Source organism: Streptomyces sp. NPDC046866, assembly GCF_040704625.1.
Classification (GTDB): Bacteria; Actinomycetota; Actinomycetes; order Streptomycetales; family Streptomycetaceae; genus Streptomyces.
This window is the reverse complement of sequence record NZ_JBEYXN010000013.1, coordinates 115,343-172,146: the sequence shown is the minus strand read 5'-3', so window position 1 is coordinate 172,146 and position 56,804 is coordinate 115,343. Positions and strand designations below refer to the sequence as shown.

52 protein-coding genes, 1 pseudogene and 1 riboswitch (2 of these 54 running past the window's edge) are annotated in these 56,804 nt (G+C 74.7%); of the genes and pseudogenes, 42 read left to right on the top strand and 11 right to left on the bottom strand.

Features of this window, described 5'->3' with window-relative positions; all coding sequences use genetic code 11:
• The 9 genes from AB0953_RS20560 to AB0953_RS20520 form a co-directional block, all read left to right on the top strand.
• Positions 1-279 carry the final stretch of a sugar ABC transporter substrate-binding protein gene (locus AB0953_RS20560; protein ID WP_366860934.1) on the top strand. The gene continues 711 nt to the left of window position 1, outside the view, so the window shows 279 of its 990 coding nt (coding positions 712-990); the start codon falls outside the window, past its left edge; its stop codon occupies positions 277-279.
• The gene (locus AB0953_RS20555; protein ID WP_366860933.1) at positions 276-1,340 is read left to right on the top strand and encodes an ABC transporter permease; all 1,065 of its coding nucleotides are present in this window, start codon (positions 276-278) and stop codon (positions 1,338-1,340) included. Before AB0953_RS20560 ends, AB0953_RS20555 begins: the two co-directional genes overlap by 4 nt.
• Positions 1,310-2,206, top strand: a complete 897-nt coding sequence (locus AB0953_RS20550; protein ID WP_366860932.1) for an ATP-binding cassette domain-containing protein — start codon at positions 1,310-1,312, stop codon at positions 2,204-2,206. Before AB0953_RS20555 ends, AB0953_RS20550 begins: the two co-directional genes overlap by 31 nt.
• Positions 2,203-3,432 carry an ROK family glucokinase gene (locus tag AB0953_RS20545; RefSeq protein WP_366860931.1) on the top strand — a complete coding sequence of 410 codons (1,230 nt, stop codon included), beginning with the start codon at positions 2,203-2,205 and terminating at the stop codon, positions 3,430-3,432. Before AB0953_RS20550 ends, AB0953_RS20545 begins: the two co-directional genes overlap by 4 nt.
• Positions 3,429-4,019, top strand: coding sequence for a hypothetical protein (locus tag AB0953_RS20540; RefSeq protein WP_366860930.1), 591 nt, complete (start codon positions 3,429-3,431; stop codon positions 4,017-4,019). Before AB0953_RS20545 ends, AB0953_RS20540 begins: the two co-directional genes overlap by 4 nt.
• 62 nt (positions 4,020-4,081) lie before the next feature.
• Complete coding sequence (locus AB0953_RS20535; RefSeq protein ID WP_366860929.1) at positions 4,082-4,714, top strand: MBL fold metallo-hydrolase; 633 nt, start codon at positions 4,082-4,084, stop codon at positions 4,712-4,714.
• Between the two features lie 39 nt (positions 4,715-4,753).
• A complete protein-coding gene (locus AB0953_RS20530) occupies positions 4,754-5,545 on the top strand; it encodes an exodeoxyribonuclease III (protein WP_366860928.1) in 792 nt (263 codons plus the stop codon).
• An 81-nt stretch (positions 5,546-5,626) separates the two neighbouring features.
• Complete coding sequence (locus AB0953_RS20525; RefSeq protein ID WP_366860927.1) at positions 5,627-6,097, top strand: DUF6278 family protein; 471 nt, start codon at positions 5,627-5,629, stop codon at positions 6,095-6,097.
• Positions 6,094-6,663, top strand: coding sequence for a histidine phosphatase family protein (locus tag AB0953_RS20520; RefSeq protein WP_366860926.1), 570 nt, complete (start codon positions 6,094-6,096; stop codon positions 6,661-6,663). Before AB0953_RS20525 ends, AB0953_RS20520 begins: the two co-directional genes overlap by 4 nt.
• Here AB0953_RS20520 and AB0953_RS20515 read toward each other — a convergent pair.
• A complete protein-coding gene (locus AB0953_RS20515) occupies positions 6,633-8,225 on the bottom strand; it encodes a CocE/NonD family hydrolase (protein WP_366860925.1) in 1,593 nt (530 codons plus the stop codon). The two genes, AB0953_RS20520 and AB0953_RS20515, sit on opposite strands and share 31 nt — an antisense overlap.
• A 150-nt stretch (positions 8,226-8,375) precedes the next feature.
• Positions 8,376-9,527 (bottom strand): Ig-like domain-containing protein, encoded by a 1,152-nt coding sequence (locus tag AB0953_RS20510; RefSeq protein WP_366860924.1) that lies wholly within the window; start codon positions 9,525-9,527, stop codon positions 8,376-8,378.
• A 358-nt stretch (positions 9,528-9,885) separates the two neighbouring features.
• Between AB0953_RS20510 and AB0953_RS20505 the strand changes: the two genes are divergently transcribed.
• The 6 genes from AB0953_RS20505 (at position 9,886) to AB0953_RS20480 (ending at position 16,911) form a co-directional block, all read left to right on the top strand.
• Entirely contained in the window at positions 9,886-10,995 is a 1,110-nt protein-coding gene (locus AB0953_RS20505; protein ID WP_366860958.1) for a peptidoglycan bridge formation glycyltransferase FemA/FemB family protein, read from the top strand.
• A 125-nt stretch (positions 10,996-11,120) separates the two neighbouring features.
• Entirely contained in the window at positions 11,121-12,728 is a 1,608-nt protein-coding gene (gene murJ, locus AB0953_RS20500; protein ID WP_366860923.1) for a murein biosynthesis integral membrane protein MurJ, read from the top strand.
• A gap of 38 nt (positions 12,729-12,766) precedes the next feature.
• Positions 12,767-13,450 (top strand): response regulator transcription factor, encoded by a 684-nt coding sequence (locus AB0953_RS20495; protein WP_366860922.1) that lies wholly within the window; start codon positions 12,767-12,769, stop codon positions 13,448-13,450.
• Between the two features lie 103 nt (positions 13,451-13,553).
• On the top strand, positions 13,554-14,996 hold the full coding sequence (locus tag AB0953_RS20490; RefSeq protein WP_366860921.1) for a HAMP domain-containing sensor histidine kinase: 1,443 nt from the start codon (positions 13,554-13,556) through the stop codon (positions 14,994-14,996).
• Positions 14,993-15,529, top strand: a complete 537-nt coding sequence (locus AB0953_RS20485; RefSeq protein ID WP_366860920.1) for a hypothetical protein — start codon at positions 14,993-14,995, stop codon at positions 15,527-15,529. The genes AB0953_RS20490 and AB0953_RS20485 overlap by 4 nt, the downstream gene beginning before the upstream one ends.
• A 95-nt stretch (positions 15,530-15,624) precedes the next feature.
• On the top strand, positions 15,625-16,911 hold the full coding sequence (locus tag AB0953_RS20480; protein ID WP_366860919.1) for a cytochrome P450: 1,287 nt from the start codon (positions 15,625-15,627) through the stop codon (positions 16,909-16,911).
• On the opposite strand, the gene AB0953_RS20475 is transcribed toward AB0953_RS20480, so the two are convergent.
• On the bottom strand, positions 16,871-17,596 hold the full coding sequence (locus AB0953_RS20475) for a hypothetical protein (RefSeq protein ID WP_366860918.1): 726 nt from the start codon (positions 17,594-17,596) through the stop codon (positions 16,871-16,873). The genes AB0953_RS20480 and AB0953_RS20475 overlap by 41 nt on opposite strands.
• A 124-nt stretch (positions 17,597-17,720) precedes the next feature.
• On the opposite strand from AB0953_RS20475, the gene ggt reads away from it, so the two are divergent.
• Positions 17,721-19,535, top strand: a complete 1,815-nt coding sequence (gene ggt, locus AB0953_RS20470) for a gamma-glutamyltransferase (RefSeq protein WP_366860917.1) — start codon at positions 17,721-17,723, stop codon at positions 19,533-19,535.
• Positions 19,536-19,648: 113 nt separating this feature from the next.
• Here the strand turns inward: ggt and map are convergent, their stop codons facing one another.
• Positions 19,649-20,416 (bottom strand): type I methionyl aminopeptidase, encoded by a 768-nt coding sequence (gene map, locus AB0953_RS20465; protein ID WP_366860916.1) that lies wholly within the window; start codon positions 20,414-20,416, stop codon positions 19,649-19,651.
• Positions 20,417-20,480: 64 nt separating this feature from the next.
• Here map and AB0953_RS20460 point away from each other — a divergent pair, with 64 nt between their 5' ends.
• From AB0953_RS20460 to AB0953_RS20400, 13 genes and pseudogenes are all read left to right on the top strand, one after another.
• The gene (locus tag AB0953_RS20460; protein ID WP_366860915.1) at positions 20,481-20,732 is read left to right on the top strand and encodes a helix-turn-helix transcriptional regulator; all 252 of its coding nucleotides are present in this window, start codon (positions 20,481-20,483) and stop codon (positions 20,730-20,732) included.
• A gap of 99 nt (positions 20,733-20,831) precedes the next feature.
• On the top strand, positions 20,832-21,035 hold the full coding sequence (locus AB0953_RS20455; RefSeq protein ID WP_366860914.1) for a hypothetical protein: 204 nt from the start codon (positions 20,832-20,834) through the stop codon (positions 21,033-21,035).
• Between the two features lie 9 nt (positions 21,036-21,044).
• Positions 21,045-21,425: a PPOX class F420-dependent oxidoreductase gene (locus tag AB0953_RS20450; protein ID WP_366860913.1), complete on the top strand. Its 381-nt coding sequence runs from the start codon at positions 21,045-21,047 to the stop codon at positions 21,423-21,425.
• 45 nt (positions 21,426-21,470) lie between these two features.
• Positions 21,471-23,339, top strand: a complete 1,869-nt coding sequence (locus tag AB0953_RS20445) for a hypothetical protein (protein ID WP_366860912.1) — start codon at positions 21,471-21,473, stop codon at positions 23,337-23,339.
• Between the two features lie 174 nt (positions 23,340-23,513).
• A complete protein-coding gene (locus AB0953_RS20440; RefSeq protein ID WP_366860911.1) occupies positions 23,514-24,356 on the top strand; it encodes a nitrilase-related carbon-nitrogen hydrolase in 843 nt (280 codons plus the stop codon).
• A gap of 38 nt (positions 24,357-24,394) precedes the next feature.
• Entirely contained in the window at positions 24,395-25,648 is a 1,254-nt protein-coding gene (locus AB0953_RS20435; protein ID WP_366860957.1) for an aspartate aminotransferase family protein, read from the top strand.
• Between the two features lie 16 nt (positions 25,649-25,664).
• Entirely contained in the window at positions 25,665-27,065 is a 1,401-nt protein-coding gene (hydA, locus tag AB0953_RS20430; protein WP_366860910.1) for a dihydropyrimidinase, read from the top strand.
• Positions 27,066-27,078: 13 nt separating this feature from the next.
• Complete coding sequence (locus AB0953_RS20425) at positions 27,079-28,095, top strand: TIGR03842 family LLM class F420-dependent oxidoreductase (protein ID WP_366860909.1); 1,017 nt, start codon at positions 27,079-27,081, stop codon at positions 28,093-28,095.
• Positions 28,096-28,184: 89 nt separating this feature from the next.
• A pseudogene (locus AB0953_RS20420) lies at positions 28,185-29,712 on the top strand (NCS1 family nucleobase:cation symporter-1).
• Between the two features lie 127 nt (positions 29,713-29,839).
• Positions 29,840-30,664 (top strand): inositol monophosphatase, encoded by an 825-nt coding sequence (locus tag AB0953_RS20415; RefSeq protein WP_366860908.1) that lies wholly within the window; start codon positions 29,840-29,842, stop codon positions 30,662-30,664.
• 76 nt (positions 30,665-30,740) lie between these two features.
• Positions 30,741-32,159 (top strand): NAD(P)/FAD-dependent oxidoreductase, encoded by a 1,419-nt coding sequence (locus tag AB0953_RS20410; RefSeq protein WP_366860907.1) that lies wholly within the window; start codon positions 30,741-30,743, stop codon positions 32,157-32,159.
• Entirely contained in the window at positions 32,160-32,675 is a 516-nt protein-coding gene (locus tag AB0953_RS20405; protein WP_366860906.1) for an O-acetyl-ADP-ribose deacetylase, read from the top strand.
• 332 nt (positions 32,676-33,007) lie between these two features.
• Positions 33,008-34,069, top strand: a complete 1,062-nt coding sequence (locus AB0953_RS20400; RefSeq protein WP_366860905.1) for an acyltransferase — start codon at positions 33,008-33,010, stop codon at positions 34,067-34,069.
• A 55-nt stretch (positions 34,070-34,124) separates the two neighbouring features.
• Here AB0953_RS20400 and AB0953_RS20395 read toward each other — a convergent pair whose 3' ends face one another.
• A complete protein-coding gene (locus AB0953_RS20395) occupies positions 34,125-35,156 on the bottom strand; it encodes a magnesium and cobalt transport protein CorA (RefSeq protein ID WP_366860904.1) in 1,032 nt (343 codons plus the stop codon).
• Positions 35,157-35,313: 157 nt separating this feature from the next.
• Positions 35,314-35,485: riboswitch (TPP riboswitch) on the bottom strand.
• A gap of 164 nt (positions 35,486-35,649) precedes the next feature.
• Between AB0953_RS20395 and AB0953_RS20390 the strand changes: the two genes are divergently transcribed.
• Positions 35,650-36,762: a molybdopterin-dependent oxidoreductase gene (locus AB0953_RS20390; RefSeq protein ID WP_366860903.1), complete on the top strand. Its 1,113-nt coding sequence runs from the start codon at positions 35,650-35,652 to the stop codon at positions 36,760-36,762.
• A 21-nt stretch (positions 36,763-36,783) separates the two neighbouring features.
• On the opposite strand, the gene AB0953_RS20385 is transcribed toward AB0953_RS20390, so the two are convergent.
• From AB0953_RS20385 to AB0953_RS20365, 5 genes are all read right to left on the bottom strand, one after another.
• The gene (locus tag AB0953_RS20385; protein ID WP_366860902.1) at positions 36,784-37,608 is read right to left on the bottom strand and encodes a class I SAM-dependent methyltransferase; all 825 of its coding nucleotides are present in this window, start codon (positions 37,606-37,608) and stop codon (positions 36,784-36,786) included.
• Between the two features lie 8 nt (positions 37,609-37,616).
• Positions 37,617-38,858 (bottom strand): aminotransferase class V-fold PLP-dependent enzyme, encoded by a 1,242-nt coding sequence (locus AB0953_RS20380; protein ID WP_366860901.1) that lies wholly within the window; start codon positions 38,856-38,858, stop codon positions 37,617-37,619.
• 1 nt (position 38,859) lies between these two features.
• Positions 38,860-40,179, bottom strand: a complete 1,320-nt coding sequence (locus AB0953_RS20375; protein ID WP_366860900.1) for a pyridoxal-phosphate dependent enzyme — start codon at positions 40,177-40,179, stop codon at positions 38,860-38,862.
• Between the two features lie 3 nt (positions 40,180-40,182).
• Entirely contained in the window at positions 40,183-41,673 is a 1,491-nt protein-coding gene (locus AB0953_RS20370) for a Y4yA family PLP-dependent enzyme (RefSeq protein WP_366860899.1), read from the bottom strand.
• Between the two features lie 183 nt (positions 41,674-41,856).
• Positions 41,857-42,444: a GNAT family N-acetyltransferase gene (locus AB0953_RS20365; protein ID WP_366860898.1), complete on the bottom strand. Its 588-nt coding sequence runs from the start codon at positions 42,442-42,444 to the stop codon at positions 41,857-41,859.
• A gap of 314 nt (positions 42,445-42,758) precedes the next feature.
• On the opposite strand from AB0953_RS20365, the gene recQ reads away from it, so the two are divergent.
• The gene (gene recQ, locus AB0953_RS20360; protein WP_366860897.1) at positions 42,759-44,708 is read left to right on the top strand and encodes a DNA helicase RecQ; all 1,950 of its coding nucleotides are present in this window, start codon (positions 42,759-42,761) and stop codon (positions 44,706-44,708) included.
• 63 nt (positions 44,709-44,771) lie between these two features.
• Here the strand turns inward: recQ and AB0953_RS20355 are convergent, their stop codons facing one another.
• Positions 44,772-45,677 carry a hypothetical protein gene (locus AB0953_RS20355; protein WP_366860896.1) on the bottom strand — a complete coding sequence of 302 codons (906 nt, stop codon included), beginning with the start codon at positions 45,675-45,677 and terminating at the stop codon, positions 44,772-44,774.
• A 147-nt stretch (positions 45,678-45,824) separates the two neighbouring features.
• Between AB0953_RS20355 and AB0953_RS20350 the strand changes: the two genes are divergently transcribed.
• The 11 genes in view from AB0953_RS20350 to AB0953_RS20300 are tightly spaced (at most 45 nt apart) and all read left to right on the top strand, a layout consistent with a single transcriptional unit that may run on beyond the window.
• Entirely contained in the window at positions 45,825-46,418 is a 594-nt protein-coding gene (locus AB0953_RS20350) for a DUF4255 domain-containing protein (protein ID WP_366860895.1), read from the top strand.
• The gene (locus AB0953_RS20345; protein ID WP_366860894.1) at positions 46,415-47,248 is read left to right on the top strand and encodes a hypothetical protein; all 834 of its coding nucleotides are present in this window, start codon (positions 46,415-46,417) and stop codon (positions 47,246-47,248) included. Before AB0953_RS20350 ends, AB0953_RS20345 begins: the two co-directional genes overlap by 4 nt.
• A 34-nt stretch (positions 47,249-47,282) precedes the next feature.
• Complete coding sequence (locus tag AB0953_RS20340) at positions 47,283-49,157, top strand: phage tail sheath subtilisin-like domain-containing protein (RefSeq protein ID WP_366860893.1); 1,875 nt, start codon at positions 47,283-47,285, stop codon at positions 49,155-49,157.
• 28 nt (positions 49,158-49,185) lie between these two features.
• On the top strand, positions 49,186-49,641 hold the full coding sequence (locus tag AB0953_RS20335; RefSeq protein ID WP_366860892.1) for a phage tail protein: 456 nt from the start codon (positions 49,186-49,188) through the stop codon (positions 49,639-49,641).
• Complete coding sequence (locus AB0953_RS20330) at positions 49,638-51,737, top strand: phage tail sheath subtilisin-like domain-containing protein (RefSeq protein ID WP_366860891.1); 2,100 nt, start codon at positions 49,638-49,640, stop codon at positions 51,735-51,737. The genes AB0953_RS20335 and AB0953_RS20330 overlap by 4 nt, the downstream gene beginning before the upstream one ends.
• A gap of 6 nt (positions 51,738-51,743) precedes the next feature.
• Positions 51,744-52,343 carry a phage tail protein gene (locus AB0953_RS20325; protein ID WP_366860890.1) on the top strand — a complete coding sequence of 200 codons (600 nt, stop codon included), beginning with the start codon at positions 51,744-51,746 and terminating at the stop codon, positions 52,341-52,343.
• Positions 52,340-53,770, top strand: coding sequence for a hypothetical protein (locus AB0953_RS20320; RefSeq protein ID WP_366860889.1), 1,431 nt, complete (start codon positions 52,340-52,342; stop codon positions 53,768-53,770). Before AB0953_RS20325 ends, AB0953_RS20320 begins: the two co-directional genes overlap by 4 nt.
• A gap of 45 nt (positions 53,771-53,815) precedes the next feature.
• A complete protein-coding gene (locus AB0953_RS20315) occupies positions 53,816-54,004 on the top strand; it encodes a hypothetical protein (protein ID WP_366860888.1) in 189 nt (62 codons plus the stop codon).
• Positions 53,997-55,091 carry a contractile injection system protein, VgrG/Pvc8 family gene (locus AB0953_RS20310; RefSeq protein ID WP_366860887.1) on the top strand — a complete coding sequence of 365 codons (1,095 nt, stop codon included), beginning with the start codon at positions 53,997-53,999 and terminating at the stop codon, positions 55,089-55,091. The genes AB0953_RS20315 and AB0953_RS20310 overlap by 8 nt, the downstream gene beginning before the upstream one ends.
• The gene (locus AB0953_RS20305) at positions 55,091-55,756 is read left to right on the top strand and encodes a phage baseplate assembly protein V (RefSeq protein WP_366860886.1); all 666 of its coding nucleotides are present in this window, start codon (positions 55,091-55,093) and stop codon (positions 55,754-55,756) included. The genes AB0953_RS20310 and AB0953_RS20305 overlap by 1 nt, the downstream gene beginning before the upstream one ends.
• Positions 55,753-56,804: the 5' portion of a hypothetical protein gene (locus tag AB0953_RS20300; RefSeq protein ID WP_366860885.1), read on the top strand. The gene runs 556 nt beyond the window's last position; 1,052 of the gene's 1,608 nt are visible here — the first part of the coding sequence; the start codon lies at positions 55,753-55,755; its stop codon lies beyond the right edge, outside the window. Before AB0953_RS20305 ends, AB0953_RS20300 begins: the two co-directional genes overlap by 4 nt.

The following is a 56,804-nucleotide window of genomic DNA, read 5'->3' as shown; positions in this document are numbered from 1 at the left end:
ACCGCGATCAAAGCGAAGGAGGCCGCCGGCAGCAAGGCCGAGGTCGACACCTTCGACCTCAACGAGTCCGTCGCCCGCGACCTGAAGTCCGGCGGCATCGGCTTCGCCGTGGACCAGCAGCCCTACCTCCAGGGGTACGAGGCCATCGACCTGCTGTGGCTGTACCGCTACAACGCGGACGTGCTCGGCGGCGGCCGCCCTGTGCTCACCGGCCCGCAGATCGTCACCGCCGACCAGGCCGCCAAGCTGGAGGACTACATCAAGCGGGGCACCCGATGAGCGCCCTGGCCCCCGCCCCGGCGCCGCCCCCGGCCTCCGCGGGCTCCGCCGACGAGCGCCTCGCGCCCGTCTCCCTGCTGCGCCGCCTGCTCGGCCGCCCCGAGCTCGGCGCGGTCGTCGGCGCCGGCGCCGTCTTCGTCTTCTTCTGCTTCGCCGCCGACAGCTTCCTCAAGGCCTCCAGCCTGAGCACGGTGCTGTACTCGGCCTCCACCATCGGGATCATGGCGGTCCCGGTGGCCCTGCTGATGATCGGCGGGGAGTTCGACCTCTCCGCCGGCGTCATGGTGACCAGCTCGGCGCTGATCAGCTCGATGTTCAGCTACCAGATGACCGCCAACGTCTGGGTCGGCGTCCTCGTGTCGCTGCTGGTCACCCTGGCCATCGGGTTCTTCAACGGATTCATGCTGATCCGCACCAGGCTGCCCAGCTTCATCATCACGCTCGGCACCTTCCTGATGCTGACCGGGCTCAACCTCGGCTTCACCAAGCTCATCACCGGCACCGTCTCCACCAAGACCATCGCCGACATGGAGGGCTTCCCCTCCGCCCGCGCCCTCTTCGCCTCCCAGTGGACCGTCGGCTCGGTCACCCTCAAGGTCACCATCCTGTGGTGGCTGGCCCTGGTGGCCGTCGCCACCTGGATCCTGCTGCGCACCCGCGCCGGGAACTGGATCTTCGCGGTGGGCGGCGGCGCCGATGCCGCCCGCGCCGTCGGCGTCCCCGTCGTCAAGACCCGCATCGGCCTCTACATGGGCGTCGCCCTGTGCGCCTGGATCTCCGGGCAGCACATCCTGTTCTCGTACGACGTGGTCCAGTCCGGCGAGGGCGTCGGCAACGAGTTGCTGTACATCATCGCGGCCGTCATCGGCGGCTGCCTGATGACCGGCGGCTACGGCTCCGCGATCGGCGCGGCCGTCGGCGCCTTCATCTTCGGCATGACCAGCAACGGCATCGTCTACGCCCAGTGGAACCCGGACTGGTTCAAGTTCTTCCTCGGAGCCATGCTGCTGCTCGCCGCGCTGCTCAACGCATGGGTCCGCAAGCGGGCGGAGGCCAAGTGAGCGCGCTGGTGAAGCTGACCGGGGTCAGCAAGTACTACGGCAACATCCGCGCCCTCCAGGGCGTCTCCCTGGAGGTCTCCGCCGGCGAGATCACCTGCGTGCTCGGCGACAACGGCGCCGGCAAGTCCACCCTCATCAAGATCATCTCCGGGCTGCACCAGCACGACGCCGGCAGCTTCGAGATCGAGGGGGAGGAGACCGTCCTCGCCAACCCGCGCGCCGCCCTCGACCGCGGCATCGCCACCGTCTACCAGGACCTCGCCGTCGTCCCGCTCATGCCGGTCTGGCGGAACTTCTTCCTCGGCTCCGAGCCCACCCGCGGCCGCGGCCCCTTCCGCCGCCTCGACGTGGATGCCATGCGCGAGACCACCCGCGCCGAGCTGCTGCGCATGGGCATCGACCTGCGCGACGTCGACCAGCCGATCGGCACCCTGTCCGGCGGCGAGCGGCAGTGCGTCGCCATCGCCCGCGCCGTGTACTTCGGCGCGAAGGTCCTCGTCCTGGACGAGCCCACCGCCGCCCTCGGCGTGAAGCAGTCCGGCGTGGTCCTGAAGTACGTCGCCGCCGCCCGGGACGCCGGCCTCGGCGTGGTCCTCATCACGCACAACCCGCACCACGCCCACCTCGTCGGCGACCGCTTCGTCCTGCTCAAGCGCGGCACCATGGCCGGCAGCCACACCCGCGACTCGATCACCCTCGACGAGCTCACCCGGCAGATGGCCGGCGGCTCCGAGCTGGAGGAGCTGAGCCACGAACTGGGGCGGGTGGCAGAATCGGGTCCGACGACCGACACGACGACCCGCACCCGGACCGGGACCCCCGGCGCCCCGGGGACCGACACCCAGAGGGACGACACGACTCGATGAGCACGTACCGGGACTTCACGCTCACCCACCGGGGGGCAGCGCGGAGCACCGTCCTGCGGACCATCGGCACCCGTGAGCGCCGGTCGCACCTGACCGCCCCGCGCGTCCCGACCGTCGGCATCGACATCGGCGGCACCAAGGTGATGGCCGGCGTCGTCGATGCCGACGGCGTCATCCTGGAGCAGATCCGCACCGAGACCCCCGACAAGTCCAAGAGTCCCAAGGTCGTCGAGGACACCATCGTCGAACTGGTCCTGGACCTCTCCGACCGGCACGACGTGCACGCCGTCGGCATCGGCGCCGCCGGCTGGGTCGACGCCGACCGCTCCCGCGTGCTGTTCGCCCCCCACCTGGCCTGGCGCGACGAGCCGCTGCGCGACGCCCTCCAGTCCCGCCTCGCCGTCCCCGTCATGGTGGACAACGATGCCAACACGGCCGCCTGGGCGGAATGGCGCTTCGGTGCCGGCCGCGGTGAGGACCACCTCGTCATGATCACGCTGGGCACCGGCATCGGCGGCGCCATCCTGGAGGGCGGCCAGGTCAAGCGCGGCAGGTTCGGCGTCGCCGGCGAGTTCGGCCACATGCAGGTCGTCCCCGGCGGCCACCGCTGCCCCTGCGGCAACCGCGGCTGCTGGGAGCAGTACAGCTCCGGCAACGCCCTGGTCCGCGAGGCCCGCGAGCTGGCCGCCGCCGACTCCCCGGTCGCGTACGGCATCATCGCCCGGGTCGGCGGCAACGTCCACGAGATCACCGGGCCGCTCATCACCGAGCTCGCCCGCGAGGGCGACGCCATGTGCGTCGAGCTGCTCCAGGACATCGGCCAGTGGCTCGGCGTCGGCCTCGCCAACCTCGCCGCCGCCCTCGACCCGGCGTGCTTCGTCATCGGCGGCGGCGTCAGCGCCGCCGACGACCTCCTGATCGGCCCGGCCCGCGACGCCTTCCGCCGCCACCTCACCGGCCGCGGCTACCGCCCCGAGGCCCGCATCGCCAAGGCCCAGCTCGGCCCCGAGGCGGGCATGGTCGGCGCGGCCGACCTGGCCCGCCTGGTCGCCCGGCGCTTCCGCCGCGCCACCCGCAGGCGCGTCGAGCGCCACGAGCGCTACGCTCGGCTCGGCCGCCGGGACACGCCGGCCCCCGAGGACCGCGACGAGCAGGCCCGGAACGAACTGGGCCACGACCACAACCAGCAGGCCCGCACCCCCCAGCAGGACCAGGAACAGCAGTGACACCGCCCACCCTGCCCCGCCAGGCGCCCGCCCCCGACGAGGGCGGCGCGCCGACCTCCACGGCGGAGGACCGCAAGCACGTCGTCAAACGCCGGTGGATCACCGCCATCATCATCCTGCTGCTGGTCGGCGTGCCCGCGGGCTACCTCGCCGTCTCCGCGCAGCAGAGCCGGCAGAGCGGCCGGGACAAGGCCGCCAAGGTCGGCGCGAGCAAGGTCCGCCCCGGCTGGCCCTCCCGGGTGCAGCGCAGCATCTACGACGTGCCCATCCCGGAGAAGGCCTGGAAGGTCGGCTTCCTGGAGACCAACAACTGGCACACCAGCCGGCTGTACGTGCAGTTCGCGGTCACCCCCGCCGACCTGGACACCTTCCTCGCCGACGTCGGCACCGGCCGCGGGTCCCTGACCCGCGGGGTCACCATCGACGCCCACGACGCCTCGGTGGCCGGCTGGAGCTGGGGCCCGAACAACGCCTGGTACGGCATCACCCTCGAACAGCCCGACCCGCGCCCCACCCGCGACGTCACCGTCGACCTCACCGACCCGGGCAAACCCCGCGTCTACGTGGTCTCCACCGCGGTCCCGTAGGCCGCGCAGCGGTCCGGGCGGAGCGCCCCGCCCGGCCCGGGGCCGGCCGCTAGCCTGGGATCATGAAGCTCACCAAGCGGCTGCACTCCTGTGTCCAGCTCGAGAAGGACGGGCGCGTGCTCGTCATCGACCCGGGCGCCTTCAGCGAGCCCGACGCGGGCCTCGGAGCCGACGCGCTGCTCGTCACGCACGAGCACCCCGACCACTTCCACGAGGGCCGGCTGCGCGCCGCCCTCGACGCCAACCCGGCAGCTCAGCTGTGGACGCTGGACAGCGTCGCCCGGCAGCTCGCCCCCGCCTACCCCGGCCGCGTCCGCACCGTCGGCAACGGCGACGCCTTCACCGCCGCAGGCTTCGAGGTGCAGGTGCACGGCGAACTGCACGCCCTGATCCACCCGGACATGCCCCGGGTCACCAACGTCGGCTACCTGGTCGAGGGTTCCCTCTTCCACCCCGGCGACGCCCTGACCGTCCCCGGCGTCCCCGTGGAAACGCTGATGCTGCCGGTCCACGCGCCCTGGAACAAGGTCGGCGAAGTGATCGACTACGTCCGCGAGGTCAAGCCGGCCGTCGCGATCGACATCCACGACGCCTATCTGTCGGACATCGCCCGCCCGATCTACGACTACGCGCTGGAGGCCCTCGGCGGCGCTCCGCACAGCCGTCTGGCCGCGGGGGACACCGCCGAGGTGTGAGCCCGGCCGCTGTCGGTGCCGGGCGGTAGGTTGGACGTCATGCGTATCGCCACGTTCAACGTCAACTCGATCACCGCCCGGCTGCCCCGCCTGCTGGCGTGGCTGGAGTCCTCAGCCCCGGACGTCGTCTGCATCCAGGAGACCAAGTGCTCCGCGGAGCAGTTCCCGCACGCGGAGCTGCGCGAGCGCGGGTACGAGGCGGCCGTCAACGCCACCGGCCGGTGGAACGGCGTGGCGCTGATCTCCAAGGTCGGCCTGGAGGACGTGGTCACGGGCCTGCCCGGCGGCCCCGACTACGAGGGCGTCCAGGAGCCCCGGGCGATCTCCGCCACCTGTGGCGGCGTGCGCCTGTGGTCGGTGTACGTGCCCAACGGCCGCGAGGTCGAGCACGACCACTACGGCTACAAGCTCGACTGGCTGCGCGCCCTGACCGCGGCCGTCGCCGCGGACGCGGCCGGCCCGCGCCCCTTCGCCGTGCTCGGCGACTTCAACGTGGCCCCGACCGACGAGGACGTCTACGACCCGGCGCTCTTCGCGGGCCTCACCCACGTCACCCCCGCCGAGCGCGCCGCGCTGGAGGCCCTGCGCGACGCCGGCCTGGCCGACGTGGTGCCGCGCCCCCTGAAGTACGACCGCCCGTACACGTACTGGGACTACCGCCAGCTCTGCTTCCCCAAGAACCGCGGCATGCGCATCGACCTGGTGTACGGCAACGAGCCGTTCGCCAAGGCCGTCACCGACGCCTACGTCGACCGCGAGGAGCGCAAGGGCAAGGGCGCCTCCGACCACGCCCCCGTCGTCGTCGACCTCGACCTCGACCCCGGCGCGTAGCGGCCGCAGGCCCGGCGCCGCCGGGCCGGATCCAGGCGCGCCCTGTGGCCAGGCGGGCGTCCTGGTGCCAGGCTGGGCGACATGAACATCCCCTTCCTGGACCACTGGCTCAACCGGAACGACACGGAACGGGGTGCGGGACTGGCCGCCGCCCTCGCGCAGGACCCCGAGGGCGTCAACGAGTTGTTCTCGGAATGCGAGGTGCTGCGCGTCCACGCGCGGGCGGCGGGGCTCGAACTCGACGGGAGCCCCGCCTCGTTGGAGGCGCTGGACCAGCTGATGCCCCGCTGGCGCCGGGACCCCGAGATCGTCCCCTGGCTCGGCAACGACGCCGGCTTCTACCTGGGCACCGTGATCGTCCGCTCCCGCTTGGGCGCCGCCTGGCAGGTCTGGCCGAACGGCCAGCCGGCGATCCGCCTGGCCTCGGGCCGCGAGCTGAACGTGATCGAGTGGGGGGTCTCCTGGGCGATGACCGGCTCCCCGGAGCTCTCCCAGGCGTACGCGGAGGCGTCCGAAGGGGGCGTCCGGCCTCCGGAAGAGGGAGCGGCATGAGCGTCGACATCGTCTACGAGACCCACTCGCTGACCGAGGACAACGAGCGCGGCATCGCCACCGGCCGGCTGCCCGGCCGCCTCTCCGCGACGGGCCGGCGGCTCGCCGCCCGGCTCGGCGAACGGCGCCGCGACGACGGGCTCGCCGCGGTCTTCGTCTCGGACCTGCACCGGGCGGTGGAGACGGCCCGGATCGCGTTCGCCGGCACCGCCGTCCCCGTCCACCGGGACCCGCGGCTGCGCGAATGCGACTACGGCGAGCTCAACGGCTGCCCGGTGGCGGCCCTGGAAGGCCGGCGCTCCCGCCACATCGACGCCCCGTACCCCGGAGGCGGCCAGAGCTACCGCCAGGTCGTCGCGGCCACCGAGGACTTCCTCCACGACCTGGCCGCCGGCTGGAGCGGGCGGCGGGTCCTGCTCATCGCCCACTCCGCCAACAAGTGGGCCCTCGACTGCCTGCTGGCCGGCGCCTCCCTCGAGGACCTGGTCGACGCCCCCTTCGGCTGGCAGGAGGGCTGGAGCTATACGCTCCCCCGTCACTTCTCGCGCAGGGGAACCGCGACGTAGGAGGGGTCGGTGCGGGGGGAGGTGAAGGTGAGCTGGGCGGCCAGGGGGTTGTGCTCGATGTACAGGGGGTCCACCGTGTCGATGACCAGGGCCAGGCGGTGGCCCGCGGGGACGTCGTACGCGGTCGAGAAGAGGTCGAGGTCCACGCCGAAGGGCTGGTGGGGGGTCCTGCCGTGGAAGGTGTACGGGGCGTTGGTGACCAGCTTGCCGATGCCGAGCGGGCCCACGTCGTAGAGGTAGGCGATGAACGTGCCGTCGGACCGGGTCGGGGTGACCGTGGTGTGCAGCCTGGCCGTGCCGCGGATGCGCTTGTCCGTGTCGTGGCGCCCGGACTGCCAGACCGCCGCGAAGGCCCGCGGCAGGAGCGGGACGGCCGCGGCCGGGGGAGCCTTCACGAACTGGTCGAGGGCGCTGGAGAGCAGCACGATGCCGCCGTCGGCGCCGGAGTCGACGCCGGTGAAGACGTGCTCGGTGTCGGTGAGGGGGAGCTTCTCGGTGGCGGCCGCGCCGACGGCCTTCCAGTCGGGGTAGCCCTCGTAGCCCTCGCTGCTGCGGGACTTGATCTGCACCGGGGCCTCGGTGTCCACCCCGTTGCGCTCGCCCTTGAGGTAGCGGTCGAACCAGCGGTGGGCGTTGGTCCAGGTGTCGTTCGGCAGGCCGAACAGGCCGCTGCCCTCGGCGGTGGCGTGGTCGCCGGGGCGGAACTCCAGCCGCTTGGGGCCGGTCAGCTTCTCGTAGAAGGAGCCGTACTGGTTGGGCGGGAAGATGGTGTCGCCCCAGGCGTTGCCGAGCATGACCGCGGCGCCGTTGGTGTTGATCCGGTCGACCTGCTCGGAGGCCGAGCGCCGGCGCCCCCAGTCGATCAGCTGCTGTTCGCGGTCGAGTCGGGAGCCGGCGAAGTCGCTCAGCACCTGATGGAGTTCGGGGCTCGGGCGGCCGGTGAGGTAGCCGGCCGCGCCGAGCAGGGCAGCGGCCTGGACGTGCTGGGTGCGGCCGGAGTAGATGGACTCGATGAGGTCGGCCCAGCCGCTGAGCGCGACCACGGCCTTGATGCGGGAGTCGTGCGCGGAGGCGAGCAGGCTGATGCCCGCGCCGTACGAGACCCCGCCGACCCCGATGCGGCCGGCGTCGGCCGGGGTGTGGGCGAGGGCCCAGTCGATGACGGCGGAGACGTCGGCGACGTCGGGCGGGCCGGCCACCTCGACGTGGCCGCCGGAGAGCCAGAAGCCGCGGGAGGTGTAACTCACCACCACGTAGCCGGAGTCGGCGAGCCTCTTGGCCTGGGCGATGTACTCGACCTGCGGCATGCCCCAGCTCGACGGGAGCACGATCAGCGGGTACGTGCGGCCGGGCGCGGCGTCGGCCGGGGTGAGGACGTTGCCCTTCAGGGTGATCCCGCCGGAGCCCGGGATGTCGTGGAAGCGCAGCTCCGGCGAGGCCGGGACGGTGGCGGTGGCGGGGGCCGGGGCCGGGGTCTCCGCCAGGGCCTGCGTGGGGGCCAGGCCCAGGGCGGCCACGGTCAGGGCGGCCGCCACGGCCGCCGCGGTGGGGGTGCGGACCATCGAGGGCTCCTCGCGTGCGCCGGTGTCCGGGGGTCTAAGTGACCCGACGGTAACCGGCGGACCTTACCCGCGGTAACCCACCAGTAAGTTACGCACTGGTAACGATTGGTCAGCCGGGCGTTCTTTCCGGCCGTTCAGCCGTTCAGCCGTTCAGCCGTTCTGCGGGGCCACCCCGTTCAGGGCGCTCTTGGCCTTCCAGTCCTCCCAGGACAGGTTCCACTCGCCGAAGCCGTTGCCGATGTCGGCCTTGCCCTTGGAGCCGTTGCCGGTGACCTCGACCGCGTCGCCGACCTGGGCCATCTCGAACAGCGCCTTCGCATCGGAGTCGCTCATGCCCACGCAGCCGGAACTGGCGTTGACCTGTCCGAACTTGCCCGCGTTCCACGGGGCGGCGTGGATGTACATGCCGGACCAGGTCACGCGCATCGAGTAGTCGACCATCTTGTCGTAGGAGTCACCCAGGCCCACCGTCTGGGAGTCCATCCGGATGGTGCCCTCCTTGGACATCAGCACCATCTTCCCGGACCACGAGGCCTTCTGGCCGCCCGGCGTGCCCGCGGAGACCGGGATCGTCTTCACCGTCCGGCCGTCCTCGACCACCGACATCTTTTTCGCGTCCAGGTCGACCTGGAGCCGCCGGTCCTTGCCGATCTTGAAGTCGGTGACGTAGTCGCGGACGAAGTAGCCGCCGCCCTGGCCCGAGTCCACGCCGTTGAGGTTCATCTCGACCTTGACCTCGGTGCCGGACTTCCAGTAGTCCTTCGGCCGCCAGTCCACCCGGTCGTTGCCGGTGTAGTCCTTGAACCAGCCCCAGGACCCCTCGGTGTTGTTCGAGGTGGTCACCTTCAGGTGCTTCTCCACCTCGGCCTTGTTCTTCACCGGGTTGTCGAAGACCAGCGAGACGGGCTGGGCCACGCCCACCGTCGAGCCCTTGCCGGGGACGATCGCGACCTTGTTCACCTTGTCCGCGGCCGTCGTCTTGAACCGGGCGCTCGCGCTCTGGCTGTCGGTGTTCTGCGCCTCGACCTTGTAGTCCGTGCCCGGCGCCGCGTTGCGCTCGGAGGTCCAGGTCCGGCCGTCGTCGGCTATCTTCCCGGGCAGCTCGCCGCCCTTGCCGTCGGAGACCTTCACCTGCGCCAGCTTGCCCGCGGCCAGGGTGACCGTCACCGGCTCGCCGGGCTTGGCCTGGTCGCCCGTGAGGTTCACGGAGATCGCCATGTCCGGCTTCTTCTCCGTCTCCGCCTTGCCGTCGGCGCCCCCGCCGCCGGAGCCGCCGCTACAGGCGGTCAGTGCGGCGGCCATGAGTGCGGTACCCGCCAACGCGGCACGGCGGATGGTTGCGGAACGGCGTGTACGGCTCAACGAAGGGCCCTTTCAAGCGGCAGCGGCAGTGGACGTCCGCACAGAGGGATGCAGACAGGGCGACTGTAGGTTGCGCAATCCGCCGAAAAGCTCCGGCTTTCGCCGTGTGACGTCGACCGCAGCAAAACGGTCATCGTTCGGTCACAATCCCCGCGCCGACCGGTCACGGGCGCCTGTGAGAGTCCTGCGCATTCCCCCCTCGCCCCTCGGACGGACAGGAAGGCCCTCAGCCGTGTGCGCACTGCTCGCGACCGCCGAACGGCGGCCCCACGACCAGGACCCCCGCCGGGAACTGCAGGTGCGTTCCCTGTCGGAAGCGGAATACCTGTCCTTCCTTTCCCGGAACCGGAATGCAAGCTTTCTGCAGTACCCCTCCTGGGCCGGAGTAAAGGACCTCTGGCGCTCGGAAAGGGTCGGATGGCACTACCCGGACGGCGAAATCGCCGGCGGCGGACTCGTTCTCTACCGCCAATTCCCCGGCACCCGCAAATACTTCGCCTACCTCCCCGAGGGCCCCGTCGCCGATTGGTCCGACCCGTACCTCGACCGGTGGCTGAACCCGCTCCTGCGCCACCTGCGCGCCGCCGGCGCCTTCGCCGTGCGCATGGGCCCCGCACCCGCCTACCGCCGCTGGGACGCCGCCGCCCTCAAGGCCGCCACCGGGCCGGGCCGGCAGGTCTCCGACGTCCTGGCCACCGAGGTCGACCCGGCCGGGGCCGCGCTCGCCGACCGGCTGCGCACCCGCGGCTGGCGGCGCTGCGGGGGCGAGGACGACGGCGACGCCCAGCCCCGCCACGTCTTCCGCGTCCCGCTCGCCGGCCGCACCCCGGCCGACCTGTGGGCCGGGCTCAACCAGGAGTGGCGGCGCAATGTGCGCAAGGCCGCGAAGGCGGGAGTGGAGACGCTCCTGGGGACCGCCGCCGACCTGCCCGAGTTCCACCGCCTGCTGTGCATCACCGAGGAGCGCGACGGCTTCCGCCTCGGCCGCTCGCTCGCCTACTACGAGCGGCAGTACGCGGCCCTCAACGCCGAAATGCCGGGCCGGATGCGGCTCTACCTCGCCGTCCACCAGGGCGAGGTGCTCGCCGCCCACACGATGATCACCACCGGCAGCCGGGTCTGGTACCAGACCGGCGCCTCCGCCGACCACCGCCGCGAGGTGCGCCCGAGCAACGCCCTGCAGTGGCGCATGATGCGGGACGCGCATGCCCTCGGAGCGGACGAATACGACATGCGCGGGGTACCCTCCACCCTCGACCCCGACGCACGTTCGTTCGGGCTGCTGCGCTGGAAGCTCGGCACCGGCGGGCAGGTCGTCGAAACGCTCGGAGAGTGGGAGACACCCGTGGACGGATACGCCAACGCGGCGCTCTACAAGGCCTTCCAGGCCTACCTGGCCCGCCGGTGACGGCCGGCGCCACCCGGCAGGCCGCCACCGCGACGGAACCGGAACCACAGCGGGGAACGGAACCGGAACCGGAACGGGCCCCTGCACCGGCCCCTGTACCGCAGCCACGGCCGCAGAAGGGCTCGGTGCTGCGCAGCGGCGCGCTCATGGCGGCCGGATCCGTCGTCTCCCGCGCCACCGGCTTCGTCCGCTCCGCCGTGGTCGTCGCCGCGCTCGGCACCGGGCTGCTCGGCGATGCGTACGCCGTCTCCAACACCGTCCCGAACATCCTCTACATGCTCCTCGTCGGCGGCGCGCTCAACGCCGTCTTCGTGCCCGAGCTGGTCCGGGCCGCCAAGGAGCACGCCGACGGCGGGGCCGCCTACACCGACCGGCTGCTGACCGCCTGCACCGCGGCGCTCGTCCTGCTGACGGCCGCCGCCGTGCTGGCCGCCCCGCTGATCGTGGCCGCGTACACCCCGTACACCGGCGCCCAGGCGAGCACCACCGTGGCCCTGGCCCGCTACTGCCTCCCGCAGATCCTGTTCTACGGGCTGTTCACCCTGCTCGGGCAGGTCCTGAACGCCCGCGGCCGCTTCGGCGCCATGATGTGGACCCCGGTCCTCAACAACCTCGTCATCATCACCGTCTTCGGGCTCTTCCTGTACCTCGCCCACGACGGCGCCGACGGCCTGAGCGCCGCCGACACCCGCCTGCTCGGCCTCGGCACCACCGCCGGCATCGTGGTCCAGGCCCTCGCGCTGCTGCCCTCCCTGCGCGCCGCCCGCTTCCGCTGGCGCCCCCGCTTCGACTGGCGCGGCCAGGGCCTGGCCCGGCCGCTGCGCAACGCGGGCTGGCTCGTCCTGCTCGTGCTCACCAACCAGATCGGCTACTGGGTCGTCACCCGGCTGTCCACCACCGCCGGCCGGCAGGCCGTGGAGGCCGGCCTCGCCGGGGGCGCCGGCTACACCGCCTACAGCAACGCCTACCAGCTGTGGATCGTCCCGCAGGGCATCGTCACCGTCTCCCTCGTCACCGCCCTGATGCCCCGGATGAGCGCGGCCGCCGCCGACGCCGACCTCGCCGCCGTCCGCCGCGACGTGTCGTACGCGCTGCGCTCCAGCGCCGCCCTCGTCGTCCCGGCCGCAGCCCTCTTCGCCGCCCTCGCACCCTGGGTGATGGGCAGCGTCTTCGGCTACGGGCGCACCGGCGCCGCCGACGTCGCGGCCATGGCCGGCATGCTCGCCGCCTTCGCGCCCGGCCTGATCGCCTTCTCCGGCCAGTACGTCCTCTCCCGCGGCTTCTACGCCCTCTCCGACACCCGCACCCCGTTCTTCCTCAACCTGGTCATCGCCGGCCTCAACGCCGGGCTGTCGGCGGCCGCGTACCTGCTGCTGCCGCCGCGCTGGGCGGTCACCGGCATGGCCGCCGCGTACACCGTCGCCCTCTTCGCCGGGCTCGCCGTCACCGCGCACACCCTCGCCCGGCGGCTCGGGCCGCGCCGGGACGGGCCGGCGGGCGCAGCCGGCCGCGCCACCGCCCTCGGCACCCACCTGCGGCTGCTGGCCGCCTCCGTGCCCGCCGCAGCCGCCGGGTACGCGGCGGCCCGCGCCGCCGAGGGCCTCGGCGACATCGCCGCGGCCGCCTCGGGAACCGCGGTGATCATTCTCGGCGTCGTCCTTCTCGCCGGGCCACTGCGCCTGACGGAGATCACCGACCTGCGGGCCTCCCTGCGGCGCAAGAGCGGCCGCTAGCGCGAGGCCGGCCCCGAGCCGCCTTGGATGCCGACCGGATGCCACGCGTACTGCTGATCGAGGACGACCCCTCCGTACGGGAGGGGGTGGGGCTGGGCCTGCGCCGCCGCGGCCACGAGGTGCGCGCCGCCGACACCGGCGAGGGGGGCCTCGCCCTGATGGGGGCCTTCCGACCGGAGCTGGTCCTGCTCGACCTGATGCTGCCGGGGATCAACGGCGTACAGGTCTGCCGCCGGATCCGCGAGACCAGCCAGGTCCCGATCATCATGCTGACCGCGCGCGGGGACGACTTCGACATCGTCGTCGGCCTCGAGGCCGGCGCCGACGACTACATCGTCAAACCCGCCCGCACCGAGGTCATCGAGGCCCGCATCAAGGCCGTCCTGCGCCGCCTCGGCGACACCCCGGGCGGCCGGCCCGGGGTGGAGTTCCATGCGGAGCTGGCCATCGACCGCGCCGGGCTCACCGTCGCCAGGAACGGCGAGCGCCTCGCCCTCGCCCCCAGCGAACTCAAGCTCCTGCTGCACCTGTCGGCCTCGCCCGAGCAGGTCTTCTCCCGCCAGCAGCTCCTGGAGTACGTCTGGGAGCACAGCTACCACGGCGACGCCCGGCTCGTGGACGCCTGCGTACGGCGCCTGCGCCACAAGCTCGGGGACCCGGCGGCCGCACCCCGCTACATCCAGACCGTACGCGGCTTCGGCTACCGCTTCGGGCCGCTGTAGGGGAAAGCGCGGGACCGGGCGGAAGGGCGAGAGTGCAGATGGGTCGGCGGGGGCACGAGGGAACGTGGGCAAGAGGGAACGGCGAGAGGGGAAGGGGTACCCGGTGAGACGCATCGCACCGCTCGGGCTGCGCACCCGGCTGATCGCGGCCTTCCTGCTGGTCGCCGCGATCAGCGCCGTCTCCACCGCCGCGCTCACCTACCAGCAGGCCCGCACGGCCGTCCTCAAGCAGAGCCAGGACACCGCCGTCAGCACGCTGCGCGACCTGATGGAGACCCAGGCCGTCAGCCTGCCGATGGACCAGGAGCGGCTCGACCAGATCGTGCTGGAGCTCACCCGGCGCGGCAGACCGCACCCCTGGAACGTCTTCGCCGAGTACGGCCGCCTGCGCTCCTCCAGCACCGGCGCCCCCGCCTCCACCCTGGTCACCGACGCGCTCCGCAAGCAGGTCGGCGCCGTCCCGCACGGTGCCTTCCAGCGCGTCACCGACCCCAACGGCACCCCGTACCTGACCGTCGGCATGCCCGGCGTCGTCGCCCACCAGGGCGCCACCCGGCCCACCGGCCTCGTCGTCTTCGTCACCATGCCCCTCGCCACCGAGAAGGCCACCGTCGAAGCCATGGTCGAGGCCGCCAAACGGGGCGCCGTTCCCGGTCTCGCGATCGCCGTCGTCCCCGCCCTGCTCGCGGCCCGCAGCGTGCTGCGCCCCGTACGGGACATGCGCCGTGCCGCCCAGAACATGGGCCGCGGCCGCCTCGACACCCGCATCGAGGTCCGCGGCGCCGACGAACTCGCCGGGCTCGCCCGCACCTTCAACGACACCGCCCGCGCCCTGGAGCAGTCGGTGAGCGAGCTGCGCGAGGCCGAGACCCGGGCCCGCCGCTTCGCCTCGGACGTCTCCCACGAGCTGCGCACCCCGCTCACCGGGATGCTCGCCGTCACCGAGGTCCTGGACGAGGACGCCGAGCGGCTCGACGCCGACACCGCCGCCGCCCTGCGCCTCATCAGCGCCGAGACCGGCAAGCTCGCCGTGCTCGTCGAGGACCTGATGGAGATATCCCGCTTCGACGCCCGCGCCGCCGAACTGAACCTCGACGACGTGGACGTCGCCGAAGCCGTGGGCAAGACCCTGGAGCGCCGCCACTGGGACGACGGGCGCATCCGCACCGACCTGCCCCCCGGGATCCGCGCCCGCCTCGACCCGCGCCGCTTCGACGTCGTCCTCGCCAACCTCGTCGGCAACGCCCTGCGGCACGGCGGCGCCCCCGTCCGCGTCACCGTGGCCACGCGGCCGGAGCCCGGCGGGGACCGGCTGCGGGTCGAGGTCGCCGACAGCGGGCCCGGCATCGCCCCCGAGGTGCTGCCGCACATCTTCGACCGCTTCTACAAGGCCGACGCGGCCCGCACCCGCTCCGCCGGCAGCGGCCTCGGCCTCGCCATCACCCTGGAGAACGTACGGCTGCACGGCGGGACCCTGGTGGCCGCGAACGGCCCCGCCGGGGGAGCGGTGTTCACCCTCGACATGCCGCTGGAGGCCGACGCATGACCCGCACCCGGCCCCGGACGCCGCCGCGGCGGCTCCCCCCGGCCGCACGCGCACTCGCCCTGCCGGCCGCGGCGCTGCTGCTGGCCGCCGGATGCGGCATCAAGCCGACCGGGGTCGTCGAGAGCGGAGCCCCCGCCAAGATGCCCATGGCCGTGCCCAACGACAACGCGCTGGTGTACTACCTCACCCCCGACGACCGCCTCGCCCCCTCCACGGTGCCGTACGCCGCACCCAGCCCGGGCGGCGCCCTCGCCCGGCTCCTCGCCGGACCCACCCAGCAGGAGAGGTCCGCGGGCCTGCGCACCGCGGTCCCCGTCGTGGATACCGGGGCCGCCACCGAGGTACGGGTGCTCCAGTCCAACAGCGCCATCATCGAGGTCGTGCTGCCGTTCGCGGTCGCAGAGCTCCCCGACCTCGCCCGCCGCCAGCTCGTCTGCACCGCGCTGTCCTCCCAGCCGAGCCACTACGAGGCGGCGCTGCGCGGCTCGGACACCCTCCTCGAGGCCGCCCCCTGCATCACGAGCCGCCCCTGACCCGGCGGCCGGCCGGGCGCCGCGGCCCCCTTGCGGTCCGCGCCCGGGGCGGCGGCCCCCTTGCGGTCCGCGCCCGGCCCCGCCACGGTGGCCCCATGCATGCCGCCGCCCCCGGCGGGGCCCGCCCGGCCCCCGCCGCCCTGCCCGACGTGTTCGACCCCCGCCGGTACGCCGAGGGCATCCCGCACGAGGCCTACCGGCTGCTGCGCGACCGCCACCCGGTGGCCTGGCAGGAGGAGCCCGAGATCGACGGCTGGCCCGCCGGCCCCGGCTTCTGGGCCGTCACCCGGCACGCCGACGTCGTCCGCGTGCTGCGCGACCACGCCGCGTACTCCTCGTGGCTGGGCGCCACCCAGATCCGCGACCCCGACCCGGCCGACCTGCCCTTCCTGCGCCGCACCATGCTCAACCAGGACCCCCCGGCCCACGGGCGGCTGCGCCGGCTGGTCTCCCGCGCCTTCACCCCGGCCCGCGTCGACGCCTTCGAGGCCCGGGTCCGCGAGCGGGCCCGTACGCTGCTGGCCGGCGCCCGCGCCCGGGCCGAGGACGGCTCCGCCGACGTGGTCGCGGCCGTCACCGACGAGTACGCCCTGCTCAACCTCACCGACCTGCTGGGCATCCCGGCCGCCGACCGGGCCCTGCTGCTGGAGTGGACCGTACGGGTCATCGGCTACCAGGATCCCGAGGACGCGCCCGAGCCGCTGCGCGGCCCCGACGGCAGGCCGCTCAACCCCCGCTCCCCGGCGCTGCTCGGCGAGATGTTCGCCTACGCCCGCGAGCTGGCCGCGCACAAGCGCCGCCACCCCGGCGACGACGTGATGACCTCCCTGGCCACGGCCGGACTGGACCCGGCCGAGCTGGAGATGTTCTTCTTCCTGCTGACCGTCGCCGGCAACGACACCGTGCGCAGCGCCGCCCCCGGCGCGCTGCTCGCCCTCGCCGGGGCCCCGGACGCCTACCGGCGGCTCGCCGCGGGCGAAATCCCCGTGGAGCGGGCGGTGGAGGAACTCCTGCGCGTCCACCCGCCGGTGCTCAGCTTCCGCCGCACCGCCGCCGCCGACACCGAGCTGGCCGGGCTGCCGATCCGGGCGGGGGACAAGGTGGTGGTCTTCCACGCCTCCGCCAACCACGACGAGCGCGTCTTCACCGACCCCGGCCGCCTCGACCTCGCCCGCACGCCCAACCCGCACGTGTCCTTCGGGGACGGCCCGCACGTCTGCCTCGGCGCGCACTTCGCCCGGCTCCAGCTGCGGGTGCTCCAGGAGGAGTGGCGAACGGCCATGCCCGCGCCCGAGCTCGCCGGCCCGCCGCGCCGGCTGGTGTCGAACTTCATCAACGGGATCACACGGCTGCCGCTGCGGGTGTCCGGGCCGGCCCGGTGACGTCCGCCAGCAGCTCGGCCACATCGGGGCCGTACGCGTCGGAGTTGGTGACCTTCAGCAGCACGCAGAAGGAGTTCCCCCGGTAGGTGCGGGCCAGGCGTTCGTGGTTGCGGGCGAGGAAGCGGGCCCCCGCCTGGTTGCTGACCGCCGTCTGCCCGGAGATCAGGAACACCGGCCGCGTCCCCGGCCCGGTCGTCAGCCGCGCCAGCACCACGTACTCGGCCTGCCCCCGCTCCCACCGGTAGGTCTCGCCCCCGACGTGGATCGCCCCGCGGTCCGGCCCGGGCTCGGCGGAGGTGTCCACCCGTATGCCCGGCAGCATCGACGCCAGGTGGGCGGTGGTCCGGTTGTTCGACGCGGGCCCCCCGATGCAGAACTCGGCGCGCTCCCCGAAACCCTGGCGGACCGCGTCGTGGGAGACGATCTGCAGGTTCGCCCCGCAGTCCTTGATGAGTGCGGATATCTCCAGCAGGGCGAACGTGTCGTTGCGGTGCACCGACCCCTCGGTGCCGCCCATCTGCCGGTTGACCACGAACAGGCAGTCAGAGCCGGCGGGCAGGCCGAAGAACGCCTGCTTGCGGCGCAGCGCGCGGCGCCACACGTAGGTACGGGTGAACCAGCCGAAGCCGCCGCTGATGGCGGTGGCCACCACCCCGAGCACGATGTTGCGCACGTCGTCGTTCATGCGGCGGATGCTAGCCGGGGCCGGGCCTTCCTGACGCGGGGGGTGCGGTGAAGTTACAGTGCCGACCGCAGCTGCTCTGCCGTCGCTGCATGGGGTCTGACAGGCCGTCGACCGGAGGTACGCCATGCGTCGTCCCACCCCCCGTCAGTTAGCGCTCGCCGCCGCCCTCGCCGGCACGCTCGTCTCGACCGGCGCCGCGGCCCCGCCGTCGGCGTCCCCACAGGCCGGCGGCACCCCCGCCAAGGTGCCCGTCGCCGTCGGCTACGGCGGGGCCGTCGCCACCGTCGACGCCGACGCCAGCGCGGCCGGCATCGCCGTCCTGCGCGCCGGAGGGAACGCCGTGGACGCCGCCGTCGCCACAGCGGCCGCGCTCGGCGTGACGGAGCCGTACTCGGCCGGCATCGGCGGGGGCGGCTACTTCGTGTACTACGACGCCCGGACCCGCCGGGTGCAGACAATCGACGGCCGCGAGACCGCGCCGCGGACGGCCACCTCCGAACTGTTCCAGGAGAACGGGGTGCCCATCCCGTTCGAGGAGGGGCAGACCAGCGGCCGCTCGGTCGGCGTCCCCGGCACCCCCGCCACCTGGAAGAGCGCCCTGGACGCGTGGGGCACCCGCCCGCTGGGCCAACTCCTCAAGCCCGCGGAGAAACTGGCGCGCGACGGCTTCACCGTGGACGCCACCTTCCGGGCCCAGACCGAGGCCAACCAGGCCCGCTTCAAGGACTTCCCCGACACCCGCAGGCTCTTCCTCCCGGGCGGGGCCCTGCCGGTGGTGGGCTCCACCTTCAAGAACCCGGACCTGGCCGACACGTACGCGGAGCTCGGCCGCAAGGGCGCCGGGGCGCTGTACCGCGGTCCGATCGCCGAGGACATCGTCAACACCGTCCGCAAGCCGCCCGTGGACCCGGCCGCCACCCGCAAGGTCCGCTCCGGCGACCTGACCGCCGAGGACCTGCGCGCGTACGCCACCAAGCGGCAGGAGCCGACCCGGGTGGGCTACCGCGGCCTGGACGTCTACAGCATGGCCCCCTCCTCCTCCGGCGGCACCACCGTCGGGGAGGCGCTGAACATCCTGGAGCGCACCGACCTGGGCTCCCTGTCGGAGGCGCAGTACCTGCACCGCTTCATCGAGGCCTCGCGGATCTCGTTCGCCGACCGGGGGCGGTGGGTCGGCGACCCGGCCTTCGAGCAGGTCCCGACGCACGAGCTGCTCTCGCAGCGGTTCGCCGACGCGCGCGGCTGCCTGATCAGCCCGGACCGGGCGCTGAAGAGCCCGCTGCCGCCCGGGGACCCGCGCGCGCCGCAGCCCTGCACCGCCGGCGGACAGGCCGCGCCGACCACGTACGAGGGGGAGAACACCACCCACCTGACCGTCGCCGACCGCTGGGGCAACGTGGTCTCGTACACCCTGACCATCGAGTCCACCGGCGGCAGCGCGATCACCGTTCCCGGGCGCGGCTTCCTGCTGAACAACGAGCTGACGGACTTCTCCTTCGCCCCGGCCTTCCCCGGGGTCCCGGACCCGAACCTGCCGGGCCCCGGCAAGCGGCCGCGGTCCTCCATGTCCCCGACGATCGTCCTCGACCACGGGCGCGCGGTGCTCGCGGTGGGCTCACCGGGCGGCGCCACCATCATCACCACCGTCCTGCAGACGCTGACCGAGCACCTGGACCGGGGGCTGCCGCTGGTCGACGCCATCGCCGCGCCGCGGGCCAGCCAGCGCAACCAGGCCACCACCGAGCTGGAACCGGCCCTGTGGAACAGCCCGCTGCGCGCCGAACTCGAAGCCGTGGGGCAGGGCTTCCGGCAGAACCCGGAGATCGGCGCCGCCACCGGTGTCCAGCGCCTTCCCGACGGCCGGTGGCTGGCCGCGGCCGAAACCACCCGCCGGGGCGGCGGCTCGGCCATGACGGTCCACCCGCACGGCAGGCCGTAGCCGGTCCCGGCCCCTCGGTCCCGGCCCCTCGGTCCCGGCCTCCCGGTCCCGCCCGGCGGGCCCGAGAGGCCGCCGCTGCGGGGAGGGGACTGGCTCCGTGCAGCGGCGGCCCGTCAGGGGGCCGTCAGGATGCGGGGCCCCGCAGGGGTGATGGCCACCGTGTGCTCCGCGTGGGCGGCCCGACTGCCGTCGACGGTGCGCAGCGTCCACCCGTCCCCGTCGCACCCATAGTCATCCGTCCCCCCGGCGATCACCATCGGCTCGATCGCCAGCACCATCCCCGCCCGCAGCCTCATCCCCCGCCCCGCCCGCCCCTCGTTCGGCACGCCCGGCTCCTCGTGCATGTGCCGCCCCACGCCGTGCCCCCCGAACCCGTCCGGGATCCCGTACCCCGCGCTCCGGCACACCGTGCCGACGGCGTGCGCGATGTCCCCGATCCGGTTCCCCGGCACGGCGGCCGCGATCCCGGCCGCCAGCGCCGCCTCCGCGGTCTCGATCAGCCGCAGGTCGGCCGGGCTCGGCCGGCCCACCGTGAAGCTGACCGCCGCGTCCCCGACCCAGCCGCCGAGCCGGGCCCCGCAGTCGATGCTGACCAGGTCGCCGTCGCGGAGCCGGTAGCCGTCCGGGATGCCGTGCACGATCGCGTCGTTGACCGAGGCGCACACCACGGCCGGGAAGGGGACGGGCGCGAACGGCGGCCGGTAGCCGAGGAAGGGCGAGGACGCGCCCGCCGCGTCCAGTACGCCGCGGGCCACGCGGTCCAGCTCCTGCAGGGACACCCCGACCCGCGCCGCCCGCCGTACCGCGGCGAGGGCCCGGGCCACGACCCGGCCCGCGGCGCGCATCTCGTCGATCGACTGCTCCGTCTTGAGTTCCATCATGCCAATAACTATACCGGTATAACTTTACCGGGATTGTTGTCGGTGTCGCGGTACGATGGGCGCCATGGTCCGAACCCCCCTGACCCCCGAAGAGCGCGAGCGCGGCGAGCGCCTCGGCGCCCTGCTGCGGGAGGCCCGCGGCGGCCGCAGCATGGTCGAGGTCGCGGCGAGCGCCGGGCTGTCCCCCGAGACCCTCCGCAAGATCGAGACCGGCCGCGCGCCCACCCCCGCCTTCTTCACCGTCGCCGCCGTGGCCGAGGCGCTCGGCCTCTCCCTGGACGACGTCCTGCGGCGCTGCGCCCTCGTGGCGGCCTGACGGCGGCCGAGGGGCGCTCGGGCGCCGTTCGGGCGGCCCCGCGGGCCGAACGGCCCAATCGGCGGTGCGGTCCACCGGGCGCGGGGCACAGGTGAGGGCGTGTCAGCCCTCCACGCCCCCCAGCGCCTCGGTCTCGGACTCGTCGGCGCGCTGCTCGCGGCCGGCCTGCTGGTGGCGGCCTGCGCCTGTCCCGAAGGCCGGTCCGGTACCGGGCGGCGGCATCCCGCCGACGCGGTCACGGGCCGTCCGGCACACCCGCCGGCGACCCCCGGCCCGGTGCCGCGCCGCGGGTCGGAGCACTAGCCTCGGGGCATGAACCTCGAAGAGCTCGGGCGGTCCCCGTACGTCAGCCTCACCACCTTCCGCAAGGACGGCACGCCGGTCGCGACACCGGTCTGGGCCGTGGTCGAGGGCGACGAGCTGTACGTCTGGACGCGCTCGGACGCGTGGAAGGTCAAGCGGATCCGCAACAACGGCCGGGTCACCCTGGCCGCCTGCGACGTGCGGGGGCGGGTCGCGGAGGGCGCGGCCGTCCTCGAGGGGCAGGCGCGGCTGCTGGACGAGGACGGCCTGAAGCGGGTACGGCGGCTGCTGGGGCGGAAGTACACCTGGCGGTTCTGGGCGGTGGACCTGCCCGCCGCGGCGGTCCGGCTCGGCAAGCGCCCGCACACCGCGATCGCCGTCAAGGTTTGAGATTCCTGTAGCCCGCCCGTAACACCCGTGGGATCCAATGCGGGCATGGAGACGGCGACTTCGCTGGCGATCGCGCAACTGTCGGACTACTTGCGGGGGTTGACGCACCGGCTCGATCCGGGGGCGGGGTGGTACGGGGAGTTCCTGCGCCGGGATCCGGAGGGGATGCGGGCCTGCCTGGAGGGGGCGGCGATGCCGCCGTGGGACGTGGTGGAGTCGCTGCTCGGCGACCTCGCGGCCGCCCGCGGGGCCGAGTTCGCGGCGCGGGAGGCGCAGCACGCCGCCCGGCTGCGCGCCGCGGCGGTCGCCGCCTGGGACCGGCTCCCGGGCGGGGTCGAGGAACTGCGGACCCTACGGGCGGCGGCCGCCGACCAGCGGGCCGCCTCGGAAGCCGCGGCCCATGCCCTGACCGCGCGCCTCGCCGCCGCGGCCGACCGCGCCGAGGCGGCCGCCGTGGCCGCGGAGCTCGCGTGGGTACGGGACGACGCGGCCCGGGCCGCCGCCCGCCAGGCGGACTGCACGGCCCGCCTGGAGTCCCTGCCCCCCGACCCCCTCCCCGGCCTGCCCCGCCAACGCACCGCACCGCCCCGCCCCCCGGCCCCGCCCTCGCCGCGCGAGGCGGACACGGAGGGGGCCTCCGGCGCGGCCCCGCAACCGGCCCCGGCCCCGCAACCGGACCGGACCCCGGGCCCGGACCGGACCCCGGGCCCGGACCGGCAGCGGGGCGCGGGAGCGGAGGGGGCGCCCGGCGCGGCCCCGCACGCGCCCGTGCGGCGGGCCGAGGGGCGGTGGCTGCGGGGCGGGGGTGCCCGGCGGTCGTCGGGCGGGGCGAGGTACGCGGGCGCGGCGGCCCCGGGACCGGCGGCCTTCACCCCTCCGCCCGGCCACCGGGACGGCCCGCCGGTCCCCCGGCCCCGAGGTGCCCGCTTCGGCCCCCTCCCCGCGGCCGCCGCGGACTCCGCGGGCCCGCAGCCGGCCCCCGACCGGCAGCCGGGCCCCGGCCCGCAGTCGGCCCCCGGCCCGCAGTCGGCCCCCGGCCCGGGCTCCGTTGGCCCCGGGTCCTCCGGAGCCCGGCCCGTCGACCCCGCCGCAGCCGGCTCCGCGGCTCCTGGGCCCGCCGCCGCCGGATCCGCCGCCGGAACGGCAGCCGCCGGGCCGTCCGAGGCTTCCCCCGCCGCCCGGCCCGGAGAACCGGGGCCGGGCCCGGGTGCCCGGGTCGGGGGCGCCGCGCCGTACGCGGACGGGGCGGCCGCCGCGGCGCACACCGCCGGCTCCGGCGGGGACGCGGGGCCCGGACCCGGCCTCGGCGGGGACACCGGTGCCGCCGCTGGTGCCGGGCAGGGGTCCGGCCCGGGCCCGGCACCCGGTCCCGCGCCCGCCGCCCGGCGGCGCCGGGTGGAGGACGTCGTGGCCGAGCTCGTCGCCCTGCGGGGGCAGGGGCGCAGCGGGGAGGCGCACGCCGTGCTGTGCGAGGCGGCCGCCTGGCCGGCCGGGCGGTTGCCGGCGCTGGCCGACGCGCTCGGCCGGGCCGGGCTGGCCGCCGACTGGGCCACCCTCCTGTGGGAGGCGGCCTCGCTCCCGCCCCGCCGGCTCGCCGCGGCCGCCGCCGCCCTCGGCGAGGCCGGCCGGCACACCGACCGCGACGCCCTGCTGCGCCAGGGCGCGGCCCGCCCCGCGGCCGAGATCGCCGAGGCGGCCCTGGCCCTGGCCGCGGCCGGCCGGCACACCGAGGCCGACGCCCTCCTCGGGGCCTTCGTCCGCGTCCGTACCGCCGAGGAGGCGGCCCGCCTCGCCCGCCGCGACCCGCAGTGGTTCACGCCCCGCCTGCTCCAGGCGGCCGCCGCCGTGTCCGCCGGGCACCGCCGCGACCTCGTGCACGCCTTGCGCATCGTCGCCAAACTGCCCGCCGACTGATCGCTCCCGGATCGCCGTCCGACCGGAATCGACCGCCTTGCGCACCAAAACGACCGACTGCTCCAACCGCGCAAGGCGGTCTTGCCCCGCGCTGTGCCGAGGCCTACGTTCTACTCCCTACGCACACCGTCTACGTGCGTAGAAGTCGGCGTACCCGCCGCGAGGAGGCAGCTCATGGCCCAAGTCGTCCGCGCCGCACTCGTCCAGGCCACCTGGACCGGAGACACCGAGTCGATGGTCGCCAAACACGAGGAGCACGCCCGCAGAGCGGCCGCCCAGGGCGCCCGGATCATCGGCTTCCAGGAGGTGTTCAACGCCCCGTACTTCTGCCAGGTCCAGGAGCCCGAGCACTACCGCTGGGCCGAGCCGGTCCCCGACGGCCCGACCGTCCGCCGCATGCAGGCCCTCGCCCGCGAGACCGGCATGGTCATCGTCGTCCCGGTCTTCGAGATCGAGGACTCCGGCTTCTACTACAACACCGCCGCCGTCATCGACGCCGACGGCAGCTACCTCGGCAAGTACCGCAAGCACCACATCCCGCAGGTCAGAGGCTTCTGGGAGAAGTACTACTTCCGCCCCGGCAACCTTGGCTGGCCCGTCTTCGACACCGCCGTCGGCAAGGTGGGCGTCTACATCTGCTACGACCGCCACTTCCCCGAGGGCTGGCGGGCCCTCGGCCTGGCCGGCGCGCAGCTCGTCTACAACCCGTCCGCCACCCACCGCGGCCTGTCCGCGCACCTGTGGCAGCTGGAGCAGCCCGCCTCGGCCGTCGCCAACGAGTACTTCGTCGCCGCCATCAACCGCGTCGGCCAGGAGGAGTACGGCGACAACGACTTCTACGGCACCAGCTACTTCGTCGACCCGCGCGGCCGGTTCGTCGGCGATGTCGCCAGCGACAAGGAGGAGGAACTCCTCGTCCGCGACCTCGACTTCGGCCTCATCGAAGAGGTCCGCACCCAATGGGCGTTCTACCGCGACCGCCGCCCCGACGCCTACGGAGGGCTCGTACAGCCGTGACCGAACCGATCCCCCTGCACAGCCGCCACCGCGCCGTCATGCCCGACTGGCTCGCGCTCTACTACGACCGCCCCATCGAGCTCACCCACGGCGAGGGCCGCCACGTCTGGGACGCCGAGGGCAACCGCTACCTCGACTTCTTCGGCGGCATCCTCACGACGATGACCGCCCACGCCCTGCCCGAGGTCGCCAAGGCCGTCTCCGACCAGGCCGGCCGGCTCATCCACTCCTCCACCCTCTACCTCAACCGCCCGATGGTCGAGCTGGCCGAGCGGATCGCCGCCCTCTCCGGCATCCCCGACGCCCGCGTCTTCTTCACCACCTCCGGCACCGAGGCCAACGGCACCGCCCTGCTGCTGGCGACCGCGTACCGCCGCTCCAACCAGATCCTGGCGATGCGCAACAGCTACCACGGCCGGTCCTTCTCCACGGTGTCCGTCACCGGCAACCGCGGCTGGTCCCCGACGAGCCTGTCGCCGCTGCAGACGTACTACGTGCACGGCGCCGTCCGCACCCGCGGCCCCTTCGCCGTCCTGTCCGACGCCGCGTTCACGCAGGCCGCCGTCGCCGACCTCGAGGACGTCCTCGGCCAGGCCCGCGGCTCGGTCGCCGCCCTGATCGCCGAACCGATCCAGGGCGTCGGCGGGTTCACCTCACCGCCCGACGGCCTGTACGGGGCCTTCCGCGAGGTCCTCGACCGCCACGGCATCCTCTGGATCAGCGACGAGGTGCAGACCGGCTGGGGCCGTACCGGCGACAGCTTCTGGGGCTGGCAGGCGCACGCCCAGAACGGCCCGCCGGACATGCTGACCTTCGCCAAGGGCATCGGCAACGGCATGTCCATCGGCGGCGTCGTCGCCCGCGCCGAGATCATGAACTGCATCGACACCAACTCCATCTCCACCTTCGGCGGCTCCCCGGTCACCATGGCCGCCGGCGTCGCGAACCTCGCCTACCTGCTGGAGCACGACCTCCAGGGCAACGCCCGCCGCGTCGGCGGCCTGCTGCTGGAGCGGCTGCGCGCCATCGCCGCGACCGTGCCCGCCGTACGGGAGGTCCGCGGCCGGGGCCTGATGGCCGGACTGGAGCTGACCCGGCCCGGCACCGACCGGGCCGACCCCGAGGCGGCCGCCGCCGTCCTGGAGGCCGCCCGCGAAGGCGGCCTGCTCCTCGGCAAGGGCGGCGGCCACGACACCAGCGTGCTGCGCATCGCGCCGCCGCTGTCCCTCACCGTCGCCGAGGCGGAAGAGGGAGCCGCCGTCATCGAACGGGCCCTGCGCAGCATCGTGTAGCCGGGAGGAGCCGCACATGTCCCACCGCACCCTGATCCGCGGCGGCCTCGTCGTCACGGCCGCCGACGAGCTCCACGCCGACGTCCTGGTCGAGGACGGCCGCGTCGCCGCCCTCGCGGCGCACGGCTCGGCCGCCGCCGAGAGCTGGACGGCCGACCGCGTCCTCGACGCGGCCGGGAAGTACGTGATCCCGGGCGGGGTCGACGCCCACACCCACATGGAGCTGCCCTTCGGCGGCACCTCCGCCTCGGACACCTTCGAGACCGGGACCCGGGCCGCCGCCTGGGGCGGCACCACCACCATCGTCGACTTCGCCGTGCAGAGCGTGGGCCGCAGCCTGCGCGAGGGCCTCGACGCCTGGTACGCGAAGGCCGACGGCAACTGCGCGATCGACTACGGCTTCCACATGATCCTCTCGGACGTCAACGAGGGGACCCTGAAGGAGATGGACCTCCTCGTCGCGGAGGGCGTCACCTCCTTCAAGCTGTTCATGGCCTACCCGGGCGTCTTCTACAGCGACGACGGGCGGATCCTGCGCGCCATGCAGCGGGGTGCGGCCAACGGCGGGCTGATCATGATGCACGCCGAGAACGGCATCGCCATCGACGTCCTGGTCGAACAGGCCCTGGCCCGCGGCGAGACCGACCCGCGCCACCACGGCGAGGTCCGCAAGGTCCTGCTGGAGGCCGAGGCCACGCACCGGGCGATCCAGCTGGCCCGCGTGGCCGGCTGCCCGCTGTACGTGGTCCACGTCTCGGCGCAGGAGGCCGTGGCCGAGCTCGCCGCCGCCCGCGACAAGGGGCTGCCGGTCTTCGGGGAGACCTGCCCGCAGTACCTGTTCCTGTCCACCGACAACCTCGCCGAGCCGGACTTCCAGGGCGCCAAGTACGTCTGCTCCACGCCGCTGCGGCCGCGCGAGCACCAGGCGGCGCTGTGGCAGGGGCTGCGGACGAACGACCTCCAGGTCGTCTCCACCGACCACTGCCCGTTCTGCTTCAAGGGCCAGAAGGAGCTCGGCCGCGGCGACTTCTCGAAGATCCCCAACGGCCTGCCCGGCGTGGAGAACCGGATGGACCTCCTCCACCAGGCCGTCGTCGAGGGGCACATCAGCCGCCGCCGCTGGATCGAGATCGCCTGCGCGACCCCGGCCCGGATGTTCGGCCTGTACCCGCGCAAGGGAACCATCGCGCCAGGCTCCGACGCCGACATCGTCCTGTACGACCCGCACGCCGAGCAGGTGGTCTCCGCCGCCACCCACCACATGAACGTGGACTACTCGGCGTACGAGGGCAAGCGGATCACCGGCCGCGTCGAGACGGTGCTCTCGCGCGGCGAGCTCGTGATCGACCGGCGCGAGTACACCGGCCGGGCCGGCCACGGTGCATTCGTCCACCGGTCCACCTGCCAGTACCCGTAACCAAGGAAGTGCGATGGACTTCGGCCTCGTCCTGCAAACCGACCCGCCCGCGTCCCAGGTCGTCAGCCTGATGAAACGCGCCGAGCGCAACGGGTTCCGCTACGGCTGGACCTTCGACTCGGCCGTGCTGTGGCAGGAACCCTTCGTCATCTACAGCCAGATCCTGGCGAACACGCAGAAGCTGCACGTCGGCCCCATGGTCACCAACCCCGGCACCCGCACCTGGGAGGTGACCGCCTCCACCTTCGCCACCCTCAACGACATGTACGGCAACCGCACCGTCTGCGGGATCGGCCGCGGCGACTCGGCCATGCGGGTGGCCGGCCGCAAGCCGAACACCCTGGCCCGGCTCGGTGAGGCCATCGAGGCCATCCGGGACCTGGCCGAGGGCCGCGAGGCGGTCGTCGACGGAAGCCCGGTCCGCATTCCCTGGATCAAGAACGGCAGGCTCCCCGTCTGGATGGCCGCGTACGGGCCGAGGGCCCTGGCCCTCGCCGGGCAGAAGGCCGACGGGTTCATCCTCCAGCTGGCCGACCCCTTCCTCACCGAATGGATGGTCAAGGCCGTACGGCAGGCCGCGGCCGACGCCGGCCGCGACCCCGACACCCTCACCATCTGCGTGGCCGCCCCCGCCTACGTCACGGCCGACGACTCGGCCGGGGCCCTGGCCCACGCCCGGGACCAGTGCCGCTGGTTCGGCGGCATGGTCGGCAACCACGTCGCCGACCTCGTCGCCAAGTACGGCGAGCACTCCGCCATGGTCCCGGAGGAGCTCACCGCGTACATCAAGGACCGGCACGGCTACGACTACAGCCACCACGGCCGGGCCGACAACCCCTCCACCGACTTCGTCCCCGACGAGATCGTCGACCGCTTCTGCCTCCTCGGCCCCGCCGAGGCCCACATCGCCAAACTCCGCCACCTCCAGGAGCTCGGCGTCGACCAGTTCGCCGTGTACGACATGCACGACAACCGGGAGGCCACCATCGACGCGTACGGCTCCGAGGTCATCCCCGCGCTGGGCGCCTGACCCCACCGAACCGGCCCCGGCCCCGCCGCCCCCGCACCACCCCGCACGGCCCCTTCCGTACCGTCCCCCGACCGAAGGGTTCCGCCGCCATGACCGCCACCGCCCCCTCCGACAGACCCGGCGGCCCCGGCGCGGCCGCCGGCGGCCCCGTCGAGCTCCCGCCCGGCACGGCCGTCGACGACCCGCGCTTCGTCAACGACGACCTGCTCCCCGTCCCCATCGCCGCACGCCGCTGGACCACCTACAACTTCGCCGCCCTCTGGGTCGGCATGGCCCACAACATCCCCTCCTGGCTGCTCGCCTCCGGCCTCGTCGCCCTGGGCATGGACTGGAAGCAGGCCGTCCTCACCATCGCCCTCGCCAACGTCATCGTGCTCGTGCCCATGCTGCTGACCGGGCACGCGGGCCCGAAGTACGGCATCCCCTTCCCGGTCCTCGCCCGCGCCCCCTTCGGCCTGCGCGGCGCCAACCTGCCGGCGCTCGTCCGGGCCGCCGTCGCCTGCGCCTGGTTCGGCATCCAGACCTGGATCGCGGGCCAGGCCGTCTTCGTCCTGCTCGACAAGGCCTTCGGCGGCGGCTGGGCCGAGGCGAGCCGGATCGGCGGCCGGCCCTGGCCGCTGTGGCTCTGCTTCGTGCTCTTCTGGGCCCTGGAACTGGCCCTCATCCGACGCGGCATGGAGACGCTGCGCCGTTTCGAGAACTGGGCCGCGCCCTTCGTCATCGTCGGCGCACTGGCCCTCCTCGTCTGGATCGCGCTCAAGGCGGGCGGGTTCGGACCGCTGCTCGACCAGCCGTCGAAGCTGGGCTGGGGCCGGGACTTCTGGCCGGTCTTCTTCCCGTCCCTCATGGGCATGATCGCGTTCTGGGCGACCCTCAGCCTCAACATCCCCGACTTCACCCGCTTCGGCTCCGGCCAGCGCGCCCAGGCGTGGGGACAGGCCCTCGGGCTGCCGACCACCATGACCCTGTTCGCGCTGCTCTCCGTGCTCGTGACCTCCGGCTCGCAGGCCGTGTACGGAGCGCCCGTCTGGGACCCGGTGGCACTCGCCGCCCACGCCGACAACGTCTTCGGGCTGCTCTTCGCGCTCGTCACCGTGCTCGTCGCGACGATCTCCGTGAACATCGCGGCCAACGTCGTCTCCCCGGCCTACGACCTCGCCCACGTCCTGCCGAAGCGGATCGACTTCCGCAAGGGGGCGCTGATCACCGGGTGTCGTCGGAGTGGTGATCATGCCGTGGAAGCTCACCGAGACGCCCGAGTTGTACATCTTCACCTGGCTGGGCCTGGTCGGCGGCCTGCTGGGCACCGTCGCAGGCATCCTCATCGCCGACTACTGGCTGGTCCGCCGCACCGTCCTCGACCTGCCCGGCCTCTACCGCCCCGACGGCCCCTACTGGTACCGGTCCGGCTGGAACCCGGCCGCCGTCCTCGCCTTCGCCGTGGGCGGCGTCCTCGCCATCGGCGGCTCCCACTCCGCCCCGGGCGCCGGCCCCTTCCCCGAGGACGGGCTCATCCCCTTCCTCGAGCCCCTCGCCGACTACGGCTGGGCGGTCGGCCTCGCCGCGTCCCTCCTCCTGTACACCACGCTCATGAGGGCGCGGACTCCGGCACGGTGATCCACGATCCGCAGCACCCGCTTGACGGCCGGCCCGGCGAGCCGCGTCACCTCCCGGCCACCCGGTGTCCGCCGCCCGGCCCCCTTTCCCGGTGGGGATTGTCGGCGCGGCATGGTGTGATGGGGGCATGATCGAAGAGTTCCTCGCCCGCGACCTGTCCGCCGTCGAAGAAGCCGTGCGCAAGGCCGCGGCTGCGGAGATCATGCCGAGATTCCGCCAGCTCGCCGAGCACGAGGTGGACGAGAAGAGCGGCCCGCACGATCTCGTCACCGTCGCCGACCGCAAGGCAGAGGAGCACCTCACCGCCTCCCTCACCCGGCTGCTGCCCGGCTCCGCCGTCGTCGGCGAGGAGGCCGTGCACGCCGACCCGACCGTGTACGGGGCGCTGCGCGCCGACGCCCCGGTGTGGATCGTGGACCCGGTCGACGGCACCCGGCAGTTCGTGGCGGGCGATCCCGCCTTCTGCACCCTGGTCGCCCTCGCCCACCGCGGGGAGATCCTCGCCTCCTGGACCTTCGCCCCCGCCCTGGACGAGATGGCCACCGCCGTGCGCGGGCAGGGCGCCTACCTGGGCGCCGAGCGGCTGGCCTGCGGCTCCCCGGAGCCGGGCGCCGAGCTGCGCGTCGCCGTGGCCCACCCGCTGTACACCACCGACAAGGACAAGAGGATCCTCTCCCGCCTGGACGTGCCGGGCGTGGCGGCCCGCCCGTGCGGCTCGGCCGGCCTGGAGTACCTGAAGGTGGCCCGCGGCGAGGTCGACGGCCTCGCCTTCACCTGGCCCTCGGCCTGGGACCACGCGGCCGGCCTGCTGCTCGTCGACGAGGCGGGCGGCGCGCAGTCCACCGTCGCCGGGGTCCCGTTCCGCATCGACCGGGACAACGAGCTGCCCTTCGCGGTCGGCCGCGACGAGGCCACCGCGCTGCGCATCCGCGAGCTGCTGCGCGCGGCGTGACCCGCCGTACGACAGGGCCGCATGACGGCCGGAATATCCTGGGGGCGAAGCCGCCACCGGACGAAGGGGTCTCAAGGTGCCGTCGATTCTCGATGCGGTCGTGGTGGGGGCGGGGCCGAACGGGCTCACGGCCGCCGTCGAACTGGCCCGGCGCGGCTGCTCGGTGGCCGTCTTCGAGGCCGCCGGGGCGGTCGGCGGCGGGGCCCGCACCGAGGAGCTGACGCTCCCCGGCTTCCACCACGACCCGTGCGCCGCGGTGCACCCGCTCGGCATCGGCTCGCCCGCGTTCTCCGCGATGCCGCTGAAGCGGTACGGGCTGGAATGGCTGCACGCCCCGCTGCCGATGGCCCACCCCTTCGACGACGGCACGGCCGCCGTGCTGTCCCGCTCCGTCGCCGAGACGGCGGCCTCGTTCGGCCCGCGCGACGCGGGCGCGTACCGGCGGCTGGTCCAGCCGTTCGCCCCGAAGTGGGAGGGCCTCGTACGGGACTTCATGGCCCTGCCCTCGACCGCCCTGCCCCGCGACCCGGTCACCCTCGCCCGCTTCGGCCTCGCCGGGCTGCCCCCGCTGACCTGGCTGCTGCGGCGCTTCCACGACGAGCGGGCCAAGGCCCTGCTCGCCGGGCTCGCCGCCCACGTCATCGCCCCGCTCGGCGGCATCGGCACCGGCGCCGTCGCCCTCGTCTTCGCCCTCGCCGCCCACGCGGCAGGCTGGCCGGTGGCGCGCGGCGGATCGCAGTCCCTCTCCGACGCCCTCGCCGCCTACCTCGCCGACCTCGGCGGCACCGTCCACACCGGCTTCGAGGTCAAGCGGCTCGACGACCTCCCGCCGGCCCGCGCGTACGTCTTCGACACCTCCCCGACCGCACTGGCCCGCATCGCCCGCCTGGGGCGCACGTACGACGGCTACCGGTACGGCGCCGCCGCCTTCAAGATCGACTATGCGCTGTCGGGCCCGGTGCCGTGGACCGCCGAGGAGCCGCGCCGCGCCGGCACCGTGCACATCGGGCCGCGCGCACGCGACATCGACGCCGCCCTGCAGCTCGCCACCGGCGGGCGCGCCCCCCGCAACCCCTTCCTGATCACCGCCCAGCCCAGTCTGGTCGACCCCGGCCGGGCGCCCGAGGGCAAGCACGTCTTCTGGGCGTACGGGCACGTGCCCGCCGGCTGGGAGGGCGACCTCACCGACGCCGTCGAGCGCCAACTGGAGCGCTTCGCCCCGGGCTTCCGCGACCTCGTCCTCGCCCGCGCCACCGCCGGCCCGCCGCAGCTCGCCGCCCGCAACCCCAACTACGTCGGCGGGGACATCGCCTGCGGCGCCGCCACCGGCCTACAGCTCCTGCTGCGCCCGAAGCTGTCCCTGTCCCCGTACACCACGCCCCACCCGGCCGTCTTCCTCTGCTCCTCCGCCACCCCGCCCGGCCCCGGCGTCCACGGAATGTCGGGCCACAACGCGGCCAAAGCGGTCTGGCGGCACCTGCGAAGGGACTCCTGAATGGTCCGCATCAGCCTCGTCCAGGGCGACATCACCGCCGAGCACGCGGACGCGGTGGTCAACGCCGCGAACTCATCCCTGCTGGGCGGCGGGGGAGTGGACGGAGCCATCCACCGCCGCGGCGGCCCCGAGATCCTGGAGGCCTGCCGCGCCCTGCGCGCCTCCCGGTACGGCAAGGGCCTGCCGACCGGGCAGGCCGTCGCCACGACCGCGGGCCGCCTCCCGGCCCGCTGGGTGATCCACACGGTCGGGCCGGTCTGGTCCCGCGAGGAGGACCGCAGCGCCCTGCTCGCCTCCTGCTACCGCGAGTCCCTGCGCGTCGCCGATGAACTGGGCGCCCGTACGGTGGCCTTCCCCGCCATCTCGACCGGCATCTTCGGCTGGCCGATGGACGACGGCGCCCGCATCGCCGTCGAAACGGTCCGCGCGGCAAAGACCGGCGTCGAGGAGGTCAGGTTCGTCCTCTTCGACGCCGAGGCGTACAGGGCGTTCGCCGACCAGACCCCCTCCGCCTGACCCGGCCCGCCACCACCCCGTGACGGCTGGTCCGCATCCTGCTGCGCGGACGACTCGAAAGGGCCGGCCGTAAACCGTCTGCCGGCCGGTGGGTCGCAGTGCCCGGGAGGTCCACAGCATACGATCGCGGGGTTCCCGCCCCCGAAAATGCGCGGTGTCGCGGACACCGCAGGAACTCCAGAGGTCTCATGTCCGACAGGTTCATCCTCGCCGGGGATCGTGTCCCGGCGCCCGCCGAGGCTCCGCCGGCGGTCCACACCGTTCGGCGCCCGCGCCAGAGCGTGTGGTCGAGGGTCGGTGGCGAGGGGCAGGCCGATCACGAGGTGAAACCCGTGCGGCCGCCGCGCATCGCGGTGTTGGACGGCCTGCGGCTGCTCGCGGCCCTGTCGGTGGTCCTGTTCCACTACCTGGCCGGATCCGGGACGGTCCCCTGGCAGCGAACAGCCGTCGAGCTGTTTCCCCGGCTGCACCGGGTCGCCGGGTTCGGCTGGCTGGGCGTGGTCTTCTTCTTCATGATCAGCGGCTTCGTCATCTGCATGTCCGGCTGGGGCAAATCGCTCCAGCAGTTCTGGCAGGGCCGGATCCTGCGGCTGTTCCCGCTCTACTGGGCGGCGGTCGTCCTCTCCTCGGCAGCCGCCCGGCTGGGGCCCCCTCTTCCGGGCGAGCCGCGGGTCACGGTCGGTCAGATGCTGACCAACCTCACCATGCTGCAGGAACCTCTCGGCGTGAACGGCGTGGACAACGTCTACTGGACGCTCTGGGTCGAGCTGCGCTTCTATCTGGTCTTCTCGCTCGTCGTCCTGCTGGGCACCAGCCGCCGTCGCGTCGCCAACTTCTGCTGGATCTGGGCACTGGGCTCGGTCCTGGCGCCGGAGTCGGGCATCCCGCTCATGGACCAACTCCTGGTGCCCCGGTGGGCGCCCTTCTTCATCGCCGGCATCGCGTTCCACCTGGTCCGCCGAGCGGGCCGGATCGAGGGCGAAACCCTCGGCATCCTGGGGTTGTCCTGGCTGCTGATGCAACACCGCCTCCCGGCGATCATGGAAGGTGAGGGCCACGGCATCAACTGGAAGGTCTGCCTCGCGGCGATCACCGTCATGTACGTGCTGATGGGCCTGATCGCGCTCGGCAGGCTCGACCGGATCCAGTGGCGCTGGCTGCCCGTCGCAGGCGCGATCTCCTACCCCCTCTACCTCGTCCACCAGTCGCTGGGCGTACGGGTGATCTGGCACCGGAACGAACAGTGGGGCGCATGGCCGACCCTGCTGGGCGTGATCGCGGGCGCCGTGCTGATCGCCTGGCTGCTGCACCGCCTGGCGGAGCGGCCCCTCACCCGGCTGCTGCGCCGGATGCTGACCCACCGGGCCGAGCGGCCGCAGCAGCGCACTCCGTAGGCGGCCGCAGGCGCTGTGCCGGTACGCGGTGGCGCCTGACGGCCATTCCCGCGGGCTATCGGTGTGGGGCGTGGAGGGGGGCCGGGTCGGGGGTCGGGGAGCGGCGGCGGCGGTGGAGCCAGACGTAGAGGGCCAGGCACGGGAGCAGCAGGCCGAGGACGGTGAGGGTGAGGAAGGCGGGGAAGCCGCTGATCCGCCCGATGAGCCAGGAGAAGTTCTGGCCGAAGAAGCCGACCACGAAGGACAGCGGCAGGAAGACCGTCGCCAGGATCGTGAGCTGCTCCATCGTGGCGCTCTGCCGCAGGTTGATCTTGTTCTGTTCGACGGAGATCACGGCGATGTTCGCTTCCAGGACGGTGGCCAGCAGGTCGCGCTGGGCGGCCACCTCCTCGTTGACCAGCAGCAGGTGGTCGTGCACGTTGTGGAAGTACGGCAGCAGCTCCGCCGGCGACCTGCCCGGCTTGAGCAGGCGGGAGAGCACCGCGAGGAGCGGGTGCACGGCGCGGTAGAAGTCGGTGGCCTCGCGCCGCAGGAAGTAGATGCGTTCGGTCGGGGCGACCGCACCGGAGAACACGGTGGCCTCGATCTGCTCGATGTCGCGGTCGAGTTCCGCCACGACCGGCGCGTAGCCGTCGACGACCTGGTCGAGGATGGCCCACAGTGTCGAGGCGCTGCCCGTGCGCAGCAGTTCGGGACGCCGTTCCAGCCGGCTGCGGGCCCCATGCAGCTCGCTGGCGACGCCCTGGCGCACGGTGATCACGAAGTGTTCGGAGAGGAAGACGCTGATCTCGCCCGTGTCGATCTCCTCGCGCTCGTCGTCGTAGCGCGCGGTGCGCAGGATGATCAGCTCGGTGCCGTCCTCGTACTGCTCGGCCTTCGGGCGCAGGTGGAAGGCCCGGGCGTCCTCGACGGCGAGTTCGTGCAGGCCGAAGCTCTCGCGGACCTCGTCCATCTCCTCCGGGCGGGGTTCGAAGAGGCCCAGCCAGACGAATCCGCCCTGTTCGCAGCAGGCGGCCGCACGGTCCAGCGGCATCGGGCCCTCCTGCTGCCGGCGCCCGTCGCGGTAGTGCGCGCAGTCCACGATCATGGGGTCCTCCTCGCGTCCGGCCCCTGCCCTACAGCCATGGTTGCTCGCGGGGGGCGTACCGGACGCGCCGCTCCGTGCCGCATCGTCAGGGCGGGCCGGGAGCGGCCGGGGGCGGGGGCGGCCAGGGGGCGGTGCCGTACGGCTGCACACACGTGAACGACCTACGAAGCGGGCTCCCTGCGCCGGTATGGTCCGGATCAGGTGATGGAGGTCGCCCTCGGGTCTCCCGACCTTCAGGCCTCTCAGCCCGACCGCCGACGTCGGTCCCAGCGGACGTGAACCCTTCCGCCGAAATCGGCTACTCCGGTCGAACTCCCTCGCTCGCCTCGTAGGCCTACTGCCAGAGTAGTCCCACCCGCTTGCGAGGAATAGGGGGAAGGTTCGATTTGTTTGGGCTGTCTTTTTCATCCGCTTTTTCGACCTTCCCGGGACCTACACTGGCAGCAGCATTCCGTGCCATGTCGGTCCGCCTGTCCGACGGGAGGTGTCGGCCGTGGCTTCGCCCGTCGTGCGCGGGTCCGGCGGCACCGCCTGGGCGCCCGAGCCGGTCACCGCCGACCCGTACAACGCCCAGACGCCCCGGGCGGCGCTGGCCGAGCCCGTCACCCCCGTGGACGCCTTCTTCGTACGCGACCACTTCGGCATCCCGGAGGCGGACACCGGCCGGTGGCGCGTACGGATCGGCGGGGCCGTGGCCGCACCCCTCGACGTGTGCTACGCGGAGCTGTGCGCGATGCCGTACCGGGAGCTCGACGTCGTCCTGGAATGCGCGGGCAACGGCCGCAGTCTGATGCGGCCGCGCCCCACGGGCCTGCCCTGGGGCCAGGGCGCGGTCGGGTGCGCGCACTTCGCCGGGGTGCCGTTCCGCTTCCTGGCCGCCCGGGCCCTGATCGACGCGGCCGCCGTGGAGGTCGTCTTCTGCGGGGCCGACTCCGGTACGGTGCACGGCCGCCGCACCGCCTTCGAGCGCAGCCTCCCGCTGGCCGCGGCCCTGCACCCCGACACCCTCCTCGCCACCCACATGAACGGGGAGCCGCTGGCGCCCGAGCACGGCGCGCCCGTCCGCCTCGTGGTCCCCGGCCGGTACGCGGTCGCCGACGTGAAGTGGCTGGTCGGGGCACGGGCCGTCACGGAGCCCTTCACCGGGCCCTTCCAGACGGAGGAGTACGTCTACACGGCCTCCCGCGGCACCCCCGAGGGGCCCGTGACCACGATCCGGGTCAAGTCCCTCGTCACCGCGCCGGCACCCGGCTCGGTGCTGCGGTGCGGCGCGCAGACCCTCGTACGGGGGCGGGCCTGGTCCGGCGGCGGCGTGGCGGTCCGCCGCGTCGAGGTACGGGTCGAGGGCGGGGGAGGGGCCGAGGGAGAGGCGGAGGGCGTCGGCCCTGCCCCCTCCTGGGAGGAGGCCCGGCTCGAGCCGCCCCTCGGGCCGTACGCCTGGCAGGAGTGGACCCATCCGTGGACGGCGCCCCTGCGGCCCGGGCGGTACCGGCTGCTGGCCCGCGCCACCGACGAGGCCGGGCACACCCAGCCGGGCCGTGCCCCGTGGAACGCCCGCGGCTACGGCTGCAACCCGGTGGCCTGCGTGGAGGTCGTCGTGGAGTGACCGACCGGCCCCCGCGGCCGGTCAGCGCAGGGCCGTCAGGACCCGGCTCGTGCCGTGCTGCCAGACGGTGCCGACGTGGGTGAAGCCCGCCTCGTGGAGCAGGGCGGTGTGGGCGGAGACCGGGAGGTCGGCGGAGGCGCAGGGCGGGTGGCCGGAGGAGTCCGGGCGGGGCATGAGCGGGGCCAGCTCCGGGTCCTGGGCCGCCCCCGACCACCACGACGCCCAGTCCTCGTGCGTGAACGCCAGGCTCCGCTCGGAGTGGCGGCGGCCGACGTCGGCGGCGACGGCGCGGATCCCGGCGGAGTCCGGAGCGATGTGGTCGCCGTTGACGAACACGCCGCCCGGGCGCAGCCGCTCGGCCAGGTCCCGGTAGACCCGGCGCAGCGCGTCCTCGCCCAGGTAGTGCAGGGCCGTCGTGGAGACGGCCGCGTCCAGCGGCCGGTCCAGGCCGAGCCCGTCCAGCCAGCCGGGCGCCCCGATCAGGGCCTGCACGTGCCGCAGCCGGTCGCCGCCGTAGTGGGTCCGGCCCAGCTCCAGCAGCAGCGGGTCCGCGTCGACGGCGAGCACCTCGGCGTCGGGCAGCCGGTCGGCGAGCAGCGCCGCCAGCGCGCCCGGGCCGCTGCCCAGGTCGAGCACGAGCCGGCCCGGGCCGCCACGGCCGCCGGGGCCGGCCGAGTCGCCCGGCCGGGCCCGCGCCGGCGCCCGCGTGGCGTGCTCGACCACGTCCGCGATGACCGTGAACCGCTCGGCCCGGTCCACCGCGTACCGCTGCTGCTGGCACTCCCAGCGCTCCACCCAGTGCGCGGCCGTCGCCGTGCTCAGCGCACCCGCATCGCTCCCGCTCATAGTGAAAATCATTGCAGTGTGGCGAGGGCGGTGAGCAAGTTCTCCATCTCTTCGAGTGTGTTGTAGACGTGCAGGCTGACACGGACCGAGCCGCCCTCCGGCCCCGGGCCCGCCTGGCAGTGGTCGTCGCAGCGCACCATGAACCCGTGGCTGAACAGGACGAACCCCAGGTCCTGCGAGCCGATCGCGCGGTGCCGGAACGTGACGATGCTGCCCCGGCGCTGCACGGCGGTGTCCGCCGCCAGGCTGGTGCGGCACCCCAGCACCTCGTACGCCGGCATCCGGCTCAGCCCGTCCGTCAGCACCGAGGCCAGGGCCGAGGTCCAGCGCCCGATCCGGTCGGTCCCGGCCGCGTCCAGCCAGTCCAGGGCCGCCGCCAGGCTCACGATGCCGGCGGTGTTCGGGGTGCCCTGCCATCCGCCGGGCACGAAGGCCGGCCCGCGCGCGCCGCGGGCCCACACCGCGCCCGTCCCCGGCAGGGCGAGCGCCTTGTGCCCCGAGAAGACCAGGAAGTCCACGTCCAGCCCGGCCAGGGACACCGGCTGGTGGCCGACGCTCTGCGCCGCGTCCAGGCAGATCACCGGATCCGGGCCGACGGCCTCCCGGATCCGGTGCACGTTCATGTCGGCCCCGTACACGTGGTGCACGTGCGTGGCGGCCACGAACCGCAGGCGCGGGCCGGCCATGGCCGCCAGCGCCGCCGGATCGTAGTCCCCGGACCCCTCCTGGCACGGCAGGGCCCGTACGGAGATCCCCACCCCCTGCCGGGCCAGCAGGTCCCGGGCCTCCAGCCACGGGTCGAGATTGGCCCGGTGGTCGCCGAACGGCACCACGATCTCGTCCCCGTCGGCCAGCAGCCCCGGCAGCCAGTCCCGGGCGACGGCCCGCAGCCCCTCCGAGGTGCCGCCCGTGAAGTGCACCGACGACCGCCGCGGGTCGGGGTCGCCGAGGAAGGCCTTGACCCGCTCCCGGGCGGCCTCCACGCGGGCGGTCGTGTGGTTGGCCCAGGGGTAGGAGCCGCGCCCGGCGTTGGCGTTGGCGGTGGTCAGGTACGCGGTCACCGCGTCCAGGACCGGCTGGGGCTTCTGCGCGGTCGCCGCACTGTCGAGGTAGGCCGCGCGCGGCGGCCCGGAGCCGTCCCCGCCGTCGCCCCCCGCCCCCGCCACGATCGGGAACTGCGCGCGCAGCGGCCGCTGCCAGGCGCCGAGCTCGGCCAGCTCCCTCCGCGGACCGCGCGTCGCGGCGGCCACGTCAGTCCCGCACCAGCGGGGCGCCGGCGTCCCGCCAGGCGATGATGCCGCCCGCGAGGCTCCGTACGTCCGGATGGCCCATCCGGGTGAGCAGCGCGGCGTACCGCAGCGACTTCTCACCGACCGGGCAGGCCAGCAGCACCGGCCGGCTCGCACTGAACGGCAGCCCGCCCCGCACCAGTTCCGCGAACAGCTCGTCCACGATGTTGACCGAGCCGTCGATGTGCAGGGCGCCGTACGCGAACGGGCCGCGCAGGTCGACCACCAGCGGCCGCCCGCTCTCGATCCACGGGCGCGCCTCGGCCACCTCCATGGCCCGTACGGCGGCCAGTTCGGCGGCGGTGACGTGCTCGACCGCGTTGCGCACGGGCGGGCGGCCCAGCAGCTCGGGCCGGCGCCGGCGGACGTAGCCGAGATAGCTCTCCGCCCGGTCGCAGACGATGAACACCGCCGTCCGGCGCTCCGCCAGCCCGGCGTCCACGGCCCGCAGATGGCGCACCGCCCCGTGGTACGCGGCCCCGCCGGTCGGACCCGACAGCAGGCCGCAGCGGCGCAGCAGCACCAGCATCCCGTCGAGCGCCTCGTCGGAGTCCACCGTCTCCAGGGCGTCGTACACCGCCGGGTCGAACAGGCCCACCTCGTGCACCTCGTCGGCGGTGCGGATCCCGGGGATGAAGTCCGACTTGGCGCCCACCAGCCCGATCACCCGCACCGCGGGGTCGTGGGCGCGCAGGGCCCGGGCGACCCCGGTGGAGGAGCCGGCGGTGCCCACGCAGGCGATGAAGAAGTCCGGGGCGCGACCGTCCAGATCGGCGATGATCTCGGGGCCCGTGCCCCGGGCGTGCGCGTCGGCGTTCAGCGGGTTGAAGTACTGGTCGGTGTGCAGGTGGGCACTGCCCGGGCGGGTCAGCTGACGGTGGAAGACGGTCAGCGGATCGGAGGTGTCGGTCGGGTCGAGGCACTCGCTCTGCCCGGGCAGCTCCTCGATCTGCGCGCCGAGCAGGAGCAGCAGGTCCTTGATCTCGGGGACCCGCATCCGGTTGGTGACGCTCTTGAACGGCAGCCCGTGCAGGCCCGCCAGCAGGGCCAGGGCCTTGGCCGTGTTGCCGCTGGAGAGCTCGACCACCGTCTCGCCGCGGGCCGCGGCCCCGGCCAGCCGGCCGCGGACCATGTTCCAGGCGGCGCGGTCCTTGAGCGAGCCGAAGGGGTTGAGCATCTCCAGCTTGGCGTACAGGTCGATGTTGGTCAGGCCGTGCACATCCGGATCGATGCGCACCAGCGGGGTGTTGCCGATGGCCTCGGTGATGCTGTCGTACCGCAACTGTCATCCCCCCGTTTCGGTGACGGGCCAGTACTCCTCGTCGAGGCACCAGCGCCAGGCTCCGCCCTCCTCTCCCGCCGCCCTGACGGCGACCTTGCGGGCCGGCGGCTGCCGCTGGGCCCTGGTGGCGGTGAAGTCCATGCAGTAGCCGGCCGTGTTCGGGAAGGCCAGCAGGTCGCCGGGGCGCGGCAGACGGGGCAGGAACACCGTCCGGCGGGTGATCAGGTCGGCCTCCAGGCACAGGTTGCCCATCAGGTGCACGCCGATGCCCCCCGGGTCGCCGGGCGCGTCCCCGGGAGCCTCTGCGGGCGCGGCGTCGCGGCCGACCAGGACCGGGTCGACGAGCACCCCGTGGTCCTCCAGGCCGACGTCGCCGGCGTTCAGCGCGAGCCGCACGCGCGGCGGGCCGTCGGCGTCGCCCCGTACCTCCACCACCCGGCCCAGGGTGATCCCGCACTGGTCCACGAGGGCCCGGCCCGGCTCGGCGTACAGGTCGCACAGGCTTTCCAGCAGCAGGGTGCCCAGGGGCCGGCCCAGCGTGGGGGCCGGGCGGGAGAGCAGTTCGTCGAGGTACGCGGGCCCGGCGGCCGGCCGGTACGCGGGGTACAGCGCGAGCGCGCCCCTGAGGGTGCCGTGCTCCACCCGCAGGCCGTAGCCGTGCCCGCCCCAGGCCAGCGGTGCGCGGCGGCCGAGCGCGGCCTCGGTGAGGGCGGTGGTGTAGCGCTCCCACTGGGCGGCGTGCGCCAGGTAGCTCACGCCGAAGCCGCCGCCGACGTCGACGGCCCGGGGGGTGAAGCCCCGGGACCGCAGCTCCTCCACGGCCTGCAGGCAGCCCTCCAGGGCGGTGGCCTTCTCGTCGGTGCTGGTGGTGTCCAGGTGGTAGCCCACCCCGATCGGCTCCACCGCGTCGCGCAGCGCGTCGAGCAGGTCGAGCAGCGGACCGAGGGCCTTGACGGCGGTGCCGAAGCGGCTGCTCCGGGAGAGCGTGCGCGGACCGGCGGTCTCGAAGCCGGACAGCCGCAGCAGGACGCGCAGGCGGGGCAGCCCGTGGGAGCGCACCAGGCGCGCGGCCTGCTCGAGCTCGCCCGGCCCGTCGGCGTTCACGGTCACCCCGGTGCGCGCGGCCAGCCACAGGAACGCGGGGTCCTTCGGCCCCGTCGCCATGATCCGGTCGGGGGTGAAGCCGGCCCCCAGGGCGTGCTGCAGCTCCTGCAGCGAGGCGGCGTCCAGGCCGGCGCCGGTACGGGCGGCCAGGTGGCGGACCAGGGCGCTGGAGCCGGTGGCCTTGTGCGCGAAGAAGATCCGCCCGGAGAGGCGGTGGCGGCGCAGGACGGCCTCGAAGCCGGCGGTGTTGTGCTCGGTCTCCGAGGGCAGGACGACGCCCAGCGGCGAGCCGAGCGCCTCCACGAGGCCGTGCAGGAACGGCCCGGAGCGCAGCAGGGACGCCGGGCCCGCGGTGAGCCGCGGCTCCAGGTACAAGGGGGCGTCGCTCATGCCGGCCGTTCCGTCCCTCCCCGACGACGCCGTGTGCGGACCCGCGAACCCGTGGTCCGGCAGACCCGGCTGTGCGATCGACCATTCGTACGGCTCGGACCATCATCGCTCCGTCCGGGCCGCAGCTGAAGGGTGCGTGGGAGCACGGGGGGCGGATGGCCGGATGACGACGGTGGCGCGGGCTCAGAGGGCGAGGCCCATCAGGACGTCGTCCCGGTCGTCGCCGGGCGCCACCCGCAGCGCACCCGGCCACCGGCCGACCTCGACCCAGCCCAGCCGCCGGTAGAAGTCCTCCAGCCCGCACCCGGACCGGGCGCTGAGCTGGAGCCGCTCGAGGCCCATCCCGTCCCGGGCGACCGCGGCCACGCCGGTCATGAGCGCCGTGCCGATGCCGCGACCGCGGAAGCGCGGATGGGTCTGGACGTGGTTGACGACGCCGCAGTGGGCGATCAGCGGGTGCGGATCGCGGTGCAGGACCAGCCATCCGGCCGGGGCCCCGCCGGACCGGGCGACGAGCAGCCGGGACCGGACCGGGTCGAGACCGCGCACCAGCCGCTCCACGACCGGCGCCGCATCGGCCGGGCGCACGGGCGGCATGGGCAGTCCGGGCGCGATCACCGCGCCGCCGGCGTTGACCACGGCCGCCCAGCAGTCGGCCAGCTGCGCCCGGAGCCCGGGCGGGACGCCCTCCGGCCGCGTCAGCTGCACCAGCTCCACCGGCGGCACCGGCTGGGCAGGAGCGGGGGACCCGGGAGGCGGGGACGAGGGCATGTCCCCAGGGTCCCAGGCCCGGCCGTGCCGGGGCAGGGCTGCGGGCGCCCCCGTGCGCCCTTGGCCGAAAGCGGCCGAAAGCGGCCCGGGAGGCGGGGCCGGCGGGGGCGCCGTCGGGCTGCCCCGCGGGTGCCGGCGGAGGTGTGGGCCGGGGGTGTCGGCGGGATGCCCGGCGGGGTGCCGGCGGGGGCCGGCGGGCAGCCCCGCGGGGGTCCGGCGGGAGCCGACCACGCCGGCGCGGGCGGGCACCGCGCCGCGGTGGGAGTCGTCCACAGGGCGGCCGGGGTGTCGCAGGAGGTCGGTAGGCTTCCCGCATGACCCTCATCGACGCGTCCGCGCGCACCCACGATGCCCTGGAGGTGCTGCACCGCGTCTTCGGCTACGACTCCTTCCGCGGCGAGCAGCAGCAGATCATCGAGCACGTCGCGGGCGGCGGCGACGCACTGGTGCTGATGCCGACCGGCGGCGGCAAGTCGCTCTGCTACCAGATCCCCGCGCTGGTCAGGGGCGGCACCGGCGTGGTGGTCTCGCCGCTGATCGCGCTGATGCAGGACCAGGTGGACGCGCTCACCGCCCTCGGCGTGCGGGCCGGGTTCCTGAACTCCACCCAGGGCTTCGACGAGCGGCGCACCGTCGAGCAGCTCTTCCTCGCCGGCGAGCTGGACCTGCTGTACCTGGCCCCCGAGCGGCTGCGCACCGAGGGCACGCAGCGCCTCCTCGACCAAGGCGAGGTCTCGCTGTTCGCGATCGACGAGGCGCACTGCGTGGCCCAGTGGGGCCACGACTTCCGGCCGGACTACCTCGCCCTGTCCATGCTGCACGAGCGCTGGCCCAAGGTCCCGCGGATCGCGCTGACCGCGACGGCCACCCCGGCGACGCACGCCGAGATCGCCGCCCGGCTCGGCCTCGGCGAGGCCCGGCACTTCGTCGCCAGCTTCGACCGGCCCAACATCCAGTACCGGATCGCGGCCAAGAACAACCCGCAGAAGCAGCTGCTGGAGCTGATCCGCACCGAGCACGAGGGGGACGCGGGCGTCGTCTACTGCCTCTCGCGGGCCTCCGTGGAGAAGACCGCCGCCTTCCTGGTGGAGCAGGGCATCGACGCGGTGGCCTACCACGCGGGCATGGACGCCGCCACGCGCGCCGCGAACCAGGCCCGCTTCCTGAGGGAGGACGGGATCGTGGTGGTGGCCACGATCGCGTTCGGCATGGGCATCGACAAGCCGGACGTGCGGTTCGTGGCCCATCTCGACCTGCCGAAGTCGGTCGAGGGCTACTACCAGGAGACCGGCCGCGCCGGCCGCGACGGCGAGCCGGCCACCGCCTGGCTGGCGTACGGGCTCCAGGACGTGGTGCAGCAGCGCAAGCTGATCGAGGGCTCCGACGGCGACGACGCCCACCGCCGCTCCCAGAGCGCCCATCTCGACGCGATGCTCGCGCTGTGCGAGACCGTCGAGTGCCGGCGGGTGCGGCTGCTGGCCTACTTCGGCCAGGAGTCCGGGCCGTGCGGCAACTGCGACACCTGCCTGACCCCGGCCGAATCCTGGGACGGCACGGTGGCCGCGCAGAAACTGCTGTCCACGGTGTGGCGGCTGGCGCGGGAGCGGCGCCAGAAGTTCGGCGCCGGGCAGATCATCGACATCCTCCAGGGCAAGAAGACGGCCAAGGTCATCCAGTTCGACCACGACCAGCTGTCGGTGTTCGGGGTCGGGGCGGACCTGGGCACCGCCGAGTGGCGCGGGGTCGTACGGCAGCTGCTGGCGCTGGGGCTGCTCGCGGTCGAGGGGGAGTACGGGACCCTGGTGCTGACCGAGGCCAGCGGGGAGGTGCTCGGCGGCCGCCGGAGCGTGCCGCTGCGCAAGGAGAAGGCGCCGGCGCCCGCGCGCAGGGAGTCCGGGGCGCGCTCCGGCTCGGGGTCCGGCAAGGGCGGCGGCCGGGTGCCGGTGGACCTGCCGGCGGCTGCCGTGCCGGTGTTCGAGGCGCTGCGAGCCTGGCGGGGTGCGACGGCGCGGGAGCAGGGGGTGCCGGCGTACGTCGTGTTCCACGACGCCACGCTGCGGGAGATCGCGACGCGGCTGCCGGGCAGTGTCGAGGAGCTGTCCACCATCAGCGGGGTCGGCGAGGCCAAGCTGGCCAGGTACGGCGAGGGCATCCTGGCGGCCCTCGCCGAAACCGGGGCCGAGGCCGCCCCGCCCCCGCACGAGGAGGAGGAGCCGCCTCCGCCCCCGGAGGACCTCGACCCGCCGTGGGACGACTGGGAGTAACGGCCCCCCGGCCGGGCCCGGTGCCCGGCGGAGCCGGTTTTCCGGGCCGGAGCGCAGGGCGGCCTAGGGCTCCGCGGCGGTCGGGGCCTCCTCGTCCGGGGACTCGGCGTCGGTCAGCCCGGCGGGGTCCGGGCACGGCGGGCACAGGCGGGTGTATTCCGCCATCACCTCCTCCACCGTCTCCTTCTGCTTGCGTTCGCACGCCGTGCGCCGGGTCTCCTCCTTGCAGGTCAGCTCGGCCCGCGCCCCCTCCAGCACCGCAATGGCCTGCCAGCCCTTCAGCACGCACAGCAGCGCCTTGCACAGGCAGTCCACGAACTCCGAGACCGTCGAGAAGCCCCGCCACGCCTCCCGGATCCGCCGCAGCAGCACCAGCAGGCGCGCGTAGAGCCGTACGACGTCCTGCCCGAGCACCGGATCGCACACGTCCGCCAGCAGCTGCGCCGCGTCCGCCTTGAGCTTCGCCGCACGCTCCGGCAGCGCCGTCAACTCGGCCACCAGGGCCGTGAAGCACGCCGCCGACTGCAAGGTGCCCGCCGTGTAGCGGGCGATGCGGGCCGAGAGGGTGGCGACCGTGTCGTCCGGGCCGACCGTGTCGGAGAAGTCGCACCCGCAGTCCCGAGCGCAGCAGCCCCAGCCGCCCGCACACCGCCGGATCTCCTCGAAGACCCGGTCCACCGCCTGCCCGAGGCAGTGCCGCTGTTCGTGCGTGACCCGGCAGCGGATCTGCTCGCGGACCTTGCCGAGGGTGGCGCCCGCCTCGTCCAGGTCCGTCTTCGCGGCCAGCCGGGCCTTGGTGTAGCCGGTGCGGGCGCCGTTGAACCGCTCCTGGAACTCCCGCAGCTGCGGAAGGTGTTCCTGGGTGACCTCGGCCCGGCGCTGGATGCCCGTGGCGATGCACGCCAGTGCGTCGATGGCGCCGGGGTCGCAGGCGCCGCCGGCCGGCTGGGTGTGGAGGGTGCTGCTCATGTTCGGCTCTCCTGGTCGATACGGGCAGGCGCACCGAGTGTGGGCCGGGCGGTGTCACCGGCCCGTCGCCACCGCCGACGGTTCCGCGGCCCGGCGCGGGCCGCTGCGGCAACGGCCCCGTGACGCGGCGGACCGCAGCATCGCCGCATGGCTGGATACCGGGCACTCGCCGCCGTCGGGCGCAGCGTCGTCGCGCTGCTCAACCGGCGTTTCGCCGAGGAGATCCGCACGGGCCGCCGCCCGGAGGCCGTGCTCGCCGGCCCGGCGGACTTCGACAAGGTCGACACCCCGGGCTCCGTCATCCGCAACCCGGCCGTCTCCGTGTACTGCTACCGCCTCAGCGTCGACCGCGAGACCCGTCCCGCGCTCGCCGCGATGGCCGCCGGCGACGGGCTGCCCCGGCTGCCGCTGCGGATGCACCTGATGGTCGCGGCCTGGGACCGGTTCGTGGAGGCCGAGCTCGAATGGCTGGGCCTGGCCGCCCGCGTGCTGGAGAGCGAGGCCCTGCTCACCGGGCCGCTCCTGGACCCCAGCGGGGACTGGCTGCCCGGCGATTCGGTGCAGGTGGTCCCCGACGAGCTGGCCATGGACTCCATGAGCGAGGCCTTCCAGGCCATGACCACCGACTACCGGCTCTGCCTGCCGTACGTCGCCCGCGTCATCCGCATCGACGGCCCGGCCGGGCCGGCCCCGGCCGTGGTCACCACCGTCGCCGCCGGACCCGCGGAGCGCCTGCGGTGACCGCCGAGGTGCTGCACCGCCTCGCCCTGGCCGTGCGCCCGCTCGACGCCCGCACCCGGGCCCCCGCCGGGCCGGGGCTGCGCGTCGGCTGGGAGAGCGGCCCCGTCCCGGGCCGCCGGCCGCGCCCGCCGGGCGGGCCGGTCCGCCCGTTCGAGGGCCACGGCGCCGACGGGTTCGTGCTGCGGTACCCCTACACCGGCGGCCCGCCCTCCACCGTCACCGTCCGCATCGAGGATCCGGCCCGCCGCTGGCTCCCGCGCCGCTTCCGGGTGCCGCTGTGGACCCGGGCCGAGCTCGCCGGGGCCGATGCCCTGCCGCCCACCGCCGCCCACGTCCGCGCCGACGCGCGGCTGCTGCTGCCGTGGCTGCTGCCCGGCCCCGCCCATCCGGTGCCGCAGGGCACGACCGGCCTCCGCTTCCGCGTCGCGTACGCCGGCGGCGGCCCCGTGGGGTGGCCGCGCGTGGACGCCTTCGGCCCCGGCGGGATGCCGCTCGGCTGGGCCCACGGCGACGAGCACGGCCAGGTGCTGCTGCTGATCGACGCGGTCGGCGTCCTGCCCTCGCCCGTGCCCTCCCGTCTCGACGTCGCCCTGCGCACGCACGCCCCGGACCCGCCCCCGCCCCGTCCGCCCGCCGCCGCGCTCGCGGACCTCCCCGTCGAGCCCGTCGACCGCAGCACCTCCCCTCCCCGCCCCCAGGACCTCGACAACGCGGTGCTGCGCGGAACGGCCAGGCCCGCCGGATACCGCACCGGCGCGGCCGACACCGTGCGCACCCTCACCGTCGGCCAGGTGGTCCCCGCCCCCGACCTGGTCCACACCGCCGCCTGACCCGCCCGACCCGTGTGACCGAGGAGACCCGTCCATGCCCGAGTACCTGACCCCCGGCGTCTACGTCGAGGAGACCAGCTTCCGCTCCCGGTCCATCGAAGGCGTGCCGACCAGCACGTTCGGCATGGCGGGGCGCACCGCGTACGGACCCGTGCCGTACACCCTGCCCGACGGCGGCCCCTCCGTCCTGCCCGGCCCGACCCTGGTGACCGGCTTCACCGAGTACGAACGGGCCTTCGGCGGGCTCCGGATCGGCGACGAGGACTGCCAACTCGCCCTGGCGGCACGCGCCTTCTTCGCCAACGGCGGACGCCGGCTCTACGTCTCGCGGGTCTTCCCCTTCACCCGCACGGCCGGCGACGGCCCCATCGACGTCCCCCGCAACTTCGCCTCCGCGTCCCTGCCCGCCGGGCCCCGTCCGCTGCTGCGCTGGCGGGCCCGCTGGCCCGGCTCCGCCGGTGCCCGGATCAGCGTCGCGGTGACCTTCCGGCGCGGCAAGAACATCGTCGTCGGGGACGCCGGCAGCCCGCCGCGCCTGACGGGGGTCCAGGCGGGTGCGGCGGTGGAGACCGCCCGGCTCGACTCCACGGGACGGCCGCCCGTCCTCGGGGACACCACCGCACCGGTGCCGGACAACGTCCGCGTCGTCGTCCGCCGTGCCGACGGCGTCCTCGGCTACCGCACCCCGCAGGGCGGCTTCGAGGCCGTGCCGCCCGGCACGGCCGCCTTCCACCTGACGCTCGCCGTCACCGTACGCCTCGACGACCGCGTCGACGTCTACAACGAGCTCGAACTCGACGCCCTGCACCCGCGATCGGTCGGCACGGTCCTCCAGGCCGCCGACCCCGCCGACGAGTTCTGCCTCGTCTGGCTGGAGACCGTGCCGCCCCCGACCGGAACCCCCGCCCCCGGCCCGGGCGCGCTGCTGGCCGCGCTGATCTCGCCCGGGCCGGCCGGCGTCCACCTGGGCGAAGGCGGCGACGGGAAGGAGCTGGCCGCCCAGGACCTGGCCGGGAAGGAGGCCGACCCGGACAGCCTCACCGACCCCGCCCTCGGGCTGGGCGCGCTCGCCGAGATCGACGACATCGCCATCGTCGCCGCTCCGGACACCGTCACCCTCCCGCGGGACGAGCAGAAGGCCGCGGTGGACCACCTGATCGGCCACTGCGAGAGGCTCCGCTACCGGATCGCGATCGTCGACCCGCCCCGCGACAGCTCGCTCTCCGAGGTGCGCAGGTTCCGCGCCCAGTTCGACACCAGGTACGCCGCCCTCTACTACCCCTGGGTCAAGATCACCGACCCCGGCCGGCGCCCCGACCCCGGGGCCCCGGCGCCCGTCCTGGAGGTGCCGCCCTCGGGATACGTCGCCGGGATCTACGCCCGCAGCGACACCGAGCGGGGCGTGCACAAGGCCCCCGCCAACGAAGTCCTCCTCGGCGTCAGCGACTTCACCGCCCACGTCACCCGCGACCGGCAGTCCGTCCTCAACCCCGAGGGCATCAACGCCCTGCGCTTCTTCGAGGGCCGCGCCCGGCGCGTGTGGGGCGCCCGCACGATGAGCTCCGACCCGGAATGGAAGTACGTCAACGTCCGCCGACTCTTCATCTACCTGGAGCACTCCATCGAGAAGTCCACGCAGTGGGCGGTCTTCGAGCCCAACAACGAGCGGCTGTGGGCCTCGGTCCGGCAGACCGTCGAGGACTTCCTCTTCGCCACCTGGCGCACCGGAGCCCTGCTGGGCACCAAGCCCGAGGAGGCCTTCTTCGTGCGCTGCGACCGCACCACCATGACCCAGAACGACCTGGACAACGGGCGGCTGATCTGCCTGATCGGCGTCGCGCCCGCCTACCCCGCCGAGTTCGTCGTGTTCCGCATCGGCCAGTTCACCGCCGACGCGCAGCGCGGCTGACCCGCCCGAGACCGGGAGTCACCGCCCCATGGCCACGCGCAACAACCCCTACGGCGCCTTCAACTTCCTGGTCCAGCTCGGCGACACCGGCGGCGAGGACCAGATCGCCGGCGGATTCTCCGACTTCACCGGAGCCGCGAACGAGGTCAGGTTCTCGGAGTACCGCAACGGCAACGACCGCGAGAACCACGTCCGCAAGATCGCCAATACCAACACCACCAACGACGTCACCCTCAAGCGCGGCATCATCGGCGACCTGCGCCTGTTCGACTGGATCAAGGCGGTCCGGGAAGGCGCCCAGGACGCCCGCACCGTGACCGTCACCCTCCACGACGAGGGGCGCACCGCCGTCTGCGCCTGGGTGCTGCACGCCGCCCAGCCCAAGAAGTGGGTCGGCCCCACCCTCAGCGGCAAGGGCGGCGGCGAGGTCGCCATGGAGGAGCTGCACCTCGTCGCCGAGCGCATCGACTTCCGGTCGCTGTGAGCGGGCCGGGACTGCGCCTCGGGGCACCGGGGGTCTACCGGGACGTCCGCCGTCCCGCGCCCGCCTTCGCCCCGGTGCGCCTGGACGTCGCGGGCTTCGCCGGGGTCGCGCCGCGCGGGCCCGTCGACGAGCCGGTGCCCGTCGACCGCTGGTCGGACTACGTGCGCCGCTTCGGCGGGTTCGAGGGGCCCGGGCTGCTGCCGTACGCGGTGCGGGCCTTCTTCGCCCAGGGCGGGGTCCGGGCCCACGTCCTGCGGGTGGCGCCGCTGCCCCGCGCCCCGCACCCCGCCGCCGAACTGGCCTGCGCGCTGCACCGGGTGGCGCTGGCCCGCGCCGACGCGGCCGCGGGCCCGCTCCCCGTCCCGTACGGGATCGGGCTGCGCGCCCGGGACGAGGGCAGCTGGGGTGACCGGCTCTCCGTGCGCTGGGACTTCACCGCCGCCGGGCGGTTCGAGGGGGCGGTGCGCGGGCGGGAGCTGGTCCTGCCGGAGGGGCGGGTCCCGCCGGCGGGCTCGGTGCTGCGGATCCGGGGTGCGGGGCTGGCGCCCGCCGGATGCTTCTTCCGGATCGCCGAACTGGCCGAGCGCACGGGGGAGGACGGATCCGGGTCCGGGCCGCGGGTCCGGGTCGCGCTGCTCGACCGGGCGCCGTACGCCGACGCGGACGCCCCGCCCGCCGCCCCGGGCGGGCGGGCGGCGCCCGTGGAGGCCGAGGTCGTCACCGCCACGGTCACCGTCTCCGACGCCGATCCCGCCCACCCCCGCGGCGAGCGGTTCGCCGGCCTCGGCCTGTGCCACGGCCACCCGCGCGCCGCCGACGCCGTCCTGGCCGCCGAGTCGCTCCTCGTCGCCCCCGACGGGGACTGGCCCGAGGCCCTCCTCCCGCCCGACCCCTTCCTCACCTCCGCCCTCTCCCGCCCCGTCCGCCCCGGCACCGACCGCTACGCGGACATCGGCGCCGGCAGCTTCCTCGGCCCGCTCCCGGTCGAGCTGCTGCCCGCCGGGGGAGGGGACGACAGCGGCGACGGGGCCGACGGAACCGACGGAGCCGACGGCCCGGAGGGCGCGGCCGCCGCCTTCGGCATGGACCGGCTGGCCCTCGTCCCCGAGGTCGCGCTGCTCTCCGTACCCGACCTGCTGTGGCAGTACGGGGAGCGCACCCCCGCCACCGAGACGCCAAAGCGGCCCCTCACCGGGCGCTTCGCGCCCTGCCCGCCGCCGGCCGCATCCGCCGTCCTGCACCCGGCCCGGCCCCGCGCCCTGCTCCTCGACTCCGCCGCCGAGCTGCCCGAGATCCTGCGCCGCCAGCAGCGGCTCGTCGCCCTGGCCGAGCACCGGCGCCGGTTCGTCGCCCTCCTCGACGTCCCGCCCGGGCTGCCCGTGCGCGCCGTCGCCCGCTGGCGCGCCGCCTTCGACAGCAGCTACGCCGCCGCCTACCACCCGTGGCTCGGCGTGGTGGACGCCGGGGAACCCGCCGACCCCGCGGTCCCCGACCCGGGCGGCCGCGCGGTCCTCGTCCCGCCCTCCGGCTTCGCGGCCGGCATCGCCGCCGAACGCGAACGGCGCCTCGGCCTGCCCTGGGCCCCCGCGAACGCCCTCGCCGCGGACGCCGTGACCGCCGCGCAGCGGCTCGGCGACGCCGACTGCGACGAGCTGCACCTGCTCGGCATCGACGTCTTCCGCGCCGAGCGCGACGGCTACCGGCTGGTCTCCGCGCGCACCCTCTCCCGCGAGCCCGAGCTGCGCCAGCTCAGCGTGCGGCGGCTGATGACGATGCTCCGGCTCACCCTGCAGCGGCAGGCGCAGACGCTGGTCTTCGAACCCCACACCCCGCAGCTGCGCGACGAACTGCGCGGCGCCGTCGTGCAGCTGCTGCGCGGCCTGTACCGGGCCGGGGCCTTCGCCGGCGACACCGAGGACGAGGCCTTCTTCGTACGCTGCGACGAGGAGCTCAACGCCGTCCGCTCGCAGGGGCTGGGACGGCTCGTCGCCGAGGTCGGGGTGGCACCCGCCCAGCCGCTGGAGTACCTCGTGCTGCGGATCGCGCAGTACGGCGACGGAACCGACGGCGGCGTCACCGCCGTCGAGGCGAGGTGAGCCGCCGTGCCCGGCCGCAGCCCCGAACTCGTCCAGACCTTCCGGTTCCGGATCCGGCTCACCCGCAGCGCCGCCCCCGGCCGCACCGCCCTTCCGCCGCCCGACCTGCCCCGCCCGCTGTCCGAGTCCGCCGCGGCCCCCGGCCCGGCCGCAGCCCCCGCCGCCCCCACAGCGACCGGCGGCGCCGGCCCCGACCGGCTGGGCGACGGCGGCTTCCAGGAGTGTGCCGGGCTCGGCCTGGAGGCCGACCTGCGCGAGTACGCCGAGGGCGGCGCCAACGGCGGCGTGGTGCGCCGGGTCGGCCGGGTCAGGCTCCAGCCGATCGTCCTCAAACGCGGCATGTTCCTCGCCGGAGGCGGGAGCGCCGACACCGCCCTGTGGGACTGGCTGCACGGCATGGTCGCCGACGGGGCGCCCGTGCCCCGCTACGACGGCGACGTGGAGGTGCTCGACGCCGCCGGCGCCCGGGTGGTGGCCCGCTGGACCTTCACCCGCGGACTGCCCCTGAAGATCACCGGGCCGACGCTCAACGCCAGGACGGGGGAGATCGCCGTGGAGGAACTGCACATCGCCCACGAGGGCCTGCGCCTGGAGCGCACCCCGTGACCGCCACCGCCCACGCGACGCTGACCCGGCTGGAGGTCCTCGGCGCACCGGGCAGGGACGGCACGCCGCTGGTCCGGGAGGCCGGCCCGTCCCTGGCCGTGCAGTTCAACCCGACGAGCCTGCGCATCTCCCGTGCCAACAACGTCGACCGGGGCGGGGCGACCACGAAGTCGCAGAAGGTCCAGCACCCCGCGCAGGAGGGCTCCACCCTCAGCTTCGACCTGGAGTTCGACACCGCCGAGCAGCGCGGCGACGGCGGCCACGTCGACGTCCGCCGCTGGACCGCCCTGGTACGGCAGTTCGTCGAGCCGCCCCCGCAGAAGGCCTCCGATCCGCCGCCGCCCGTCCGCTTCGTGTGGGGGACGCTGCGCTACAACGGCATCGTCACCCAGGTCACCGAGGAGCTCGACCACTTCGCGCCCGACGGCACCCCGTTGCGGGCCAAGGTCTCCGTGGTGATCGTCGAGCAGAACTTCGCCTACCAGGCGCACGCCGAGGGCCCCGGCGCCCGGGACGGCCGGGCCGCCACCGAGGCCGGAGACCCGGGCGCGGGAGCCGCCCCCGGCACGGCCGGGACGAACCGGCCCCGGCAGGTGGTCCAGGCCCGGGACGGGGAGTCCGCCCAGCAGCTGCTCGCCCGGCTCGGGCACGACCCGGCGGCCTGGCGCGGCGCCATGAGCGGGCTCGACAGCCCCCTGGCCCTCGCGGCCGGGGCCTCCGTGCGGCTGGGCGCGGAGGTCGAGGCGGGCTTCTCCGGCGCCGCCGCGGCCGGCCTGGCGGCCGGCTTCGCGGCGGGCGCGGCGGCCACCTCGGCCGCGGCACTGGCCGCCGCCCTTGGCACGGCGGCCCCGGGCGCCGGGGGCGGTACGGCAGCCGCGGGCCCGGCCGGCGGCAGCGACCCGGCCGGCGGCGGCCCGGTCGGCGGCGGCGGTCCGGGCGGCCGCGGCGGCCCCGGCACCTCCGGCGCGGGCGCCCCCGGTACGGCCGGCCCGGCCGGCACGGAAGCCTCCGCCGGCGCGGATCCGGCCCGGGCGGGGTTCGTGCTCAGCGCCGCCGGCGGCATCGGCGCCGCCGCCGACGCGGTGGCCGCGGCCGCGGCGGACCTGGCCACCGCCCGCGCCCGGCAGTCCTTCGAGGTCCCCCCGGCCCCGCCCTACCCCCCGGCCCCGTCCGCCCCGTCCGTTTCCCCGCCCGCCCGGCCCGCGCCCCCCGCCCCCGACCCGCGCGCCACCACGTACGGCCGCGGCATCCCGCTGCGCTCGCGCGCCGACCCCGCCACCCTCGCCGAGGTCCGCGCCGGCGGCGCCCGCAGCCTCGCCGACCGGGCCCGCCCCGAGGAGCTCCCCGCCCCCGACCCGCTCGCAGCGCCCTGGGAGCGGCTGCCGCCCGACCCTCCCGCGGCCGCCTGCGCGGCAACGCGACCGTGACGCGGGCCCGACCACCCTGGGACGGACACCGCGAGGAGGCCCGCCATGAGCGTGTACATCGGAGAGCTGCACACCGACGTGGTCCCCGCGGGCAGCGGCGGCCCGCCCGCCCCCGCACCCGCCCCGGGCAGCGCGGCCGGCGGGAGGTGGGCGGCGGCCGAGCTGCACCGGGAGGCCTGCGAGCGGGCCGCCCGGCTCGCCGCGCGCATCGCCGCGGAGGGCTTCGATGACTGATGCCGCGGTCGCCGCGGTCGCGGCCGTCTCGCCCGTCTTCGAGATCGGCGGGTCCCTCGTCAAGGACCTCGCCCGTGACTGCGTCCGCCTGGAGGTGGCCGAGGGCCTCGGGGGACTGCGCACCCTGCGCGCGTACTTCCTCGCCGTCGGCCCCGGCGCGAAGGGCCCGCAGGACCGGCTGCTGCACCTCGACGGATCCACGGTCGGCCTCGGCAGCGCCCTCCAGGCCGCCCTCGGCCCGCCCACCGGCCAGCGCCGCGTCTTCGAAGGCACCGTCTCCGGCATCGAGCTCCTCCTCGGCGACGGCGAGCCGCCGCTGGTCCTCGTCCACGCCGAGGACGCACTGATGCGGCTGCGGATGACCCGCCGCATGCGCACGTACCACGACGCCACCGACGCGGACCTGGCCCGCGAGATCGCCCGCGAGCACGGCCTCGACGCCGATGCCGACGTCCCCGGCCCCCGCTACGACGTCGTGCAGCAGCTCAACCAGAGCGACCTCGCCTTCCTGCGCGAACGGGCCCGCCTGGTCCAGGCCGAACTGTGGGCCACCGGCCGCACCCTGCACTTCCGGCCCCGCGGCGGTCGCGCCGCCGCCGTCCAGACCCTGGTCTTCGGCAACCAGCTGATGTCGGTGCGGCTCGCCGCCGACCTCGCGCACCAGCGCAGCGAGGTCGTCGTCACGGGGTACGACGCCGAACGGGCCGAACCCATCGACGAGCGGGCCGGCCCCGAGGTCGTCGAGGCCGAGACGGCCGGCGGCCGCACCGGAGCCCGGCTGCTGGCCGGCGCCCTCGGCCCCGCCACCAGCCTGCGCGTACGGGAGGCCGCCCTGACCACCGAGGAGGCCGCGAGCTGGGCCCGCGCCGAAATGCTGCGCCGCGGGCGCCGGTTCGTCACCGTCGCCGGAACCACCAACGGCAGCCCCGACCTCGTCGTCGGGGGCCGGCTCACCCTCCGCTCGGTCGGCGCGCCCTTCGAGGGCGAGGGCTACCACGTCACCCGGGTCCGGCACACCTTCGACCCCGACCACGGCTTCCGCACCCGCTTCGACGCCGAACGCCCCGCCCTGAACGAGGTGGTGTGATGTCCCTGCCCGCCCCCGCGGACGGCTCCGCACCCGGATACTTCGGCGTCTACCCGGCGTTCGTCACCGACATCGTCGACACCGACCGGCTCGGCCGGATCGAGGTCCGCTTCCCCTGGCTCGGCCGCGACGGCGACCGCGACGTGCGCGCCTGGGCCACGCTCTGCTCCCCGTACGCCGACGACCGGCAGGGCCTGCTGGTGCTGCCCGAGGTCGGCAGCCAGGTCGTGGTGGCCTTCGAGGCGGGCAACCCGCGCCGCCCGTACGTCATCGGCGCCGCCTGGAACGGCCGCACGGAGCTGCCGCACCCCGCGCAGGCGGCCAACGACATCCGGCAGCTGAGGTCCCGGGCCGGCAGCCGGCTGGAGTTCGACGACACGGCCGGCGCGGCCAGGGTGCGGATCACCATGGCCTCCGGGCACGAGGTCGTCCTCGACGACGCCGCCCGGCAGGTGACGATCCGCCACAGCGGCGGCTGCGTCATCCGGTTGGGGCCCACCGCCGTACAGGTCGAGGCGAACGCCGCCGTCGAGGTCAAGGCCCCCACCGTGACCGTGAACGCCCCGCTGTCCACCTTCACCGGCCTGGTGAAGTGCGCGACGCTCGTCGCCGACCAGGCGGTGGTCTCCCCGGCCTACACCCCCGGCGCCGGGAACCTCTGGTGAGCGCCGGCGCCGGGACCGGTACGGGCGCTGCGCAGCACGGCTTCCGGATCCTCGCCCCGTGGTACGTGTGCGAGCGCGGCCGGTTCGACCGCTTCGCCCCGGCGGCGCTGAGCCCGGCGCTGCAGAAGTACGCCTCGGCCGATTTCGTCCACGCCCTGGTCGCGGACCCCCGCGACTCGCTGGCCTTCGACCCGGTCGAGGACGTGTGGTCCTGCCCGCTGCCCGTACCCCCGGAGCAGCGAGGGTCCGGCCGGGCCCGCTTCGCCACCCACCGGCTCGTGCGCACCGGGCTGCGCAAGCTCTACCAGCCCGCCCACGAGCGCTTCTACGCCGTCGTGGTCGAGCTCTTCTGCGACCGGCCCGGCTGGCCGCGGCCGCAGTCCGCCGAGGGGCTGGAGGTGGGATTCGTGATGCGCCGGCGCCAGGTGGAGGTCGACGGCCCGCCCGAGGTGCTGCGGAGGCTCGCCCGGCGGCTCGCCTCCGGCCTGCTCGCCGGTGCCGAAGCCGGTGAGGCCGGTGGCGCTGCCCGCGCCGCCCGTGCCGAGGCCGATGACGGCGCGCTGCCGTCGCTGTCGGAGGCCCGGGACGTGCTGTGGGCCAGCCTCGCCCACCGCCGGGCCTTCGAGGCCGAGAACCGCGACCTCATCGACCGGGTCGCGGTGACGACCGAGACCCAGGCCTGGATGGTCGGGCCCGCCGGCGGCCAGTGGCGCAAGGTGGGCGACCCGCCGCCCGCGGGCCGCCCCGCGGACCGGGAGCAGGAGCTGCCGATGTGGCGGCTGCCCGCCCGCTCCGGGGACTGCCCCCGGGAACCGCCGCCAGCGGAGCGCTCCCTGTGGTTCGGGGTGGTCCCGACCTCCTCCGGCGAGCACGACGACCGGGGCGCGCCCAAGCTCGACGACCGGTCCGTCTACGAGCTGCACTGCTTCGTGCGCCGCGCACCGGCCCCGGGCCACGAGCACTGTCCACCGCAGGTCTCCTGGAGCGAACCCGGCGAGCCCTTCCGGCTCGCCCCGTTCTACGACCCCGAGGGCACCAAGAACCGCCG

Bases quoted from the DNA above. Each gene is read 5' to 3' on its own strand.
- AB0953_RS20405 (WP_366860906.1), top strand. From the start codon at position 32,160: ATGGTCCGCATCAGCCTCGTCCAGGGCGACATCACCGCCGAGCACGCG.
- AB0953_RS20385 (WP_366860902.1), bottom strand. From the start codon at position 37,608: ATGAGCGGGAGCGATGCGGGTGCGCTGAGCACGGCGACGGCCGCGCAC.
- AB0953_RS20445 (WP_366860912.1), top strand. From the start codon at position 21,471: ATGGAGACGGCGACTTCGCTGGCGATCGCGCAACTGTCGGACTACTTG.
- AB0953_RS20315 (WP_366860888.1), top strand. From the start codon at position 53,816: ATGAGCGTGTACATCGGAGAGCTGCACACCGACGTGGTCCCCGCGGGC.
- AB0953_RS20440 (WP_366860911.1), top strand. From the start codon at position 23,514: ATGGCCCAAGTCGTCCGCGCCGCACTCGTCCAGGCCACCTGGACCGGA.
- AB0953_RS20480 (WP_366860919.1), top strand. From the start codon at position 15,625: ATGCATGCCGCCGCCCCCGGCGGGGCCCGCCCGGCCCCCGCCGCCCTG.
- AB0953_RS20335 (WP_366860892.1), top strand. From the start codon at position 49,186: ATGGCCACGCGCAACAACCCCTACGGCGCCTTCAACTTCCTGGTCCAG.
- AB0953_RS20355 (WP_366860896.1), bottom strand. From the start codon at position 45,677: ATGAGCAGCACCCTCCACACCCAGCCGGCCGGCGGCGCCTGCGACCCC.
- AB0953_RS20530 (WP_366860928.1), top strand. From the start codon at position 4,754: ATGCGTATCGCCACGTTCAACGTCAACTCGATCACCGCCCGGCTGCCC.
- AB0953_RS20515 (WP_366860925.1), bottom strand. From the start codon at position 8,225: ATGGTCCGCACCCCCACCGCGGCGGCCGTGGCGGCCGCCCTGACCGTG.
- AB0953_RS20450 (WP_366860913.1), top strand. From the start codon at position 21,045: ATGAACCTCGAAGAGCTCGGGCGGTCCCCGTACGTCAGCCTCACCACC.
- AB0953_RS20365 (WP_366860898.1), bottom strand. From the start codon at position 42,444: ATGCCCTCGTCCCCGCCTCCCGGGTCCCCCGCTCCTGCCCAGCCGGTG.
- AB0953_RS20475 (WP_366860918.1), bottom strand. From the start codon at position 17,596: ATGAACGACGACGTGCGCAACATCGTGCTCGGGGTGGTGGCCACCGCC.
- AB0953_RS20340 (WP_366860893.1), top strand. From the start codon at position 47,283: ATGCCCGAGTACCTGACCCCCGGCGTCTACGTCGAGGAGACCAGCTTC.
- AB0953_RS20550 (WP_366860932.1), top strand. From the start codon at position 1,310: ATGGGTCCGCAAGCGGGCGGAGGCCAAGTGAGCGCGCTGGTGAAGCTG.
- AB0953_RS20310 (WP_366860887.1), top strand. From the start codon at position 53,997: ATGACTGATGCCGCGGTCGCCGCGGTCGCGGCCGTCTCGCCCGTCTTC.
- AB0953_RS20510 (WP_366860924.1), bottom strand. From the start codon at position 9,527: ATGGCCGCCGCACTGACCGCCTGTAGCGGCGGCTCCGGCGGCGGGGGC.
- ggt (WP_366860917.1), top strand. From the start codon at position 17,721: ATGCGTCGTCCCACCCCCCGTCAGTTAGCGCTCGCCGCCGCCCTCGCC.
- AB0953_RS20555 (WP_366860933.1), top strand. From the start codon at position 276: ATGAGCGCCCTGGCCCCCGCCCCGGCGCCGCCCCCGGCCTCCGCGGGC.
- AB0953_RS20435 (WP_366860957.1), top strand. From the start codon at position 24,395: ATGCCCGACTGGCTCGCGCTCTACTACGACCGCCCCATCGAGCTCACC.
- AB0953_RS20535 (WP_366860929.1), top strand. From the start codon at position 4,082: ATGAAGCTCACCAAGCGGCTGCACTCCTGTGTCCAGCTCGAGAAGGAC.
- AB0953_RS20395 (WP_366860904.1), bottom strand. From the start codon at position 35,156: ATGATCGTGGACTGCGCGCACTACCGCGACGGGCGCCGGCAGCAGGAG.
- AB0953_RS20305 (WP_366860886.1), top strand. From the start codon at position 55,091: ATGTCCCTGCCCGCCCCCGCGGACGGCTCCGCACCCGGATACTTCGGC.
- AB0953_RS20545 (WP_366860931.1), top strand. From the start codon at position 2,203: ATGAGCACGTACCGGGACTTCACGCTCACCCACCGGGGGGCAGCGCGG.
- recQ (WP_366860897.1), top strand. From the start codon at position 42,759: ATGACCCTCATCGACGCGTCCGCGCGCACCCACGATGCCCTGGAGGTG.
- AB0953_RS20460 (WP_366860915.1), top strand. From the start codon at position 20,481: ATGGTCCGAACCCCCCTGACCCCCGAAGAGCGCGAGCGCGGCGAGCGC.
- AB0953_RS20485 (WP_366860920.1), top strand. From the start codon at position 14,993: ATGACCCGCACCCGGCCCCGGACGCCGCCGCGGCGGCTCCCCCCGGCC.
- map (WP_366860916.1), bottom strand. From the start codon at position 20,416: ATGATGGAACTCAAGACGGAGCAGTCGATCGACGAGATGCGCGCCGCG.
- AB0953_RS20520 (WP_366860926.1), top strand. From the start codon at position 6,094: ATGAGCGTCGACATCGTCTACGAGACCCACTCGCTGACCGAGGACAAC.
- hydA (WP_366860910.1), top strand. From the start codon at position 25,665: ATGTCCCACCGCACCCTGATCCGCGGCGGCCTCGTCGTCACGGCCGCC.
- AB0953_RS20350 (WP_366860895.1), top strand. From the start codon at position 45,825: ATGGCTGGATACCGGGCACTCGCCGCCGTCGGGCGCAGCGTCGTCGCG.
- AB0953_RS20525 (WP_366860927.1), top strand. From the start codon at position 5,627: ATGAACATCCCCTTCCTGGACCACTGGCTCAACCGGAACGACACGGAA.
- AB0953_RS20370 (WP_366860899.1), bottom strand. From the start codon at position 41,673: ATGAGCGACGCCCCCTTGTACCTGGAGCCGCGGCTCACCGCGGGCCCG.
- AB0953_RS20495 (WP_366860922.1), top strand. From the start codon at position 12,767: ATGCCACGCGTACTGCTGATCGAGGACGACCCCTCCGTACGGGAGGGG.
- AB0953_RS20425 (WP_366860909.1), top strand. From the start codon at position 27,079: ATGGACTTCGGCCTCGTCCTGCAAACCGACCCGCCCGCGTCCCAGGTC.
- AB0953_RS20415 (WP_366860908.1), top strand. From the start codon at position 29,840: ATGATCGAAGAGTTCCTCGCCCGCGACCTGTCCGCCGTCGAAGAAGCC.